The sequence below is a fragment of the Pseudonocardia sp. 73-21 genome (assembly GCF_001899645.1).
In the GTDB taxonomy this organism is placed as follows: Bacteria; Actinomycetota; Actinomycetes; order Mycobacteriales; family Pseudonocardiaceae; genus Pseudonocardia.
In genome coordinates this window covers 1-57,671 of record NZ_MKVV01000046.1, presented here as the reverse complement: position 1 = coordinate 57,671, position 57,671 = coordinate 1, and the positions used below count along the sequence as shown (strand labels likewise).

Below are 57,671 nucleotides of genomic sequence, written 5' to 3'. Positions count from 1 at the left end.
GCCGTCGATGATCGTCTCGGCGTCGGGCAGGGGGACGTCGACGAACCGCCCGTCGTCCCCGACGAAGAGCTCCACCGTCTCCGCTGCGTCAGCGTTCCCACCCAGCCCGAGCGCCACACCGCGCAACCGGTACACGGGCTACTTGCCCTTCGGGAACTTGAGCTTGCTCGGGTCGAACCCGGGAGGCAGCTGGTCGAGCCCCGGCGGCAGCTGCTGCAGCGACGGCGGCAGGCCGGAGAGATCGGGCATCCCCATCCCCGCGGGCAGCGCGCGCGACGGCGTGGGCCGCCCCTTGCCCTTCTTGCCCTTGCGGCTCTTCGCCAGCTTCTTCGTGGCGCTGCGCGAGCCGCCGCCGAAGCCGAACTGCCCGGCCATCTGCTTCATCATCTTGCGGGCCTCGAAGAACCGCGTGACCAGGTCGTTGACGTCGCTGACAGCCACGCCCGAGCCGTTGGCGATGCGCAGCCGCCGTGACCCGTTGATGATCTTCGGGTCGTTGCGCTCGGCCGGCGTCATGCCCCGGATGATGGCCTGGAGCTTGTCGAGCTGGCGGTCGTCGACCTGCGCCAGCGCGTCCTTCATCTGCCCGGAGTTGGCGCCCGGGAGCATGCCGAGGATGTTGCCGATGGGCCCCATCTTGCGGATGGCCATCATCTGCTCGAGGAAGTCCTCCAGCGACAGCTCGCCGCTGACCATCTTCTGCGCGGCCGCGGCCGACTGCTCCTGGTCGAACGCGCCCTCGGCCTGCTCGATGAGCGTGAGCAGGTCGCCCATCCCGAGGATGCGCGAGGCCATCCGGTCGGGGTGGAAGACGTCGAACTCGGTGAGCTTCTCGCCAGTGGACGCGAAGAGGATGGGCTGGCCGGTGACCTCGCGGACCGACAGCGCGGCACCACCGCGGGCGTCGCCGTCGAGCTTGGTGAGCACCACGCCGGTGAACCCGACGCCGTCGCGGAACGCCTCGGCCGTGGCCACGGCGTCCTGGCCGATCATCGCGTCGACGACGAACAGCGTCTCGTCGGGGCGGGTGGCGTCGCGGATGTCGGACGCCTGGCGCATCAGCTCCTCGTCGACGCCGAGGCGGCCCGCGGTGTCGACGATGACCACGTCGAAGTGCTTCTCGCGGGCGTGCGCGACACCGCGGCGGGCCACGTCGACGGGGTCGCCCGTGCCGTTGCCCGGCTCCGCTGTCTGACCGGTCGCTGACGCGCCCGGATGTGGCGCGAAGGTGGAGACCCCGGCGCGGTCGCCGACGATCTGCAGCTGGTTGACCGCGTTGGGGCGCTGCAGGTCGCACGCCACGAGCAGCGGGGTGTGGCCCTGGCCCTTGAGCCAGTGGGCGAGCTTCCCGGCGAGCGTGGTCTTACCGGCACCCTGGAGGCCGGCGAGCATGATGACCGTGGGCGGTTCCTTGGCCAGCCGGATGCGCCGCGTCTCGCCGCCGAGGATGCCGACGAGCTCCTCGTTGACGATCTTGACGACCTGCTGGGCCGGGTTCAGCGCCCCCGAGACCTCCGCACCCTTGGCCCGTTCCTTGACCTTCGCCACGAAGGCCCGGACCACCGGCAGCGCGACGTCGGCCTCCAGCAGCGCGATGCGGATCTCGCGCGCGGTGGTGTCGATGTCGGCCTCGGAGAGGCGGCCCTTGCCGCGCAGTCCGGCCAGCGTGTCGCTGAGACGTTCGGAGAGGTCGTTGAACACCTCTACAACCCTACTGGGGCCGGTGCCCCCGTCTCCAGCAGCAGCCCCGCGCGGGCCGCGCGGCGGTCGAGAACGGTGAGGGCGGCCCACCCCTCGTCCGCACGGGGCAGCCGGGCCGCCCGCTCGGCGTGGGCGACGAAGGACGCCTCGGGCACCACCCGGCCGCGTTCCTGCTGGCCGCGCCGCGCCTCGGTGGCCTCGACCTGCAGCCACAGCAGGTGGGCCGAGCGGCCGGTGAGCGCGGCCAGGCGGGCGACGGCGGCGCGCGTGCCGGGATCGGTGGCGGGCAGGTGCACCACCACCGTGGGCGCCGCCGAGAACGCCGCGACCAGCACCGCGAGCCGGTGCCACAGGTGCACCAGCGGCCGGTAGGCGGCGTAGGGCACCCCGGGCAGGAGGCCGTGGAGCGCGGCGCGGTGGGCGTCGGAGTCGAGCACCACCATCCCGTCCCGCGGGAGCAGCCCGGCCAGCAGCGTGGACTTCCCGGCCCCGGCATCCCGGCCACGAGCAGGAGGGTCCGGCCGGGCAGGGCGAGGCACACCGGGTCGTTCACACCGTAGCAACGGGGGATTCGCCCGTTCGTTCCGGAGTCGGCGGTTACAGCGCGTCGGCGCCGCGCTCGCCGGTGCGGACGCGCACGATCTGCTCGACGCGGGTGGTCCACACCTTGCCGTCGCCGATCTTGCCGGTGCGGGCGGCCTCGACGACCACGTCGACGACCTTGCCCGCCACCTCGTCGGCCACCACGACCTCGACGCGCACCTTCGGCACGAAGTCGACGGTGTACTCGGCGCCGCGGTAGACCTCGGTGTGCCCCTTCTGGCGCCCGTAGCCCTGCACCTCGCTCACGGTCATGCCGAGCACGCCGAGGCGTTCGAGGGCGTCCTTGACGTCGCCGAGGGCGAACGGCTTGACGATGGCGGTCACGAGGATCATGTGGTGCGTCCAATCGACGAGGTGAGCGGCGTGAAGTCGTAGGCGGTCTCGGCGTGCTCGGCCTCGTCGATGCCCTCGGACTCCACCTCCGGGTCCACGCGGAACCCGATGGTGCGGCTGATCAGCCAGGCGAGCACGTACGTGACGGTGAACGCGAACGCCACGGTGGCGAGCACCGCCACCGCCTGCCTGCCCAGCTGACCGAGGCCGCCACCGTAGAGCAGACCGTCGGCCCCCGCGGGGTTGACGGCCACGGTGGCGAACAACCCGATGAGCAGCATGCCGAGCAGACCGCCGACGCCGTGGATCGCCACCACGTCGAGCGAGTCGTCGTAGCCGAGCCGGTACTTGAGCCGGATCGCCAGCTGGCACACCACGCCGGCGAGCAGGCCGATCACGAGCGCACCGACCGTGTCGACGAACCCGCAGGCCGGGGTGATCGCCACCAGCCCGGCTACGGCGGCCGAGGCTCCACCGAGGCTCGTGGGCCTACCGTCGAGGCGGTGCTCGAGCGCGAGCCAGGAGATGACGGCGGCGGCCGATGCCGTCATCGTCGTGACGAACGCGTTGCCCGCGACGGCGCCGGCGGCCAGCGCGGAGCCGGCGTTGAAGCCGAACCAGCCGAACCACAGCAGGCCGGTGCCCAGCAGGACGTTGGGGAGGTTGTGCGGACGCATCGGCTCGCGGGGCCAGTTGCGGCGCTTCCCGAGCACGAGCGCCAAGGCCAGGGCCGACGCGCCGGAGTTGATCTCGACGGCGGTGCCCCCCGCGAAGTCCAGTGCGCGCAGGGCGTTGGCCATCCAGCCGCCGTGGGCCGATGCGAAGCCGTCGACGGCGAAGATCCAGTGCGCGAGCGGCACGTAGACCACCAGCGTCCACACCCCGACGAACAGGGCCCACGGCCAGAACCGCGCCCGGTCGGCGACGGCCCCGGACAGCAGCGCACCGGTGATCACGGCGAACATGAGCTGGAACATCGCGAAGACCTGCAGCGGGATGCCCGCCCCCACCACCGCGGTGGTGTCGCGCAGGCCGACGAACGAGAAGTCGCCGATCAGCCCGCCGTTGGAGTTCCCGAAGGCCAGCGAGAAGCCGACCGACACCCAGACGAGCGTGACGACGCCGAGCGCCACCACGCTCATCATCATCATGTTGAGCACGCTCTTCGCGCGGACCATGCCGCCGTAGAAGAACGCCAGGCCCGGCGTCATGAGCATCACCAGAGCCGCGCATCCGAGCACGTACGCCGTGTTCCCCGTGTTCACGCCGGTGATCTTCACATGTGACAGCGGGATGTCCTACACGTGACAGCGGCGAGATTTACATAGCAGTGCTATACATTAGGCATGCACACGATCGATCGGCTCGAGGTGGCCGAGGGCGTCGACCAGCTCGTCGTCCTGCTCACCCGGCTCAGCCCGCGCAACGGGCTCAGTCTCGTCGCGGCGTCCACGCTGTCGGTGCTCGCCAGGAGCGGGCCGATGCGGCTCACCGACCTCGCCGACGCGGCCGCGGTCACCCAGCCGTCCATGACCGGCCTGATCGGGCGGCTGGTCGCGCAGGGACTGGTCGAGCGCACGCCCGACGACCAGGACCGGCGCAGCGTCAAGATCGCCGTCACCGAGGCGGGCCGCGACCTGCTCGCGCAACGGCGCGCGCGGCGGGCCGAGACGCTCGCGGGCCTGATCGACACCCTCGACGCCGACGACCGCGCCGCCCTCGCGGCGGCCGTGCCGGCGATCACCACACTCGTCTCGACAGGCATCTCATGACCACCGCTGCTCCCGCAGCGAGCCCGTTCCAGCAGCCGAAGGCCGTCTGGGCCGTCGCGTTCGCCTGCGTCATCTCGTTCATGGGCATCGGGCTCGTCGACCCGATCCTGCCCGCCCTGTCCACGCAGCTGAACGCCTCGCCCAGCCAGGTGACGCTGCTGTTCACCAGCTACCTCGTGGTCACCGCGGTGGCCATGCTGGTCACGGGCTGGGTGTCGAGCCGCCTCGGCGCGAAGACCACGCTGATCGCTGGACTCGCGATCATCGTCGTGTTCGCCGCCGCCGCGGGCCTGTCCGGTTCCATCGGCGGCATCGTCGGCTTCCGCGCCGGCTGGGGCCTGGGCAACGCGCTGTTCATCGCCACCTCGCTGGCCGTGATCGTGGGCTCGGCGACCGGCGGGTTCGCCGGCGCGATCGTGCTCTACGAGACCGCGCTGGGCGTCGGCATCGCGTGCGGGCCGCTGCTCGGCGCGCTGCTGGGCAACATCTCCTGGCGCGGCCCGTTCTTCGGCGTGGCCGTCCTGATGGGCATCGCGCTGGTGGCCACCGTCGTGCTCGTGCCGACGACCCCGAAGCCGGTGCACCGGCAGTCGCTCGGCGAGCCGTTGACGGCGTTGGCCCACCGCGGCCTGCTGACGATGGGCATCACCGCGCTGCTCTACAACTGGGGCTTCTTCACGATGCTCGGCTACGTCCCGTTCCCGATGGGCCTGTCGATCTACCAGCTCGGCATGGTGTTCTTCGGCTGGGGCATCCTCGTGGCCCTGTTCTCGGTGTTCGTGGCCCCGCGGCTGCAACGGCGGTTCGGCACGGCCCCCACGCTGTACGTCAACCTGTTCCTGTTCGCCGTCGTGCTCGCCGTGATCGCCGCGTTCACCGACTCGAAGGCCACGCTCGTGGTGGCCGTGATCGCCGCCGGCGCCATGATCGGCGTGAACAACACCCTGACCACGCAGGCCGTCATGCTGGTCTCGCCGGTCGAGCGGCCCGTGGCGTCGGCGGCGTACGGGTTCATCCGGTTCATCGGCGGCGGGCTCGCCCCGTTCGCGGCGGGCATCCTGGCCGAGCGCCTCAACGTGCACGTGCCGTTCTGGATCGCCTCGGGTGCGGTGCTCGTGGCCATCGCGGTGCTGGCCAGCGGACACCGGCTCCTGGCGAAGGCCGACGAGCAGCTCGCCGCGGGCGAGGCCGCCCACGCCGGCGAGCCCGACCTCGACGCCGACGAGCTGGAGGAGATCCGCGAGGACGCGACGGGCGAGGCCGGGGTCCTGGAACGGGCGGAGCAGTTCCACGGCTGAGTGCCGACTCGGCCGCGGAAATCCGCCGACTCGCGCACGGAGAACCGCCGACTCGCGCCCCCCACCCCGCGAGTCGGCGGTTTCCCGCCCGCGAGTCGGCGGTCTTCCGCCCGCGAGTCGGCGGTTTCCCGCCCGCGAGTCGGCAGGATTCCGTGCGCGAGTCGGCAGTTCACCGCGCCGCGGCCAGCACCGCCTGCTCGATGCGGCGGCGCTGGGCCGGCAGGACCCCGGCGTCGCCGGCGTCGATGCAGAACGAGTCGACCACCGACGCCCCGAGCGTGGCCACCCGCGCCCAGCGCAGGTCGGCGGAGCAGTCCTCGAGCGCGGCGGCGACCCGGTGCAGCAGGCCGATCCGGTCGGTGGCCCGCAGCTCCAGCACCACGGCACCCGTCGCCTCGTCGTCGAACCACAGCACGCGGGGCGGCGCCGCCGGCTCACCCGACGGCGCCATGGGGGCGTAGTCGCGCTCCTTGCGGGCCAGCGCGTCGGCGAGGACGAGGCTGCCGTCGATCGTGCGCACGAGGTCCGAGCGCATCAACGCGGGATCGGGCAGGCCGCCGAACCGCGGCGACACCGTGAACGCGAACATCGCGACACCGTCGGGCACGCTCGCCGGCAGCCCTCCGCCGTGCGCCGACACCGCGTAGAGCTCGGCGGCGTGCACCTCCAGCGAGTGCAGCGCCAGCACCCCGGCGGTCGCGGCGAGCGACCCGACCCGGTCGGCCATCGCGACGAGGACGGTGGCCGGATCGACGGTGTCGTCCACCCGCAGCTGCGGACGCCCGTCGTCGACGACCGCACGGGCCAGGTCCAGCTCCGGAGCACTCGGCGCGCTGGGCGCCGGCAGCGGCTCCCCGGCCAGCAGGGCCCGGCAGCGCCGGACGAGGTCCCCGATCAGCACGCGCTTCCACGGGCTCCAGACGCCGGGACCGGTGCCCAGCGAGTCGGCCTCGGCGAGCGCCTCCAGCAGTTCCAGCAGCAGGCTGCCGGCGCCGGGGACCGCCGTCTCCAGCGTCTCGACCACGCGCGTGACGGTGGCCGGGTCGTCGAGGTCGCGGCGGGTGGCGGTGTGGGGCAGCAGCAGGTGGTGGCGGACCATCGCCCCGAGCACGTCGACGTCGGGCTCGCTGAAACCGAGCCGACGCCCCACCTGCACGGCCAGCGACTCGCCGACGACCGAGTGATCGCCCCCGCGGCCCTTGCCGATGTCGTGCAGGAGCGAGCCGACGAGCAGCAGGTCCGGGCGGGCGACGCGGGTGGTCAGTCGGGCGGCCTGCGCGGTGACCTCGACGAGATGCCGGTCCACCGTCCAGACGTGGGCGCGGTCGCGCGGGGGCAGGTCGCGCACCGCGCCCCACTCGGGGAACAGCCGCCCCCACAGCCCGGTGCGGTCGAGCGACTCCACGACGTCGACGAGCGGACGCCCCGTACCCAGCAGCGACAGGAGCTCCCCCAGCGCGGCCCGCGGCCAGGGTTCGCGCAGCTCGGGGGCGGTGTCGGCGAGGCGGTGCAGTGTGCCGGCGGCCACCGGCAGCCCGGTGCGCGCGGCCGTGGCGGCCACCCGCAGCACGAGGGCGGGGTCGCGGGCGGCGGCGGCGTCGCGGGCCAGGGTGACCTCCCCGGCGTGCTCGACGACGCCGGTGTCGAGCGGGCGCCGCACCGGGGCGCGGCGCAGGGCGGCGAGCCCGCGCCGGGGCAGGGCGCCCCGGGCCTGGCGCAGCCCCACCTCGGCCGCGAACGCGACCGAGCGGGCCGCTCCGGAGAGCGCTCGCGCGAGCTCGAAGCGGTCGGCGATCTCCAGCGTGGTGGCGACCTCGTCGGCCTCCTGGGCGCGCAGCACGTCACGGGCGCGACCGGAGATCCGGTGCAGCTCCGTGCGCACGTCGAGCAGCAGCCGGCGTGCCTCGAGCACGTCGCCCGCCGGCCGGTCGACGAGCTGGGCGGCGGCGAGCGCGTCGATCAGCTGGATGTCGCGCAGGCCGCCGTGGCCGTTCTTGAGGTCGGGCTCCACGCGGTGCGCGACGTCACCGACCTTCGTCCAGCGGGCGTGCGCGGCGTCGGCCAGCTCGTCGAAGCGGTTGCGGATGCCCGCCCGCCACGCCTGCCGCACGGCCGTCGACACCTTGTCCGACAACGCCGGGTCGCCCGCGATGTGCCGCAGCTCCAGCAGCCCGAAGGCCGCCCGCAGGTCGGTGGCCGCCACCTGCACGGCCTGCCCGGGGGTGCGCACCGAGTGGTCGAGGCCGATGCCGGCGTCCCACAGCGGGTACCAGAGCTGATCGGCCAGCCGGTCGACGTCCTGGCGTCCGTCGTGCAGCAGCACCAGGTCGAGATCGGAGTAGGGCGCCAGCTCACGGCGCCCCAGGGCCCCCACCGCCACGAGCGACGCCTTCTCGTTCAGCCCGATCGCGGCGCAGCGCGAGGCCAGCCAGAAGTCGTGGAGGTCGACCAGTGCCGTGCGCAGCGCCTCGGGTCCGAGCCTGCGCTTCCCCACTCCCGGATCCAGCAGCACCGCCTTCGCCCGGACCAGGTCCTCGGCCGATCCCGAGCTCACTACCGTCATGCCGCCCCGTCCCCCGTCCTCACAACGCGTCGACGCCCCTCTCGCCTGTACGCACACGCACGACCGTGTCGACGGGGACCACCCACACCCTGCCGTCCCCGACGGCCCCCGTCCGTGCCGCCTGCGTGACCGTCTCCACCACCTTCTCCACGAAGTCGTCCTCGACGAGCAGCTCGACGCGCACCGCGGGGACAGGGCCCACCGCCTCGCTGACCGTCATTCCGGCCACGTCGAGGTCGTCGAGCCCCGCGCGGACGTCGCCCAGGACGAAGGGCTTCACGATCGCCGTCACGAGCATCATGGTCGAACTCCCTCCCGGACGGACCGGGGCCCGCTGCGCAGCAGCGCTGCGCGACGGGCCCCTCCCTGCGATCGGATCAGATCGCGTCGTGCCCACGTTCCCCGGTGCGAACCCGGATCACGCTCTCGACCGGAGTGACCCAGACCTTGCCGTCACCGATCTTGCCGGTACGCGCGGCCTCGACGACCGCGTCGACCACCTTGTCCGCGAGGGCGTCGTCGGCGACGACCTCCACACGGACCTTCGGCACGAAGTCGACGGAGTACTCGGCACCCCGGTAGACCTCGGTGTGGCCCTTCTGCCGGCCGTATCCCTGCACCTCGCTGACCGTCATGCCGAGGACGCCGATCTGCTCCAGCGCCCCCTTCACGTCCTCCAGCACGAACGGCTTGACGATCGCCGTGACGAGCTTCATGCCTCAGCTCTCCTTGCTTGCGGTGACCGCGACCGGTGCGGCGTTGACGGCCGAGTGGACGCCGCTGAACGTTCCACCACCGCGGAGCGTCGAGAAGTCGTACGCCGTCTCGGCGTGCTCCGTCTCGTCGATGCCCGTGACCTCGTCCTCGTCGCTGACCCGGAAGCCCATCGTGTACTTGATGAGCAGCGCGAGCAGCGCGGTGAGGATGAACGAGTACAGCAGCACCGAGAAGGCCGCGATGGCCTGCTTGCCGAGCTGCGTGGCGTCGCCGCCGTAGAACAGGCCGTTGGCCCCGAGTGAGTTGACGCTCGTGGTGCCGAAGAACCCGATCAGCAGCGTGCCCACGAGACCACCGACGAGGTGGACGCCCACGACGTCGAGCGAGTCGTCGAAGCCGAAGCGGAACTTCAGCGCGACGGCCAGCGCGCACACGATGCCGGCGATGAAGCCGATCGCGATGCCGCCCAGCGGGCTGACGTAGCCGGCCGCCGGGGTGATGGCGACCAGGCCCGCGACGGCACCGGACGCGGCGCCGAGGGTGGTGGGCTTGCCGTCCCGGAACTGCTCCGTGATCAGCCACCCGATCGTGGCCGCCGAGGTGGCCACCATCGTGTTGGTGAACGCGACGGACGCGAGGTCGCCCGCGGTCAGGGCCGAGCCGGCGTTGAAGCCGAACCAGCCGAACCACAGGAGGCTGGCCCCCAGGAGCGTGAACGGCAGGTTGTGCGGCCGCATCGGCTCCTTGGGCCAGCCGCGCCGCCTGCCGAGCACGATCGCCAGTGCGAGACCCGCCGCACCGGCGTTGATGTGGACCGCCGTACCACCCGCGAAGTCGAGGGCGCCCAGCTTGCTGACGTTGGCGATCCAGCCACCGACCGCATCGGCCCCCACGAAACCGTCGAACGAGAACACCCAGTGGGCGACCGGGAAGTACACGATCGTGACCCACAGGGCCACGAAGACCGTCCAGCTCCAGAACTTGAGACGGTCGGCGACCGCACCCGAGATCAGGGCCGGGGTGATCACTGCGAACATCAGCTGGAACATCGCGAAGGCCAGCACCGGAAGGGCATCCGGTCCGGGCCACGCGACGGCGGCGACGCCCGTCTGGGCGTTCGCGGCGACGGCGAACCCGGCCAGCTGGCCGACGGTGTTCTGCAGCCCGACGAACTCGAAGCCGCCGAGGAGGCCGCCTCCGATGTCGTTGCCGAAGGCCAGGCTGAAGCCGTAGAGGACCCACAGCACGCCGACCACGGCGAGCGAGATGAAGTTCATCATGAGCATGTTGAGGACGCTCTTGCTACGGACCATTCCGCCGTAGAAGAACGCCAGACCCGGGGTCATGAGCATCACGAGCGCGGCGCTCGCGAGTACCCACGCGGTGTCTCCGGAATTGAGCACGGTTTCCCTCCTGCTGTCGGCCAGGCTGGAGGGAATACTCAGGGTGACGTGTTTCGATGAACGACACCGTTTGTTGCGTACCAGTGAACTGGTCGGAGCCGGAGGTTACGTCCGGATTACCGAACCCGGAACTGGATCATTCAGCCGAGCAGGGCGTCGACGAATGCCGAGGGCTCGAACGGCGCCAGGTCGTCAGGACCCTCCCCCAGGCCGACGAGCTTCACCGGCACGCCGAGCTCGCGCTGCACCCGGAAGACGATGCCGCCCTTGGCCGTACCGTCCAGCTTGGTCAGCACGATCCCCGTGACCTTCACCACGTCGCCGAAGACCCGGGCCTGGGTCAGCCCGTTCTGGCCGGTCGTGGCGTCGAGGACGAGGAGCACCTCGTCCACCTCGGACTGCCGCTCGACCACGCGCTTGACCTTGCCCAGCTCGTCCATCAGGCCCGTCTTGGTGTGCAGCCGGCCCGCGGTGTCGAGCAGGACCGCGTCGGCGCCCTCCTCGGCCCCCTGCTTGACCGCGTCGAACGCGACGCTGGCCGGGTCGGCCCCCTCGGGCCCGCGCACGACGGTGGCCCCGGCGCGCTCACCCCACGTCATGAGCTGTTCGGCCGCCGCGGCCCGGAACGTGTCGGCCGCGCCGAGCACCACGTGCCGTCCACCCGCGACGAGCACCCGCGCGAGCTTGCCGGTGGTGGTGGTCTTGCCCGTGCCGTTGACGCCGACGACGAGCAGCACCGCGGGCCTGCCGTCGTGGGGCAGCGCACGGATGGAGCGGTCCTGGTCGGTGCCCAGCGCGTCGGTGAGGACGTCGCGCAGCAGGGTGCGGGCCTCGCCGGGGGTGCGGACGGCGCGCCGCGCCATCTCGGTGCGCAGCGTGCCCACCAGCTCGAGGGTCATGTCGGGCCCGAGGTCGGCCTGCAGCAGCGTGGCCTCGACGTCCTCCCACGACTCCTCGTCGAGGTCTCCGGCGCCGAGCAGGCCCAGCAGCCCCTGGCCGAAGCCCGACCGGGACCGGGCGAGCCGCCCCCGCAGCCGCTCCATGCGGCCTTCGGCGGGGGCGATGTCGTCGGCCGGGGCGGCGGCGGGCGGCGCAGCGGCGGCGGGCGGCGCGGCTGGCGACGCCGCGGACTCCGGGACGGGCGGGGCCGCGGGCTGGTCCGTGTGCGGCGGAGCGACGTCGGCCGGAGCGGCAGGCGCGGTCGGGCCCGCCTGCTCGGTCGGGCCGGCGTACTCGGTCGGGCTGACTTGCTCGGTCGGGCCGGCGTACTCGGTCGGGCTGACTTGCTCGGTCGGGCCGGCGTACTCGGTCGGGCTGGTCTGCTCGGTCCTGCTGGTCTGCTCGGTCGAGCTGGCCGGCGCCGACGGCGTCGTCGAGCTGGGAGGCGCCGTCGGCGCCGTCAGATCGGCCGGCGCGGTCGGCGGCGTCGGGCTGGCCGGCGCCGGCGGCGAGCTGGGTGCCGTCGACGGGGCAGACGCATCCGGGGTGGTCGGCCCGGCCGCGGGCGGCTCGGTCGACGTGGCCGCGGGCGGCTCCGTCGGAGTGGCCGCGGGCGGCTCCGTCGGAGCGGGCGCGGGCGGCTCCGTCGGAGCGGGCGCGGGCGGGGTGTCTACCGCGCCGCCCGAGGAGAAGCTGAAGCCGCTCTCGGCCTGGTAGGTGCCGCCACGCCGGGGCGGGGCGGTGTCGGGGCGGGTTCCGCCCTCGAGCTCCTCCGCATCCCGCAGGCTGATCCGGCGCCGTCGCCGGAGCACGAGCCCCGACACGAGGGCGATGAGCAGGACCGCCGCGACGACCGCGACGACGATCCACAGGGTCTCCGTGGTCACGGTCCCACCCTGTCATGCCGCGCCGCACGACGAGCGCCCCGGCCATGATCGCGTCGCCGCGCACGGCGCGGTCCCGGCGACGGCCGCAGGGTGCGGCCCGGCAATGATCATGAAATGGGCGCGCCCGCGTGATCGCCGGGAACCGCACTCCAGCGCCTGCGGTGGGCATCAAGGTGCGGCCGGCGGCGATCATGCCGGGGCGACCGCCCCCCCACACCCCGCTCCCGCACCGCGCACCCGCCCTTCCGCCGAACGGCACGGTCGTCGGAACCTAGGCGACGACCGTGCCGTTCGTCGGGGTCGGGTGGGGAGCCGTGCGGAGGCGCTGGCTGATCACCGTCGTGATGCCGTCGCCGCGCATGCTCACGCCGTAGAGGGCGTCCGCCACCTCCATCGTCGGCTTCTGGTGCGTGATCACGATGAGCTGGCTCGTCTCGCGCAGCTCCTCCATCAGCGAGATCAGCCGGCGCAGGTTCACGTCGTCCAGCGCCGCCTCGATCTCGTCGAGGATGTAGAACGGCGACGGGCGGGCGCGGAAGATCGCCACCAGCAGCGCCATGGCCGTGAGCGAGCGCTCGCCACCGGAGAGCAGCGACAGGCGCTTGACCTTCTTGCCCGGTGGCCGCGCCTCCACCTCGACGCCGGTGGTGAGCATGTCGTCGGGGTCGGTGAGGATCAGCCGACCCTCGCCGCCGGGGAACAGCGTCTGGAAGACGATCTCGAACTCGCGCGCGACGTCCGCGTAGGCCTGCGCGAACACCTCGAGGATCTTGTCGTCCACCTCGCGGACGACGGTCAGCAGGTCGCGGCGGGTGTTCTTGAGGTCCTCCAGCTGCGTGGAGAGGAAGCGGTAGCGCTCCTCCAGGGCCGCGAACTCCTCCAGCGCGAGCGGGTTGACCTTGCCCAGCAGCACGAGGTCCTTCTCGGCGCGCTTCTCACGGCGTTGCTGGTCGGCGCGGTCGTACCGCATGGCCGGCGGCGGGGTGACGTCCTCACCGCGCTCCTTCGCCGCCTCGTACTCGGCCATCTCCGACGCGGACGCGGGCACGGGCGCCTCCGGCCCGTACTCGCGTTCCAGGTCCTCGACGCCGAGCCCGTGGTCCGACAGCACCTTCTCCGTGAGCTGCTCCAGCCGGAGCCGGTTCTGGGCGCGCAGCACCTCGTCGCGGTGCACGGCGTCGGTGAGCTTCTCCATCAGCCCGGTCAGGCGCGTGGTGGTGAGCCGGGCCTCGCCCAGGGCGCGCTCGCGGGCGTCGCGGGCGGCCGCGGCCGCGTCGCGTTCCGTTGCGGCCGCGGCGAGAGAGACGGCGATGCGCTCGCACGCCCGCTCTCCCGCGTCGACGACGAGCGCCGCGATCCGCGCGCCGTGCTCGCGTGCCACCCGCGCCGCGGCGGCGCGCTCCCGGGCGTGACGCTCGGCGGTGGCCTGGCGGCGCAGCGCGTCGGCGCGGCCGGTGACGGCGCGGGCGCGCTCCTCGGCGGTGCGCAGGGCCAGCCGGGCCTCCACCTCGTCGGAGCGGGCGGTGGCCAGCGCGTCGGCGGCGGCGTCGCGGATCTCGGTGTCGGGCTCGTCGTCGACGGGCTCGTCCTCGGCCACCGCCAGCTGCTTCTCGGCCGCCTCCAGCGCGAGCAGGGAGTCCGAACGGCGGGTCTCGACGGCGTCGCGGCGGGCGCGCAGCCGCTGGGCCTCGGCGGTCGCCGAGCCCACGGCCTGCTCGAAGCGCCCGAGCTGCGCGGATGCGGCGGCGCGGCGCTGGTCGGCGGCGTTCTGGGCGGAGCGGGCGGCCTCGGCGTCGGCGAGCCGGGCGGCCTCCTCGGCGCGCGCACCCTCCAGCGTCGGTAGCAGCCCGGCCAGCTCCTCCTCGACCTGGTCGCGCGCCTCGACCGCTTCGTTGACGGCGGCCTGCACGTCCAGCGCGCTCGACGCGGTGCCGGACCCGCCGTGGGCCCGGTCGGCGGCGAGCACGTCGCCGTCGGCGGTGACGGCGGTGACGGCGGGGTCGGCGCCGACGACCGCCCGCGCGATGTCGAGATCGTCCACGACCAGAACCCCGGCCAGGAGCCGGGAGACGGCAGCGGCGAGGGAAGGCGCAGCAGTGACCCCCTGGAGGGCCCACCGAGCGCCCGCCGGAGGTTCAGGAAAGCCACTCTGCTGTCGCGAGAGGTCCTGAAAGTGGCTTTCCTGAACCTGGGAACCCACCACCAGCGCGGCGCGGCCCGCGTCGCGGGTGCGGAGCTCGCGGATCGCCTCCGCCGCCGCCTCGGCGCCCTGCACCACGACGGCGTCGGCCAGCTCGCCCAGCACCGCCGCCACCGCCGTGCGCGCCCAGGGCGCCACCGTGACCAGGCCGGGGACCGTGCCCAGCACGCCCTCGCGCTCGCCCTCCAGCAGCGCCGCGGAGCCGTCGCGGCGGGCCAGGCCGACCGAGAGTGCGTCGACCCGCGCCCCCCAGTGGGCGCGCTGCTTCTCCACCTCGCGCTCGCGGGCCACCAGCTCCGCGACCCGGGCCCTGGCGCTCTTGTGCGCCTCGACGGCCTCCGCGGTGCGCGCGGCGAGGCCGGAGTCGCCGTCGTCGGCGTCGCCGAGGGCCTCGCGGGCGGTCTCCAGCTCGGTCTCGGCGACGGCCGTGCGCTCCTGCGCCTCGGCGAGCGCCTCCGAGAGGCGTTCGATCTCCTCCGCGGTGGCGGCGGCCCCGCTGCGCAGGGCCTCGGCCCGGCCGGCCAGGGTGGCCAACCCGGCCCGGCGGTCGGCCAGGGCCCGGACCGCAGCGAGATGGGCGCGCTCGGCGGCGGCGAGGGTGCGCTCGTGGTCGGTGCGCTCCTCGGTGATGCCGGCGAGACGCTCCCGGGCCTCCTCGACCGTCGCGACGAGCAGCTCCTCCTGCTCGGCGGCGGCGTCGGCCTCGGCGTCGAGCTGGTCGGGATCGCGGCCGGGCGTGCGCGCCTCACCCGCGTCGGCGAGGTGGCGGGCGCGCTCCTGCGCGAGCCGGACGGTGCCGTTGAGCCGTTCCGTGAGCGCCGAGAGCCGGTACCAGGTGTCCTGCGCGGCGGCGAGGCGCGGCGCGTCCTCGGCGAGGGCGGCCTCCAGCCGCTCCTGCTCGACGCGGGCGACGGACAGCTGCTCCTCCACCTCGGCGCGACGGGCGCGGGCCTGCGACTCGTCGGCCTCCTCCTGGGCGAGCTGGTCCCGCAGCGTCACCAGGTCGTCGGCGGCCAGCCGCAGCCGGGAGTCGCGCAGCTCGGACTGCACGGCCTGGGCCCGGCGCGCGATCTCCGCCTGCCGGCCCAGCGGCTTGAGCTGACGGCGCAGCTCGCCGGTGAGGTCGGTCAGACGGGTGAGGTTGGCCTGCATCGCGTCGAGCTTGCGGAGGGCCTTCTCTTTCCTCTTCCGGTGCTTGAGGACGCCCGCGGCCTCCTCGATGTAGGCGCGGCGGTCCTCGGGCTTGCTCTGCAGCACCGAGTCGAGCTGGCCCTGCCCGACGATGACGTGCATCTCGCGGCCGATGCCGGAGTCGCTCAGCAGCTCCTGGACGTCGAGCAGCCGGGCACGGTCGCCGTTGATCTCGTACTCGCCCGCGCCGTCGCGGAACATCCGACGGGTGATCGACACCTCGGCGTAGTCGATGGGCAGCGCGCCGTCGGAGTTGTCGATGGTCAGGGTCACCTCGGCGCGGCCCAGGGCGGCGCGGCCGGACGTGCCGGCGAAGATGACGTCCTCCATCTTGCCGCCGCGCAGCGCCTTGGCCCCCTGCTCACCGAGCACCCAGCTGATGGCGTCCACGACGTTGGACTTGCCCGACCCGTTGGGCCCGACCACGCACGTGATACCGGGTTCCAGGCGCAGCGTCGTGGCCGAGGCGAAGGACTTGAAGCCCTTCAACGTCAGGCTCTTGAGGTGCACGGTTCTCCCCGGGACGGTCGGGGAAGCCTACCGACGCGTCCGTTCAGGCCTCCGAGAAGCCCGTCCACCGGCCGGTGGCGTCGCCCCACTGCTCCACGACCCCGTCGACACGCCCCGGGGTGGCTCCCCCACTCAGCGCAACCAGGAGCTGCTCACAGGCAAGTTGATCACCCTCCGCGACGACCGCGACGCGCCGGTCGGGGAGGTTCCGGGCCTCGCCGACGAGGCCGAGCTCGAGGGCGCGGCACCGCGTCCACCAGCGGAAACCCACGCCCTGCACCCGTCCGGCCACCCACACGGTGAGCCGAACGGCGGAATCGCCACTGGTCCTCATGGGACTGCTACGTTACCGCACCGTGATCACAATCGGTCGTCGCGGCGGGCCGCTGCTCGTCGGCCTGACCTCCGGCGCGATGGTCGTCGGTGCCGTGGCCACGGCCCAGCCGGCCGAGGTGGCGCCGGCGGAGCTGAGCGCGGCACTGGGCACCGGCCCGACGTTCGCCACCGCCACCGCGCCCGTGACGGACGCTCCCCTCCTGGACTCGCTCCCGACGGCGCTCGCCCCTCCACCGACGCTGCCGTCGACGACGACACGCCCGGCTCCGACCACCACGCCGAAGGCCGCCTCCCGAGCCGCCACCACCCGCCCGGCCCCCGCTCCGCGGCCGGTGACGAAGACGGTGGCGCCGACCGTGTCGGGCAGCCAGACCGCGCAGGTCGTCGCGCTCACCAACCAGGCCCGTGTCAACGCCGGCTGCGCCGCCCTGCGTGTCGACCCCCGCCTCACCGCGGCGGCCCAGGGCCACAGCGACGACATGTCCGCGAGGGGCTATTTCGCCCACGACAGCCTCGACGGCCGGACGTTCTCCGACCGCATCACCGCGCAGGGCTACCCCTCCCCCGGCGGCGAGAACATCGCGCAGGGCCAGCAGGACGCGCAGGAGGTGGTGACGGCGTGGATGAACTCGCCGGGCCACCGCCGCAACATCGAGGACTGCTCCTTCACGACGATCGGCGTCGGACTGGCGGGCACGGACGAGTACTGGACCCAGGACTTCGGCCGCTGAGCCGTGATCGGCAGGAGTGGGCGCCGGGCGCCACGTCTGGCCGCGAGTGCCCACTCTCGACGATCATGAGTGCGGGCGCACAGGGACGTCGGCGACCACGGCTGCCTGCTCGATGTCGCGCCGGGCTCGACACCGGTCGGAGCGGCGGCGTGATCTTTCCGGTCAGGCTGCCGCCGGCGCCGGCGTCTCCGGGATCTCGGCCGGACCCTCCTCGGGGCGGCCGTCGAGGTCGTGCCGGCTGAACCTCGGCAGGCTCCAGCCCGCGCGGATGAGCAGGTTGCCCTTGCGGCGGTCGTGGCGGCGGCGCACCGGGTCGAGCCGCCGCGTCACCGTCCGGGGCTCATCCCCAGCCCGAGCACCCGGGCCCGCGAGACGACCCCGGGCCTGCCGGGAGAACTGGCCCACGAGATCGCCGGGGGTGGGCGCCACATCCGGCCGCCAGTGCCCACTCGCGGCGATCTACAGCTCGAACCGGTAGCCCATCCCCGCCTCCGTGATCAGGTGTGTGGGGTGGCTGGGCTCCGCCTCCAGCTTGCGACGAAGTTGGGCCATGTAGACGCGCAGGTAGTTGGTCTCGGTGCCGTAGTTGGCCCCCCACACCGTGCGCAGCAGCTCCCGCTGGCCCACGAGCTTGCCGCGATGGCGCACCAGCAGCTCCAGCACACCCCACTCGGTGGGTGTCAGGTGCACCTCGGTGCCGTCGACGCGGATCACCTTCTTCGCCGCGAGGTCGACGGTGAAGTCGCCGGCGTCCACCACCGGCTCGCCGTCCACCGCCGAGACGGCCGCGCGCCGCACCGCCGCCCGGAGCCGGGCCAGCAGCTCGGCCATCCCGAACGGCTTGGTGATGTAGTCGTCGGCGCCGACGTCGAGGGCCCTGACCGTGTCGGCGGAACCCGTGCGCGCCGACAGCACGATGATCGGCACGCTCGTCCAGCCGCGCAGGCCCTCGATCACCTCGGTGCCGTCCATGTCGGGCAGGCCCAGGTCCAGCACGACGACGTCGGGGTGCCCGCCGGCGGCCGCGCGCAGGGCCGAGCCGCCGTCGGGCGCCAGCAGGACGTGGTAGCCGTGCGCGGTGAGGTTGATGCGCAGGGCGCGCAGGATCTGGGGGTCGTCGTCCACGACCAGCACGCGGTGCTGCTGGTTCACCTGCCCACCTCCGGCAGCGAGACGACGACGGTGAGCCCGCCCCCCGGGGTGTCCTCGGCGGTCAGCGAACCTCGCATGATCTCGGTGAACCCGCGGGCCACCGACAGGCCCAGCCCGACACCGCTAGCGCCGTCGCGGTCACTGGGGTCGGCCCCGCCGAGTCGGCGGAACGGGGCGAACAGCTCGGCGCGCGCCTTCTTCGGCACGCCCGGCCCGGCGTCGACGATCCGCAGTTCCACGCGGTCGGCGTAGGCACTGGCGCGCATCACGATCGGCGCGTCGCCCGCGTAGCGCAGCGCGTTGTCGATGACGTTCGCGACCACCCGTTCCAGCAGCCCCGCGTCGGCGACGACGTCGGGCAGCGCCTCGTCGATCTCGATCTTCACCCGGCTCGCGCCCTCCAGCCCGGCCAGCGCCCGGACCGCCACCTCGTCGTAACCGATGGGGGCGAGCAGCGGGGTGACCGCCCCTGCCGCCAGTCGCGACGAGTCGAGCAGGTTGTCCACGAGGGCGGTGAGCCGGTCGGCCGACTCCTCGACGGTGGCCATGAGCTCCATGCGGTCGCCGGCGGAGATGCGCAGGGTGGGGTCGCGCAGGCTGCCCGCCGCGGCCTTGATCGAGGTCAGCGGGCTGCGCAGGTCGTGGCCGACGGCCGAGAGCAGGGCGCTGCGGGTCTCGGTGACCTCCGCGCGGCGCCGCGACACCTCCGCCTCCACCGCGGCGCGCTGGCTGCGCAGGGCCAGGAGCGCCTGCCCACCGGCCACCTCGAGCAGCCGCCGGTCGGCCGCGGGCAGCGAGCGACCGCTGCCGACCAGGTGCAGGTTCTCCTCCACCTCGACGTCGACGTCCGCCTCGTCCGGGGTGGCGCACCCCAGCGGGCCGGACGAGGTGACGCAGTTCCAGCGATCACCCGCACGCTCCAGCAGCGCCACCGAGTGCAGCCCGAAGGCCTCCTTGACCTTCTCCAGCAGGCGGGGGAGGGGCTCGGTGCGGGTCAGCACCGTCCGCGCGAACGACGCGAGCAGCGCACCCTCGGCGCGGGCGCGGGCGGCCTGCTGGGCCCGCCGGGCCGCCCGGTCGACGACGAGCGCGACGAGCACCGCGACGACGATCATGGCGGCCACCGCGACGATGTTCTCGGGCTCGGCGATGGTGATCGAGTAGAGCGGCGGGGTGAGGAAGTAGTTGAGCAGGAACCCGCCCACCACGGCCGCGAGCACGGCCGGCCCGAGCCCTCCGACGAGCGCGACGACGACGGTGGCGAGGAAGTACAGCACCACGTCCGTGGACAGGCCGATGACCTCCTGCAGCAGCACGCCGATCCCGGTGGCTACCCCCGGCAGCACGACGGCGAGCACCCACCCCAGCGCCTTGCGGAAGAACGACAGACCACTGCGCAGCGCCGGCAGCCGCAATCCGCGACCGGCCTCGTCGTGGGTGACCATGTGGACGTCGATGGTCCCGGAGTCCTGCACCACGCGGGTGCCGACACCCTCGGCGAACATGCGGGCCGCCCGGGAGCGCCGTGACGTGCCGATGACGAGCTGGGTGGCGTTGGCGCCGCGGGCGAAGTCGAGCAGCGCCGTGGGCACGTCGTCCCCACCGACGACGGTGTGGAAGCTGGCGCCGACGTCCTCGGCGAGGGTGCGCAGCCGGGCCACGGCGCCGACCGGTGCGCCGGCGAGCCCGTCGCCGCGCAGGATGTGCACGGCGAGCAGGTCGGCCGCTCCCGAGCGCTTGGCGATGCGGGCCGCGCGGCGCAGCACCGTCTCGCTCTCCTTGTCGCCGGTGAGCGCGACCACGACCCGCTCCCGCGTCTCCCAGACCTCGGTGATCTTCTTGTCCGAGCGGTGGCGCTGCAGCGCCACGTCCACCTCGTCGGCCACCCACAGCAGCGCGAGCTCGCGCAGCGCCGTCAGGTTGCCGGGCTGGAAGTAGTTGGCCAGCGCCGCGTCCACCTTCTCCGCGGCGTAGACGTTGCCGTGCGCGAGGCGCCGGCGCAGCGCCTCCGGGGTGATGTCGACGAGCTCGAGCTGGTCGGCCTTGCGCACCACCTCGTCGGGCACGGTCTCCTTCTGCCGCACACCGGTGATCCGCTCGACGACGTCGTTGAGCGACTCCAGGTGCTGCACGTTCACGGTCGTCAGCACGTCGATGCCCGCGTCGAGCAGCTCCTCGACGTCCTGCCAGCGCTTCTTGTGCCGCGAGCCGGGCGCGTTGGTGTGCGCGAGCTCGTCGACCAGCACCAGCTCGGGGTGGCGCGCGAGCACCGCGTCGAGGTCCATCTCGTCGAGGCCGGGGTGACCGCCGATCCGGCGGCGCGGGATGATCTCCAACCCCTCGACGAGCTCGGCGGTCTTGACCCGGCCGTGCGTCTCGACGATGCCGACCACCACGTCGGTGCCCCGTTCCTGGCGGCGACGGGCCTCCCCGAGCATGGCGAAGGTCTTGCCGACGCCCGGAGCCGCCCCGAGGTGGATCCGCAGTTCGCCGCGCCTGGTCACGTCCACAGTTTGCCCTCCGGGCTCGTGCGCGGTTATCGGTGCCCGGGCACCGATAACCGCGCACAGTCGGGTCAGCGCGCCGCGGCCACCGCGAGGTTCAGCGTGGTGACGGCGACCGTCGGCTCCCCGAGGAAACCGAGGATCCGGCCCTCGGTGGAGTCGGCCACCAGCTTCTGCACCGCGGCGACGGGCAACCCGGTCACCCGCGCCACCCGCGCCACCTGGATGGCGGCGTAGGCGGGGCTGATGTCCGGGTCGAGGCCCGACGCCGAGGCCGTGACGGCGTCCGGCGGCACCTGCGAGGGGTCGACGCCGTCGCGCGCGGCGATGGTCGCCTTGCGCTCGTCGACGGTGTCGACCAGCTTCGTGTCGAACGGGCCCTTGTCGGACCCGCCCGACGTCGACGTGTCGGCCGGCCCGAGCGCGTTCTCCGACGACGCCGACGGCCGGGTGTGGAAGTACGGGTCGGCGTTCGGATCCTTCGCCACCGGGTCGATCCCGATCAGCGACGAGCCCGCGGGAGTGCCGTCCTTCGCGGTGACGATCGAGCCCTCGGCGTTGCCGGCGAGCCCGGGGATGTGGGCCACCCCGTAGGACAGCGCCGGGTAGATGATCCCGCACACGATCGTGAACAGGATCAGGACGCGCAGCCCCGTGGCGGTCTGCCGCCAGAACGTGGTGAGCATGGTCAGATCCCCGGAATCAGTCGGACGAGCAGGTCGATGAGGAAGATCCCGACGAACGGCGTGACGACGCCGCCCAGTCCGTAGATCAACAGGTTGCGGCGCAACAGGTTCGCCGCGCTGGTGGGTGTGTAGCGCACACCGCGCAGGGCCAGCGGGATCAGCGCGATGATCACCAGCGCGTTGAAGATCACCGCCGAGAGGATCGCCGACTGCGGCGTGGCCAGGCCCATGATGTTGAGCGCGCCCAGCGGCGGGTAGAGCACCACGAACATGGCCGGCAGGATCGCGAAGTACTTCGCGAGGTCGTTGGCGATGCTGAACGTGGTGAGCGCTCCGCGCGTGATGAGCAGCTGCTTGCCGATCTCGACGATCTCGATGAGCTTGGTCGGGTCGCTGTCGAGGTCGACCATGTTCCCGGCCTCCTTGGCCGCGGCCGTCCCGGTGTTCATCGCGACGCCGACGTCGGCCTGCGCGAGCGCGGGGGCGTCGTTGGTGCCGTCACCGGTCATGGCGACGAGCCGCCCACCCGACTGTTCCCTGCGGATCAGCGCCATCTTGTCCTCGGGCGTGGCTTCGGCGAGGTGGTCGTCCACCCCGGCGTCGGCCGCGATCGCCCGTGCGGTGCGCGGGTTGTCACCAGTGATCATCACCGTGCGGATGCCCATGGCCCGCAGCTCGGCGAAGCGGGCGGCCATGCCGGGCTTCACGACGTCCGACAGGCGGATGACGCCGAGCACCTTCGTGGTTCCGGCGAGCGCAGCGTCAGCGGAGCGAGAATCAGCGCCGTACCGGACCGCGACCGCGAGCGGCGTGCCGCCCTCGTCGGAGATGCGGTCCTGGATCTCGGTGATCTCGATGGACGCGCTGTCGGCCCAGGCCATCAGCGAACCGGTGGCGCCCTTCCGGATCTCCCGCCCGCCGAGGTCGAGGCCGGACATGCGGGTCTGCGCCGTGAACGGCACGAACTCCGCGACGGCCTCCTCCGCGGTGGCCTCGGCCGGCAGGCCGAAGTCGCGGGCGCACAGGTCGACGATGCTGCGGCCCTCGGGCGTCTGGTCGGCCAGCGAAGAGAGCCGCGCGGCCTCGGCCAGCTCGGCGACGTCCACTCCGGACACCGGTACGAACTCCGTGGCCTGCCGGTTGCCGAACGTGATGGTGCCGGTCTTGTCGAGCAGCAGCGTGTCGATGTCGCCCGCGGCCTCGACGGCCCGGCCGGACGTCGCCAGCACGTTGCGCTGCACCAGCCGGTCCATGCCCGCGATGCCGATGGCGGACAGGAGCGCACCGATCGTCGTCGGGATGAGGCAGACCAGCAGCGCCGTCAGCACGATCAGCGACTGCCCCTGGCCGGCGTAGAAGCTCATCGGCTGCAGTGCCACGACGGCGAGCAGGAAGATGATCGTCAGCACGGCCAGCAGGATCGTCAGCGCGATCTCGTTGGGGGTCTTCTGCCGCGACGCGCCCTCGACCAGCGCGATCATGCGGTCGACGAACGACTCCCCCGGCTTGGTCGTGATCGTGATGACGATCCGGTCGGACAGCACCGTGGTGCCGCCGGTGACCGAACTGCGGTCGCCGCCGGCCTCGCGGATGACGGGCGCCGATTCGCCGGTGATCGCCGACTCGTCGACCGTGGCGATGCCCTCGACGACGTCGCCGTCACCGGGGATGGTCTCACCGGCCTCGACGACCACGCGGTCACCGATCCTCAGGTCGGTGCCGGGGACGTTCTCCTCGTTGCCTGATCTGTCGAGCCGCCGGGCGATCGTGTCGCGCTTGGTGGCGCGCAGCGACTCCGCCTGCGCCTTGCCGCGGCCCTCGGCCACGGCCTCGGCGAGGTTCGCGAACAGCACCGTGAGCCAGAGCCAGATCGCGATGAGGATCGAGAACGCGCTCGGGGTGCTGACCGCCGCGACCGTGACGACCACGGACCCGACCCACACCACGAACATGACGGGGTTGCGCAGCTGCGCGCGCGGGTCGAGCTTGCGCAGCGCGTCCGGGGTGGACGCTAGCAGCTGGCGGGGGTCGAACGCCCCGGCCTTGACGGCGGCGCCCGTGGCGACCTCGGCGGTGGGCCGTTCTTGCACGGCGGTCATGACAGTGCCTCCACGATGGGCCCGAGCGCGAGCGCGGGAAAGAACGTGAGTGCGGCGACCAGGATGATCGTGCCGCCGACCAGGACGCTGAACAGGACGCCGTCGGTGGGCAGCGTGCCCGCACCCGCCTCGACCTTCTTCTGCCGGGCGAGACAGCCCGCCAGCGCCAGCGTCGCGAGGATCGGGACGAATCGGCCGAGCAGCATGCAGATGCCGAGGGTGGTCTGGAAGAAGTCGCTGGTCACCGTGATGCCGGCGAACGCGCTCCCGTTGTTGTTCGACGCCGACGAGTAGGCGTAGAGCACCTCGGAGAACCCGTGCGAGCCGCTGTTGTTCATGGCGTCGCCCGTACCGGGCAGCGCGATGGCCAGTCCGACGCCGATGAGGACCAGCGCCGGCATCGCGAGGATCGAGATCGACGCGGCCGTGACCTCCCGCCGGCCCAGCTTCTTGCCCAGGTACTCGGGCGTGCGCCCGACCATCAGACCGGCGAGGAAGACCGCGATGATCGCGACGACCAGGATGCCGTAGAGGCCGGTGCCGACGCCGCCGGGCGCGACCTCGCCGAGCAGCATGTTGAGGATGGTGACGGCGCCCGCCCCTCCGCTGAGGCTGTCGTGCTGCGCGTTGATCGCGCCCGTCGAGGTGCCCGTCGTCGACACGGCGAACAGCATCGAGCCCGGTATCCCGAACCGGACCTCCTTGCCCTCCATCGCGGCGCCCGCGGCGATGGCCGCCGGGGTGCGGGCGGCGCTCTCGGAGAACCACGCGATGGCGGTCAGCGCGGCCCAGATGACGCCCATGACGGCGACGAGCACCGTGCCCTGGCGGGTGTTGCGCACCATCGTGCCGAACGTCCGGGTCAGGCTGACCGGGATCACCAGCAGCAGGAAGATCTCGAACAGGTTCGACAGCGCGTTCGGGTTCTCGAACGGGTGGGAGGAGTTGGCGTTGAAGATACCGCCACCGTTCGTGCCGAGCTCCTTGATGGCCTCCTGCGAGCCCGCCGGCGCGAGCGGGATCGTGTACTGAGCGCCGTCCACGTTCGTGACGTCGGTGCCGGACTTCAGCGACATGACCGCGCCCATGGCGACGAGCAGGATCCCAGCGACGAACGCGAAGGGCAGCAGGATGCGGACGGTGCCGCGGGTCAGGTCGACCCAGAAGTTGCCGAGGCGGTCGGTGGCCGAGCGGAGGAACCCGCGGGTCAGGGCGACGGCGACGGCGAGACCGACGGCGGCCGACAGGAAGTTCTGCACGGCGAGACCGGCGGACTGCACGGTGTGGCCGGCCACCTGCTCGGGCACATAGGACTGCCAGTTCGTGTTGGTCACGAACGAGACGGCGTTGTTGAACGCCATCGCGGGCGGGATGGTGTCGCCGTCCACGCCGCGGCCGAAGCCGAAGGGCAGGAACGGCTGGAGGCGCTGGATGAGGTAGAGCAGCACGACCGAGACGAAGGAGAACCCGATGACGCCGGCGGCGTAGGTGGTCCACTTCTGCTCGGTGCCGGCGTCGACGCGGACGACGCGGTAGAAGAACCTCTCCACGCGCAGGTGCCTCTCGCTGGTGAACACGCGCGCCATGTAGTCGCCGAGCGGGACGTACACGACCGCGAGCAGTACCACCAGCGCGCCGACCTGGAGCAGGCCGGCCACGGTGTCGGACATCAGAACTTCTCCGGGCGTAGGAGGGCCACGAACAGGTAGAGCAGCAGGCCGAGCGCGATCAGGCCGCCGATGACGTTGGCGGTGATCACTGCGCCTCCGCGGGAGGACGTACGTCGGCGGTGATCACAGCGAATCGAGTCCCCGCAACGTCAGGACGAGAAGCGCGAAGCCGCCGATCATCAGCAGCGCGTAGGCCAGGTCGGCCATGGGACCCTCCACAGGAACATGCCCACCGGTCGGTGGGCCGTCCGGCAGCATCGTCCGGTTCGGGCCCCTCGGCGACGGTCGCGAACGGCGCATTGACGCCCCGTACGTGCGGCCTTGACGCGATCCTGACGCGCCGGTGGCGCCGATCACGCGGCCGATCGGACAGCACCCAGCGGATCCGGCCCGGGCGGATATCCTGGGTCGGTGGCCGAGTAGTACCCGCCAGGCAGGAGTTCCGCATGTCCGTGGTCGACAACGCGATCTACGTGGACGGCCGCCGGTCCGTTGTCCCGACGTCGCTCGACCACACGTTCTCCGAGCTCCGCGAGTGCCCCGACGAGGGCCACAGCTTCTGCTGGATCGGCATGCTGCGTCCCGACGAGGCCGAGATCAAGGCGGTCGCCGGGGAGTTCGGGCTGCACGGGCTCGCCGTCGAGGACACGATCAACGCCCACCAGCGGCCCAAGATCGAACGCTACGGCGACGTGCTGTTCGTCGTGCTGCGGCCCGCGCGCTACGTCGACCCCGTCGAGGTGGTCGAGATCGGCGAGATCCACCTGTTCCTCGGGCCCGAGTTCGTGATCACCGTGCGGCACGCCGAGGAGCCCGACCTCAAGGAGGTCCGGCACCGGCTCGAGGGTGATCCCGAACTGCTCCGCCAGGGGCCCTACGCCGTGCTCTACGCGATCCTCGACAAGATCGTCGACGACTACGGCCCCGTTCTCGACGGCCTGCAGAACGACGTCGACGAGATCGAGGTGCAGGTCTTCGACGGCGACCCGCGCGTCTCGCGGCGGATCTACCAGCTCACCCGCGAGGTGATCGAGTTCCAGCGGGCGGTGGAGCCGCTGCGCGACCTGTTCATCGAGCTGCGGGAGCGGCTCAAGGAACGCGGAGCCGAGGCCGACCTGGAGCTGCGCCGCTCCCTGCGCGACGTGGCCGACCACGCCACCCGCGTGATGGAGCGCACCGACGGGTTCCGCCAGTTGCTCACCAACATCCTGCAGGTCAACGCCTCGCTCGTGGCGCAGCGCCAGAACGAGGAGATGGCGCGGATGACCGAGGCGGGCTACGACCAGAACGAGCAGGTCAAGCGCATCTCGTCGTGGGCGGCGATCTTCTTCGCGCCGTCGTTCATCGCCTCGCTGTACGGGATGAACTTCAAGGCCATGCCCGAACTGGAGTGGACCTACGGCTACCCCTACGCGCTGGGGTTGATGTTCCTGCTCGGTCTCGCGCTGTACCTGGCGTTCAAGCGGAAGGGCTGGCTGTAGCGCCCGATCGCGGCACCACCCGTGACCGTTTCGCCTTGTCGCCCGTGTGGGTGACACAACAGCGACACCTCGAGGTACCGGGGCGGTCTGATGTCGGATCCGCGTGAAGCTCCGAGCCCGAGGTGACACCTGCTCCCTGTCACCTGAACGAATGAGATGCGACGCGCGACCGCATTCTGCGATGCGATCGGGAGGCCACCTCCGCACGGTCGTCGAATCCTCCCCCGCTCGGCGTCGTCAGACGGCAACACGCCTGACGTACCTGCGGATTCACCCGTGAGGTCCGATGAGAGGACTCTGTTGGTGCCCGCTCATCACCGTTCGTCTGCCTTCGCGGACCCGGCACCGCGCGATATCGGTCGCCGGCGGTTCCTGGGCTATCTCATCGCCGCGCCCACCCTCGCCGTGGCAGTGGGGACCGGCATCGGCTTCCTCGACGCGACACCGGCCAGCGCCGCCGGGGTCCCGGCGCCGCCGGAGCCGTTCGATCTCTACGACCTGTCCGACGCGCTGACCGACGCCGCGCGGCCGACGGCCAACCTCATCACCGTCGTCGTCAACGAGGACGGCACGGTCTCGTTCGACCTGCCCCGCTCGGAGAACGGCCAGGGTATCCCGACGGCGATCGCCATGATCATCGCCGAGCAGATGGACCTGCCGGGCGACAAGGTGAAGGTCACCCTCGCCGACGCCCGTCCGGAGCTGCTGTTCAGCCAGCTCACCGGCGGCTCGAACACCATCCACGCCATGTACACGCCGGTGCGGGTCGCCGCGGCCATCGCCAAGGGCAAGCTCCTCGACGCGGCCGCCGCGATCATGCAGGAGCAGGCCGCCCAGCTCACCAGCCGCGAGGGTCTGATCACCGGGCCCGCCGGGCAGGTCCTCGGCTACGGCGATCTGGCGAAGGCCGCGGCCGTGTCGAAGACCGTCCCGACCGGCATCCCCACGCTCAAGCCCGCGTCCGAGTTCCGGATCGTCGGCAAGCCGACCGGCCGGATCGACGCGCGCGACATCGTCACCGGGCGCAAGAAGTTCTCCATGGACCTCGACATCGACGGCGCCGTGCCCACGATGGTCTGCCGTCCCCCGACGATCAACGGCAAGCCGAAGAGCCTCAACAACAAGGCCGAGGTCCTCGCGATGCCCGGCGTCGTCGATGTCGCGATCATCACCACTGGTGTCGCCGTGTGCGCCGGTACGGTCGACGGCGAGTCCGACGAGACCGTCTACAAGAAGCTCAAGGCAGCCACCCTCCCCCTCCTCCCGGCGGCGCCGGGCACGAAGGTGATCGACACCGAGTTCCGCTCCAACTTCGTCAGCGGCAGCCCGCTGGAGACCAACTGCGCGGTCGCCGACGTCCGCAAGGGCAGTGCGGAGATCTGGAGCGCGCTGAAGGTCCCGATCACCGCCCAGGCCGAGATCGCGGAGAGGCTCGGCCGGCCGCAGCTCGCGGTGAAGGTCCACGTCGTCCAGGGCGGCGGCTCGTTCGGCCGCAAGCTGTTCCCGGACGCCGCGCTGGAGGCCGCCGAGACCTCGCCGTCGAGACCTCGCCGCCAAGACCTCGCAGAAGGTCGGCAGGATCGTCAAGCTCATGCGGCACCGCGCGGATGACTCCCGCCAGGGCCGGGTGCACCCCGCCTGCACGTCGACGCTGCGCGCCGCCCACCTGGGCGACAAGATCGTGAGCCTGCAGCAGAACCACACCAGCGTGCGGACCGACTACAGCCACGGTCTCGGCGAGGCGATCACGGCCAGCGCGGCGAAGTTGCCCGGCGGCAACTACTCGCTCGCCCAGTCGATCTTCGTGCTCAGCCAGAACACGCCGTACAACTTCGGCGCCACCTCGCAGCTGCTCAACGAGATCGACCTGGGCTTCAACACCGGCAGCGTCCGCAACGTGTACTCCCCGAACGTCCGGACCGCCCAGGAGCTGATGGTCGACCAGCTGGCCGACGCCCTGAAGATGGATCCGTACGGCTTCCGCCGGGCCTACGCCAAGACCGACCTGCAGCGCGCGGTCCTCGACCGCGTCGCGAAGGAGGGCGACTGGGGCCGCGACATGGAGCCCGGCACCGCGCAGGGCATCGGGATGCACGTCGAGTACAAGAACACGATGGCCGCGCTCGTCGAGATCGACTGCCGGCCCGCGACGGTCAACCGTCAGATCCGCGACGCCTGCACCGGGCCGCGCGTCACGCGGGCGACCTACGTGATCGTGCCGGGCAGTCAGTGCGTCAACCCGACCGGTCTCAAGGCCATGACGATGGGCGGGATGACGGGCGGGATGACGGGCGGGATGATGGGCGGGATGATGGGCGGGATCGCGATGACCCTCTCCGCGAGCCTGCACATCAAGGACGGCACCCCGCTCGAGGCCAGCTGGGACAACTACCGCTGCACGCGGCAGTGGAACACCCCGCCCGAGCTCAACATCGTCATCATGGATCCGGACCCCGACGGCGAGGTCGGCGGGGGCGGTGAGGCCGGCGTCGCCGCCTCCATGGCGGCCGTGGCCTGTGCCTACCGCAGGGCTGTCGGCACGACGCCCACCTCGTTCCCCATCAACCACGACGAGCTGACCTTCGAGCCCTACCCGACGGTGCCGCCGCTCCCCCAGCCGCCCACCAACGGCCTCGACATCGTCAGCTAAGGAGACCCCGCGTGTCCACACACACCTTCCTCGTCAACGGCGAGCGCGTCAGCGTCGAGTGCGACGACAGCGCGGGTGAAGGACATCGCTCCCGACGACGAGGTCACCACGATCGGGGGCCTCGCCGACGGCGACACACTGCACCCGATGCAGCAGGCGTGGATCGACAACGACGTCGCCCAGTGCGGCTACTGCCAGCCCGGCCAGATCATGGCCGCGGCGGCCCTGGTCAAGCGGGTCAAGGACGAAGGCCGCGAGATCACCGACGACGATCTCGACCAGATCCGCAACATCTGCCGGTGCGGCACCTACCACCGGGTCCGCGAAGCAATCAAGGCCGGCGCGGCGTCGATGTAGACCCGGAGAGGCGGCGTGGGGGAACGCCCAGGCTCCGCCGTCTCAGGGGTGAGCCCGGCGGGGACGCGGCTGGCAGCGGGGGCAGCTGAAGCTGCTGCGGTTCATGAACGACTCGCGGCGGATCGGGGTGCCGCAGCGGCGGCAGGGGCGGTCGGCCTGCCCGTAGGCGTCGAGCGACCGGTCGAAGTAGCCGGAGTTGCCGTTGACGTTGACATACAGCGCGTCGAAGGACGTGCCGCCCGCCGCGAGAGCCGCGTCCATCACCTCGGTGGCCGCGGTGAGCACCTCGCGGCCCTGCTTGCGGGTGAGCGTCTCGGTGGGCCGGTCACCGTGCAGGCGGGCCCGCCACAGCGACTCGTCGGCGTAGATGTTGCCGATGCCCGACACGACGGTCTGGTCGAGCAGGGCCCGCTTGAGCCCGGTGCGGCGTCGCCGGATGCCGGCGACGGCGGCGTCGAGGTCGAACGCGGGGTCCATGGGGTCGCGGGCGATGTGGGCGACCGGCTCGGGGAGCAGGCCGCCGCCGACGGCGGGGACGAGCGGGTGCACCGACAGCCCGCCGAACGTGCGCTGGTCGACGAACCGCAGCTCGGGGCCGTCGTCGGCGAAGCGGATGCGGATGCGCAGGTGCTTCTCGTCGGGGCGAGGAGAATCCGCCACCAGCATCTGGCCGCTCATCCCGAGGTGGGCGAGCACGGCGTCGTCACCGGCGGCGCCGCCGTCGAGGTCGAGCCAGAGGTACTTGCCGCGGCGGCGGGCGCCGGTGATGGTGCGCCCGGTCAGGCGGGCGGCGAAGTCGTCGCCACCGGCCGGGTGGCGGCGCACCGATCGCGGGTGGGCGACCTCGACGGTCGCGATCTTCCGGTCCAGCAGATGGTCGGCGAGGCCGCGGCGGACGACCTCGACCTCGGGAAGCTCGGGCACGGCGGACCTCCCGGGGTCGTGAGCGGAAATCGGGGCCCGGGCACTGATAATCGCGCACGGGCGGCGCAGCCGCGCGGCTAGGACGCGGCGGCGGTGTTGCCGGAGGCGGCCTCGGCGGTGAGGGTGCGCCACGCGAGCTCGGCCGCCTTCTGCTCGGCCTCCTTCTTCGTGCGCCCCTCGCCGGTGCCGAGCTCGCGGCGGCTGACCACCGCGGTGGCCGTGAAGACCTTCAGGTGATCAGGCCCGTCCTCGGTGATGCGGTACTCCGGCACCCCGAGATCGGCCGACGCGGTGAGCTCCTGCAGGCTCGTCTTCCAGTCGAGGCCGGCGCCGAGCAGCGGGGCGCCCTGCAGCAGGCCGTCGAACAGGCGGTGCACGAGGCCCCGGGCCGTCTCCAGCCCGTGCTGCAGGAACACGGCGCCGATCAGCGCCTCGGTGGCGTCGGCCAGGATGCTCGTCTTGTCGCGCCCGCCGGTCATCTCCTCGCCGCGCCCCAGGTAGAGGAACGTGCCGAGGCCGGATTCGCCGCCGAGGGTGGCGGCCACGCCGGCGAGCGCGTGCATGTTGACGACGCTCGCGCGCAGCTTGGCCAGCTGGCCCTCCGGGAGATCCGGATGGTCGCGGTAGAGCCGCTCCGTGACGATGATGCCGAGCACGGAGTCGCCCAGGAACTCCAGACGCTCGTTGGTGGGCAGCCCACCGTTCTCGTAGGCGTACGAGCGGTGGGTGAGCGCGAGCGTCAGGAGGTCGTCGTCGATCTCGACACCCAGGGACGCCAGAAGGGGCCCACGGTCTCCCATGGGCCCCGGCGCCGAACGATCCACCACAGGGCAGCTCCCGGCGATCAGGCCGGGCTGATGACCTGGCGGCCGTCGTACGTGCCACAGGTGGGGCACGCGAGGTGCGGGGGCTTGGTGGCCCGGCAGGCGCGGTTCGAGCAGGCGACGAGTGTGGGAGCAGTGGCCTTCCACTGCGACCGACGTGAGCGCGTGTTCGAGCGCGACATCCGGCGCTTCGGGACAGCCACGATGAATCTCCTAGCAGGTATCGGGGTTCTCGGCCCAACAGGTCATTCGGCAGAGAGGCGCTCACGCAGAGCGGCCCATCGAGGATCCAGTGTCTCATGCCCGTGGTCGGGCGCGAGGTCGGCCCACTTCTCGCCGCAGTCGGGGCACAGACCGGGGCAGTCCTCGCGGCAGAGCGGCGCCAGCGGCAGGGTCAGGACCAGAGCGTCGCGGACGGTCTGCTCGACGTCGACGTAGTCGTCGATCACCCGCGGCAGCTCGTCGGCCTCGGTGGTCTCGTCGGTGGCCGTGTCGGGGTAGACGAACAGCTCCCCGAGCTCGACGTCGGCCTCGTCGGTCACAGGGTCGAGGCAGCGGGCGCACTCGCCCTCCAGCGCGGCGTGCACCGTGCCGGAGACGTAGATGCCCTCGGTGACCGACTCCAGCCGCACGGCCAGCTCGACGGGGCTGCCGGCGGGGACGCCGATGGTGTCGAGGCCGAGCCGCTCGGGCTCCGCGGGCGCGGGGATGCTGCGGGTGTAGGGCTTCATGGCGCCGGGGCGCCTGCCCAGCTCCCGGGTGCCGAAGACCCACGGGCTCGACGGGTCGGGGTGGCCGGGGAGGGGGTGGTGCGTACTCACGGCTTCCAGAGTAGGCCCTCGTCAGCGGGTGAAGGACACGGTCAGCCGGACGGGGCCGGAAGGTGCTCCCGCTCCCTGCACCAGCAGCCCGTTGTCGGGACCGGCGTAGAGCGCCGCGACGAGCGCGGTGACGGCCATGCGGCGGGTGCCCGCGGCCGGGGCCGAGACGACGGCGGGACCGGTGGACGCGGGCTCGGCCGTCGTGGTGGCGGACCAGGTCGCGGTGGGGCGGCGCACGGTCAGCGTCGCGGCGGCGGTGCCGGGGTCGAGGCGCAGTGTCGCCGCGGTCACCCGGCAGCCGGCCGGGAGGTCCGGGAGCGCGAACCGGAGCAGCAGGCCGGACGCGTCCGGCAGGACCCGGGTCGCCGAGGCCACCACGGTAGTCGCCGCCGGGCAGGCCGGCGGGGCCGGAGCTGCGGCGGGCGCAGTCGAAGCGGGCGTGGTGGTCGTCGTGGCAGGCGCGGTCGTGGCCGGCGCAGTTGTCGCGGGCGCCGTCGTCACCGGCCCTTTCGTCATGGGCGTCGAGGTGGCCGGCGCCGTCGTCACCGGCGGGGTACTGACCGGCGGGGGTCCTGCGGCCGCCGGGCCCGTCACCGCGGCGGTGGAGGACCCGGACGGCGGCGCATCCGACGGGGGCTGGGCCGACGGGGGCTGGGCCGGCGCGGACGGGCCGCGGTCGGGCGAGGGCGGGCCGGTGGGCAGCTGGGGCGAGACCCCGGGGGTCGAACCGCCCGGCGGCGCCTCCGGAGCGGGAATCCCCGGCACCGTGGGCACCGGAGCCGTCGGGGCGAGGGACGTCTGCGTGACCGGCGGCTGGGCGACCGGCGGCTGGGCGACGAGCACGGGCGCAGGGGGCACGGGTGCAGGGGGCACGGGTGCAGGGGGCACGGGTGCGGGGGGCGCCGGGGCACCCTCGGCGGCGGCGAGCACCTGCGGCCCCGGGTCACCCGCGGGCACCGGGCCGCTCAGGTCGGGCACCGCGGTGGTCCCCGTCCGGTACGCCGCGGCCCACGCGAGCACGTCGGCGCCGTAGGCGGCCGAGCGGTTGTAGCGGAAGAGCGCCGCGGTGGCTCCGTCGACCGTCCGCAGGTCTCCCCCGCCCGCGCACAGGTAACGGGCGGCGCCCAGAGCGGCGTCGTCGACGTTGTTCGGGTCGGCCACGCCGTCGCCGTTGCCGTCGGCCCCGACCGACCGCCAGGTGGAGGGCAGGAACTGCATCGGCCCGGTGGCGCGGTCGTAGCGGACGTCGCCGTCGAGCGCACCGCCGTCGCTGTCGGGGACCACCGTGCTGCCGGGCAGCGAGCCGTCCAGGACCGGGCCGAGGATGCGCCCGCGCGTGGTGCCTGCGGCGTCGACGCGGCCACCCGAGGCGTGCCCCGACTCGATGCGCCCGATCCCGGCGAGCAGGGCCCAGTCGATCCCGCATCCGGGGTCGGCGGCGGCCTCCAGGTCGGCGGCGTGGCGGTAGGCGGCGAGGACGCGGACGGGGATGCCGCCGTCGAGGACGCCGGGCGCGACAGGAGGCAGGGGCAGCGGCATGGGAGCGGGGGCGGCGGCCGCGGGCGGCGGCAGTGCGGGCAGCGGCAGAACCGGCAGCGGCGAGGCGGCCCGCTCCAGCGCACCCAGCTCCACCTGCACGCGCGGTGGGCCGGCGGGCACGGTCACGACGGCGTCGGTCCGGCTCTGCGGGATGCTCAGCACCGTCGCCGCCACGATGGCGGCGACGACCCCTGCTCCGGACCGGACTCTCCCCACCGGGCCGACCCTGCCATCCCGACCCCCCACCTGGCGAGGGCCCGATCCTGGGGGTCGGCGGTGGGCGATCGGCGTCAGCTCAGGCTCGGAACCCCGTCCGCCGGGGTCCCGGCCGTGCGGACCGGGCCGGCGAAGCCGTCGGCCAGCAGCGCGGCGAGGGTCAGGAACGCGTCGACCGTGGGCGGGCGGAGCCGGTCGAGCTGGATCCGGCCGCCGGTGGCCAGGTGCGGGTCGTGCGGGATCTCGACGACGGCGCGGCAACGGGCCTCGAAGTGGTTGCGGACGCGGGCGCGGTCGACGTCCTTGCTCGTGCGGTCGCAGCTCAGGACGACGACGGCGTCGGCCACCCGGGCGGCGTGGCCGTGGGCGATCAGCCAGTCCAGCGTCTTGCTCGCGCGGCTGGCCCCGTCGACCGTCGGTGCCCCGACCACCACCAGGCTGTCGGCCAGCGCCAGCGTGCCCTCCATCGCCGAGTGCACGAGCCCGGTGCCCGAGTCGGTGATCACGATGTTGTAGAAGCGGGTGAGCACCTTGCTGACGCGCTCGTACTCGTCGCGGTTGAAGGCCTCGCTCATGGCGGGGTCCTGCTCGGACGCCAGCACCTGCAGGCGGCCGGCGAGGCTCGTGTACCGGGCGACGTCGGTGAGCGAGTGCGTGGCCTCGATGTTGTCGATGAGGTTGCGCACCGTCACCGTGGTCTCGGTGGTGAGGCGGTCGGCGAGCGTGCCGGCGTCGGGGTTGGCGTCGAGGGCGATCACGCGGTCGCCCCGGTTCTCGGCCAGCACCAGCCCGAGGCACGCGGTGACGCTGGTCTTGCCGACCCCGCCCTTGATGGAGGCGACGGCGATCTGGTGCGAGCCCGGGAGCGGGCGGCGGATGCGGCGCAGCCGCTCCTGGCGCGCCTTCTCCGCCGGGCCGATGCCGGGGTTGACCATGCCGCCCGAGGCCTTGAAGACCGCACCGCGCCAGCCGGTCCGCGGGCGGTCGCTGCGGAAGCGGACGATCGCGTCCTCGGTCAGCTCGGCGGCGCTGGACGCGTCCGGCCGGGGACGGGGCTGCGTCCGCTGCGCGTAGCGAGGCGGCGGGCCGGCCGGGTGTCCGGCGGGCGGGCCGTACGGGCCGCAACCGTTGCCGGGCACCGCCCCGCCCGCCAGGTACGGGACGGGCGGGGCCATCGGCGGCTGGGGCACCGGCGGCTGGGGCACCGGCGGCTGGGGCACCGGCGGCTGGGGCACCGGCGGCTGGGGAAGGGGCTGCTGGGCCATCGGCGCAGCGGCCTGCGGCCGGGCGAGCACATCCGTGGTGGGGTCCTCGATGCTGTCGTCATCGGCGGCCGGGGCATCGGTGGGCACCGGCTCCGCCGTGCTCGCGGACGACTGCCCGACCGTGGCCATCTCCACCGTGTCGTCGCCCGCGTCGGGCGCGGCAGCCGGCTCCTCCCCGCCGGGGGAACCGTCCGGGTGGCCACGGCCGTCGCCGTCGTCCCCGCTCCGCCCGTGGCCGGTCGTGGGCGCCTCCGCGGTCGACGTCCGGCCCTCCGTGGACCACGCGCCCGCGCCCCCTTCGTCCCCGGCGTCGGTGCGGTCCTGCGCGTCGCTCTCTCGGCTGCTCACCGGTGCCCCCCCGTTTCCCGGGCACAGTCGCCCGGACCCCGAATCTGCGGGGACAGTAGCGCGACGGTGATCGGGAATCAGGCGGGCGAGCGGGTCAGGGGACGAAACGGTCGGCCATCAGCGCCGCGAGCACATGAGCGGCGTCACGTGTGGCGGGACGCAACCGGGCCAGCTCGACGCGGCCGCCCGCGGCGAGATGCGGGTCGTGCGGGATCTCCACCACCGCCCGGCAGCGCGCGGTGAAGTGCTCGCGGATGCGGGCGCGATCGACCTCGTCGCTCGTGCGGTCGCACGACAGCACGGCCACCGCGTCGGCCGCGAGCTGCCCGTGCCCGTGGGCGAGAAGCCAGTCGAGGGTCTTGCTCGCCCGGCCCGCGCCGTCGACGGTGGGCGACCCGACGATGATCACGCTGTCGGCCAGCTTGAGCGTGCCCTCCATCGCCGAGTGCACCAGCCCGGTGCCCGAGTCGGTGATGATGATGTTGAAGAACCGGTCGAGCAGCCCGCAGATGTGCTCGTACTCCTCCCGGCTGAACGCGTCACCCGCCGCAGGGTCCTGCTCGGACGCGAGCACCTGCAGCCGGCCGGCGAGGCTCGTGTAGCGCGACACCTCGGTCCAGGAGTGGATGCGGTCGAGGTCGCGCAGCAGCTCGCGCACGGTGACGGCCGACTCGCCGGTGAGCCGGTCGGCCAGCGTGCCGGCGTCGGGGTTGGCGTCCAGGACGATCACGCGGTCGCCGCGGTTCTCGGCCATGACGAGCCCGAGCAGGGTGGCCACCGTGGTCTTGCCGACCCCGCCCTTGATCGACGTGACCGCGATGCGGTGCGACTGCAGGAGCGGGTGGCGGATGCGGTGGAGGATGTCGCGGCGCCGCAGCTCCTCGGCGCTCGGCCCGGGGTTGACCAGCCCACCCGTGGCCCGCAGCAGCGCCCGGCGCCAGCCGGTGGCCGGCTCGTCGGGCCGGGCGCGCAGGATCGCGTCGCCCGTCAGGTCGGCGGCTGAGCTCGGTCTCGGCCCGTCCACTTCGCCCCCCGTATGTCCCCGACCCTCACCCGCGACGTCCTGAGGTGGTTCGAGCCGGTGTCCGTACCGGGCCCACCACGTCGCCGGATCCGGTTCGATCCGCTGCCGTGCCACGCAGGGAGACTACCGCGACACGGAGCGTGAGAAGGGGCGTTCGTGATCTTTTACCTCAGTCGATGAGGTCCATGCCGGTGCCGGTGCCGCCGCGCACGGAGGCACTCGCGGGGACGCCGTTCTGGGCGCCGCCCCGCCACAGCTGGCTGCGGCCGCGGCTGACGGTGCCCAGCGCCTTGGACAGGGTGTCCTCGAACTCGGCCAGCTTCGCGTCGACGTAGCCGTCGCACTCCCGGCGCAGCCGCTCGGACTCGGCGTTGCCGGCATCGACGACGCGGGCGGCCTCGGCGTGCGCGGCCTGCACCACCTCGGACTGGGACACCAGCCGGGCCTGCTCGTGCTGGCCGTCGAGCACGTAGCGATCGTGGGCGGCCCGGCCGGCCTGGGCGAGCCGTTCGGCCTCGGCGCGGGCCCGGTCGGTGAGCTCGGCGTACTGCGCCCGCCCGTCGGCCACGGCGCGCTCCGCCTCGTGGCGGGCCTGCGCGACGGTCTGCTCGGCCTCGGCGCGGGCGTCGGCGACGAGCCGCTGGGCCTCGTCGCGGGCCCGGGCCAGCAGCTCCTCGGAGTCCTGCTTCGCGCTGGTGCGCGTCTGCTCGGCCTCCTGGGTGGCGTCGTCCACCAGCTCGTCACGGCGGTCGAGCACGTCCTGGGCGTCGTCGAGCTCGCCCGGCAGCGCTTCGCGCACGTCGTCGAGCAGATCGAGGACATCCCCACGGGAGACCACACAGTTCGAGGTCATCGGGACGCCCCGTGCCTCCTCGACGACCGTGACCAGCGCGTCGAGCGATTCGAAGACCCGGTACACGTCGGTGATCCTCTCACCGCGTGGCCGCCGTTCGGCGTATTGGGCGTCCGCCGCGCGTGTCAAGTTCCGAACGGGTGGTCAGGAACGTTCCGCGATGCGCTCCAGCAACCGGTGGTGTACGGACTCGGGCAGCAGGTGGGCCACGTCACCACCGAAGGTGGCGATCTCCTTGACCAGCGAGCTGGCCACGAAGCTCCACTCCGGGTTGGTCGACATGAACAGCGTGTCGACACCCGAGAGCTGCTTGTTCATCTGCGCCATCTGCAGCTCGTAGTCGAAGTCGGTGACCGCGCGCAGGCCCTTCACGATGGCCCGGATGTCGTGCTCGCGGCAGTAGTCCACCAGCAGCCCGGAGAACGACGACACCGTCACGTTGGGGAACGGCTTCGCGATCTCCTCGAGCATGGAGATGCGCTCCTCGACGGTGAACATGCGGTTCTTGCTCTTGTTGATCCCGACCGCCACGACGACCTCGTCGAACAGCGCCGACGCGCGGCCGACGATGTCGAGGTGACCGTTCGTCGGCGGGTCGAAGGAGCCGGGACACACGGCGCGCCTCATGAGCCGGAACCGTAACAGTGGGCGACGTGCAGCACGGTGTCGCCGTAACGGCGCTCACGGGCGGACTCGAGCGGCGGCGGCCACGGGAAGGCGGTGCGCGACGCCCGGCGCTCCACCACGACGGTCGCGTCGGCGGCGAGCCAGCCGTGGGCCGCGGCGGCGGTGAGCCAGCCGGCGATCTCGGCGTCGGGCACCTCGTAGGGCGGGTCGATCAGCACGACGTCGTAGGGGCGGTCGGCGGTGGTGCCCAGCACGGCCGCGGCCGGTGCGGCCCGGACGACGCCGCCCAGCCCGAGCGTGGAGACGTTGCGGCGCAGGACATCGGCGGCGCGGCGGTCGGACTCGACGAACAGCGCGTGCACCGCCCCCCGCGACAGCGCCTCCAGTCCGAGTGCCCCGGACCCGGCACACAGATCGAGGACGGCGCAGCCGTCGAGGCCTGGGTCGTGGTCGAGGGCGGCGAACAGCGCCTCCCGCACCCGGTCGGAGGTGGGCCGGGTGCCCTTCGGCGGCACGGCGAGCCGCCGCCCGCCGGCGGACCCGGCCACGATCCTGGTCATGCGGCTCCGCCGCCCGTGCGCGGAAAACAGTGCTCCAGCACTGATTTCCGCGCACAACCCGCCGTCACTCCAGTTCCAGCAGGAGGTCGCCGCCCTCCACCTGCTGGACCTTGCCGATCGCCAGCCGGCCCACCACCCCGGACTGCTGCGCGGTGATGCTGGCCTCCATCTTCATCGCCTCGATGGTGGCCACCGTCTGGCCCGCGTCGACCTTGTCGCCCTCCCCCACCTGCAGCGTGACCACACCCGCGAACGGGGCCGCGACGTGCTTCGGGTCGGAGCGGTCGGCCCGCTCGGCCACCTTGACGTCGGTGGACACCGACTCGTCGCGGATGGACACCGGGCGCATCTGGCCGTTGAGCGTCGCGAGCACGTTGCGGTAGCCGCGCTCGTCGGCCTCGGAGATGGCCTCCAGCTCCACCAGCAGTGTGACGCCCTGCTCCAGCTCGATGATGTGCTCGATCTCGGGCTCCAGGCCGTAGAGGAAGTCCTTGGTGGAGAGCACCGAGGTGTCGCCGTAGGCCTCCTGGTGCGCCTCGTACTCCTTCGTCGGAACCGGGAACAGCAGGCGGTTGAGCGTGCGGCGGCGGTCGTCGCGCAGGCCGCGACGGTCCTCGATGTCGAGCTCGACAGCGGCCTTCGCCGGCGAGCGACCCTCCAGCGCGCGGGTGCGGAACGGCTCGGGCCAGCCGCCGGGCGGGTCGCCCAGCTCGCCGCGCAGGAACCCGATCACCGAGTCCGGCACGTCGAACCGGCCGGGTTCGGCCTCGAAGTCCTTCGCCTCGACGCCCGCGCCGACCAGGTGCAGGGCGAGGTCGCCCACCACCTTCGACGACGGCGTGACCTTCACGAGCCGGCCCAGCATGCGGTCGGCGGCGGCGTAGAGGTCCTCGATGAGCTCGAACCGGTCGCCCAGGCCGAGCGCGATCGCCTGCTGGCGCAGGTTGGAGAGCTGGCCACCGGGGATCTCGTGGTGGTAGACGCGGCCGGTCGGCGAGGCGAGCCCCGACTCGAACGGTGCGTAGACCTTGCGGACGGCCTCCCAGTAGGGCTCGAGGTCGCCGACGGCCTGCAGGGACAGGCCCGTGGCGCGCTCGGTGTGGTCGGTGGCGGCGACGAGCGCACTCAGCGACGGCTGGGACGTCGTGCCCGCCATCGACGCGACGGCCGCGTCCACCGCGTCCACACCCGCGTCGATCGCCGCGATCAGCGTGGCGAGCTGACCGCCCGCGGTGTCGTGGGTGTGCAGGTGGACGGGCACGTCGAACCGCTCGCGCAGCGCCGTGACCAGCTTCTTCGCCGCCGGCGGACGCAGCAGCCCGGCCATGTCCTTGATCGCGAGGACGTGCGCGCCCGCGGCCACGATCTGCTCGGCCAGGCGCAGGTAGTAGTCGAGCGTGTAGAGCGTCTCGCCGGGGTCGGACAGGTCGCCGGTGTAGCAGAGCGCCACCTCCGCGACCGACGTCCCGGTGGCCCGTACGGCGTCGATGGCCGGGCGCATCTGGTTGACGTCGTTGAGGGCGTCGAAGATGCGGAAGATGTCCATCCCGGTCGTCGCGGCCTCCTCGACGAAGGCGTCGGTCACCTCCAGGGGGTACGGGGTGTAGCCGACGGTGTTGCGCCCGCGCAGCAGCATCTGCGTGCAGATGTTGGGCACGGTCCCGCTGATCGCGGCCAGCCGGTCCCACGGGTCCTCGTTGAGGAAGCGCAGCGCGACGTCGTACGTGGCGCCGCCCCAGCACTCGAGGCTCAGCAGCTGCGGCGCCGTCCGCGCGACGTACGGGGCGACGGCCAGCAGGTCGCGGCTGCGCACCCGCGTGGCCAGCAGCGACTGGTGCGCGTCGCGGAACGTGGTGTCGGTGACGGCCACCGCCGTCTGCTTCCGCAGCGCCGCCGCGAACCCCTCCGGCCCGAGCTCCCGCAGCAGCTGCCGCGAGCCGTCCGGCACCGGCGCGCCCACGTCGCACTGCGGGAGCTTGTCCACCGGCTCCACGACCTGCGGCCGCGGCCCGTTGGGGCGGTTGACGGTGATCTCGGCCAGGTAGTTCAGGATCCGGGTGCCGCGGTCGGCCGGCCGCCGGGCGCGCAGCAGCTCCGGGCGCTCCTCGATGAAGCTGGTGGTGACCCGGCCCTCCTGGAAGTCCGGGTCGGCCAGCACTGCGGCGATGAACGGCAGGTTGGTGGAGACCCCGCGGATCCGGAACTCCGCGATCGCCCGGCGCGCGCGCCGCACGGCGTTGGGGAAGTCGTGGCCGTTGCAGGTCAGCTTGACCAGCATCGAGTCGAAGTGGGCGCTGACCTCGGCGCCCGTGTGCGTGGTGCCGCCGTCGAGGCGGACGCCGGGGCCGCCCGGGGAGCGGTAGTTGCTGATCGTGCCGGTGTCGGGGCGGAAGCCGTTGGAGGGGTCCTCGGTGGTCACGCGGCACTGCAGCGCCGCGCCGGTGCACGTCACCTGGTCCTGGGTGAGGTTCAGCTCCGGCAGCGTCTTCCCGGACGCGATGCGCAGCTGCGCGATCACGAGGTCGCGGTCGGTGACCTGCTCGGTGACGGTGTGCTCCACCTGGATGCGCGGGTTCATCTCGATGAACACGTGCTCGCCGCGCTCGTCGAGCAGGAACTCCACGGTGCCGGCGTTGACGTAGCCGATGGCGCGGGCGAACTTCACCGCGTCGTCGCAGATCTTCGCGCGGATGTCGGGGTCGAGGTTCGGCGCGGGCGCGATCTCGATGACCTTCTGGTGGCGCCGCTGCACCGAGCAGTCGCGCTCGTAGAGGTGCACGACGTTGCCGTCGGCGTCGGCGAGGATCTGCACCTCGATGTGGCGCGGGTTCACCACCGCCTGCTCGACGAACACCGTGGCGTCCCCGAACGCCGACTCGGCCTCGCGCATGGCGGCCTCGATGGCCTCACGCAGCTCGCCGGGCTCCTGGACGCGTCGCATGCCGCGCCCGCCGCCGCCGGCCACGGCCTTGACGAAGATCGGGAAGCCGATGTCGGCGGCGGCGGCGACCAGCGCGTCGACGTCGGTGCCGGGCTCGGAGGACTGCAGCACGTTGACGCCGGCCTCGCGGGCGGCGGCGATCGCGCGGGACTTGTTGCCCGTCAGGTGCAGCACCGCCGCGGGCGGGCCGACGAACGTGATGCCGGCGTCCTCGCAGGCCTGGGCGAGGTCCGGGTTCTCGGACATGAACCCGTAGCCCGGATAGATGGCGTCGGCGCCGGCCTTGCGGGCGGCCTTGATGACCTCGTCCACCGACAGGTACGCGCGGACGGGATGGCCGGGTTCACCGATCTGGTACGACTCGTCGGCCTTCGCGCGGTGCAGCGAGTTGCGGTCCTCGTAGGGGAACACCGCAACCGTGGACACCCCGAGCTCGTAGGCCGCCCGGAACGCCCGGATGGCGATCTCGCCCCGGTTGGCGACCAACACCTTCTCGAACACGGTTGCTCCCTTCTGACGACATGATCGGCCCGAACCGTACCTGTGGACACTCGTTCGGACCGTGCGAGCGACCCCCGACTTCGGGTACCAAGGAGATGTGCGCCACCACCCACGCCGGCCCGCCTACGGTTCCCCGTCGTACGGCGGCGTGCCTCCGGGCTACGCGCGGGCCTACGCCGAGGGCAGACGGCAGCGCGAGGCGGCGTGGGCGCGGCGCCAGCGGCACCGCAGTGCGCTGCCGTTCGCGCTGCTGCTGCTGATCCTCATCCCGGCCATGAGCGGCGGCGAGGAGTTCATCGCCGCGTTCCTCGCCACGGTGGGCGTGTCGATCGGCATCGTGGTCCTCGTGGCCCTGGCCGCCCCGGCCCTCACCGTCGGCACCATCGCGTTCGTGCTGGTGCGCCGCAGCAAGCGGCGGGCCGCCCTGCGCCGCGGGGGTGCGGCCGGCACCGCTCCTCTGCCCGCCCGGCCTGCGGCCGCGCCCCGGCCCGACCGGGTGTGGGCCCACGCCCAGCGTCGGTTCCACGGGCTGCGCACGGAGTACGCCGCCTACGAGTGCGACGCCATGCAGGTGCTGCGCCTGCCCGCGCTGGCCGACGTGTCGGTGGCCAGCACCGCCCGCTTCGTCGACGCGTTCGCCGAGGCCCAGGCGCTGGAGACCGACCGCTTCCCCGGCGGCACCCACGCCTCGCAGTTCGTGGCGGCCGTCGACCGCGCGGAGCGCGCCTGGCGCGCCGCCCGCGACGCCGCCGAACGCATCCGGCTCTCGGGCCTGAGCCCGGCGGAGCGGAGCACGGTGGAGCGGGTGATCAAGCTCCTCACCACGGCCCGCGATTCCGACAACGACGCCGAACGCCTCGCGGCCTACGCCCGGGCCCGCTCGGAGCTGGGAAAACTCGACAAGGCCGGCGTGCTGCACGTCCCGCTGCCGGCGCAGACGGCCCTGGACGAGGCGGCGAGAGGCGCCCTCCCCGCCTGAGGCCATCCCCAGGGCGAGTCGAGCGGTCCGACGCGGCGGGGGTTCGCCGCTCCACCCCCGCGAGTCGGGCTTTCCGCGCGCGCGAGTCGGGGCCTGCGTGCGCGCGCGTCGGGCCCTCAGTGCGGGCGAGTCGCGGCCTGCGTGGGCGCGAGTCGCGGCCCGAGTGCGCGCGAGTCGCGGCCTGCGTGCGCGCGAGTCGCGGTCCGCGTGCAGTTCACCATCCGGCCGTGCGAGTTGGCCGTAGCGCACATCGGGGTCCGCCCGGCCGACCGACGGTCGGGCCCCCGAGGCACCGAGGTGCCGGTGGAGCCTCTGGTCCCACCGTCCCACGATCGCCAGGAGCGGGCAGGGAAGGCCAGATGTGGCCGCCGGTGCCCACTCCTGACGATCACGATCCCCTCGGCGGCCGCGCCGCCGGGGCCGCGCGGCGTCACGGCGAACTCGCTCGGCGAGACGGCGAACTCGCAGCCGGCTGCGGTGGCATCCGGGTGACCACCGGCCTGGTGGCCACCCACGGTGCCGTCCGCATCAGCAGCCCGACTCGGTCGCACCGAGGCCCCGACTCGCGCACATTCAGGCCCCGACTCGCGCGCATGTACCGCCCGACTCGCTGGGGTCAGACCTTGTCGAGGTAGGCCGCGCGCTCCTCGTCGCCCACCGTCTCCCCCACCAGTGCGAAGAGGCCGGGGTGGCGGACGAGGCCCGGGTCCTGCTCCACGATGTCGCCCGCGTACACCTGGGCCTTGGCGATGATCTCCGCGTGCTTGAGCAGGCTCAGCAGGCGCAGGCCGGAGCGGCGGCCGGACTGCATCGAGCCCAGCACGTCGCCCTCCCGGCGCAGCTCCAGGTCGAGCTGGGCCAACACGAAGCCGTCGGTGGTGCCGGCCACCGCGTCGAGGCGCTCGCGGGCCGCCGTGGCCGCTGGCATGTCGGTGACCAGCAGGCACACCCCGGGCGCCGACCCCCGGCCCACGCGGCCGCGGAGCTGGTGGAGCTGGGAGAGGCCGAACCGGTCGGCGTCGAGGATGACCATGGCCGTGGCGTTGGGGACGTCCACGCCGACCTCGATGACGGTGGTGGCCACGAGCACGTCCAGCTCGTGGCGCTCGAAGGCGCGCATCACGGCGTCCTTCTCGTCGGGCGGCATCTTGCCGTGCAGGATCGCGATGCGCAGGCCCTCCAGGGGGCCCTCCACCAGCTTCGGGGCGACCTCCAGCACCGCCATCGGGGGCCGGCGGGCGCCGCCGTCGTCGGAGTCGGCGCCGATGTCGGGATCCTCGGTGTCGATCAGGTCCTGTGGGTCGACGTCGCCCACGCGCGGGCACACGACGTACGCCTGGTGGCCCGCCGCCACCTCCTCGCGCACGCGCCGCCAGATGCTGGCGAACCAGCTGGGCTTCTCCGCCAGCGGCACCACCGTGGTGCTGATCGGGGATCTCCCCTCCGGCAGCTCCCGCAGCGACGAGATCTGCAGGTCGCCGTACACCGTCATCGCGACGGTGCGCGGGATCGGTGTGGCCGTCATGACCAGCATGTGGGGGGCGAGATCGCCGCCGCGGCCGCGCAGGGCGTCACGCTGCTCCACACCGAACCGGTGCTGCTCGTCGACGACGACGAGACCGAGCTCGGCGAACCCGACACGGTCCTGGATGAGCGCGTGGGTGCCCACGACGATGCCCGCCTCACCCGACTGCGCGTCGAGCAGCGCCTTGCGCTTGGCCTTGGCCCCGAGCGAGCCGGTGAGCAGCGTGATGCTGGTGGCGTGCTCGGCCGCGCCCAGCTCACCGGCCTGCGCCAGCGGGCCCAGCATGGTGCGGAGCGAGCGCGCGTGCTGGGCGGCGAGGGTCTCCGTGGGGGCGAGCATCGCGGCCTGCCGCCCGGCGTCGACGGCCTGCAGCATCGCCCGCAGCGCGATGACCGTCTTGCCCGCGCCCACGTCGCCCTGCACGAGCCGGTTCATCGGGTGCCGCAGCGCCAGGTCGGCCGCGATCTCCGCGCCGACCTCCTGCTGTCCCGGGGTGAGCGTGAACGGCAGCCGCGCGTCGAACGCGTCGAGCAGGGCACCCCTGCGCGGCGGGCACGCGGCGGCGGGCTTGGAGACGGCGGCCTGGCGGCGCAGGGCCAGCGCGAGCTGGACGCCGAGCGCCTCGTCCCAGACCAGCCGGTTGCGCGCCGCGTGGTAGTCGGCCTCGGACTCCGGCACGTGGATGCGCCGCAGCGCCCGGCCCAGCTCGGCGAGCCCCTCGCGCTGCCGCAGCGACCCCGGCAAGGGATCGGTGACCTCGACCCGCCCACCACCGTCCCGGACGTCGAGCACCTGCCGCACGCAGCGCGCGATCTCCTGCGAGGTGATCTTGCCGGTGGCCGGGTAGACCGAGATGAACGGGCGGATCTCGTCGGCCTCGTCGAGGGGGTCGAACTGCGGGTGGGTGAGCTGCAGCTTCTTGTTGAACACCCCGACCTTGCCGGAGAACACCGCCCGCACGCCCGGGTGGATGAAGTGCTTGACCTTGTGGCCGTTGAAGAACGTGGCGTCGAGCGTGGCGCCCTTCTCGTCGCGCAGCACCACCTGCAGCATGGTGCCGCGGCGGTTGCGCATGTCGCGCATCGTGGTCTTCTCCACCAAAGCGATGATCGTGGCGTGCTCGCCCAGCTCCAGCCCCGCGATGTCGGTGAGCTTGCCGCGGTCGACGTAGCGGCGGGGGTAGTGGCGCACCAGATCGCCGACGGTGTGGATCTCGAGCTGCTTGGCCAGCAGCTCGGCCGCCTTGCCCAGCACCGGCTTCAACGGCGACAGCATGTCGATCTCGGGCACTGCTACTCCACCCCCAGCACCAGCGGATAGTCGGTCTGCCCGCCCCGGTGGACGACGACGTCGACCTCGGGGTGGCTGCGGCGCAGGTCGGCCGCCAGCCCCTCGGCGAGCGCGTCGTCGGCGTCCCGACCCAGCAGCGCCGTGACGATCTCGCCTCCCGCGAGGAGCATGCGGTGAGCCAACCACAGGGCACCGACAGCGAGGTCCGGGGCGATGACGACGACCTCCCCGTCGGCGATGCCCAGCACGTCACCGGGCTCGCAGCGGCCCGCGAACGTCAGCGCCTCGGACTCGGCCACCATCAGCCCGGCCGTCCGGGTGCCGGCGGCCGCCTCGGCCATCGCGACGACGTCCTCGCCCGGGCGCCGCTCCGGATCGTGGACGGCCAGCGCCGAGAGCCCCTGCAGCACCGACGCCGTGGGCAGCACGAGCACGTCCTGGCCCTCGCGACGGGCCGCCGAGGCGGCACGTTCGGCCACGGCGGTGAGCTCGGAGTCGTCGGGCAGCAGGACGACGTGCTGGGCCAGCGTGCCGGCCAGCGCGGCCACCAGCTCGGCCTCGGTGACGCTCTCGCCGGGCTCCCGCTCGATCACCGACGCCCCCGCCGAGCGGGCCAGCACGGCCACCTCCGCCCCGGTGACGACCATCAGCACCGCCCGCGACCGCACGAACCGCTCCGCTCGGCCCGGTCCGGGCTGGTCGGCGAACCGGACGACGGTGATGCGGTGCGGGCGGCCCGCCACCACGCCCGCCTCGATCGCCGCGCCGACGTCGTTGCAGTGCACGTGCACGTTCCACAGCCCGTCCCCGTCGCCGACGACGGCCACGCAGTCACCCAGCGGTGCGAGCGCCGCCCGCAGCACGACGACGGCCTCGGGGTCGGCGTCGAGCAGGTACATCACCTCGTAGTCGAACGCGTCGGAGCCGGCCTCGCGCGCGGCGGTCAGCGCGTCGCTCCCCCGGGCCGCCACCGCCGCGGCGACGGGCAGGACGGCGGCGGACGGGTGGCCGTTGAGCAGCCCGTCGAGCGCGTCGAGGACGAGGAACAGCCCCAGCCCGCCCGCGTCGACGACCCCGGCGCGGGCCAGCTCCGGCAGCTGCGCCGTGGTGCCCGCCACGGCGCGGGCGGCGCCGTCGGTGGCCGCCGCGGCGACCCGGTCGAGCAGCGCCGTGCCGGTGGCCGCCCGCGCCGCCGCGGCCAGCACCGTCAGGACCGTGCCCTCCCGCGGATCGTCGAACGCGGCGGCGGCGAGCCTGCGGGCGCGGGCCAGCGCGTCGGCGAGCACGGCACCGTCGAGCGGGGCGCGGGCCCCGGCGACGGCCTCCGCCACCCCGCGCAGCACCTGCGAGAGGATCACCCCGGAGTTGCCGCGGGCGCCCAGCAGCGCGCCGCGGGCCATGGCCGTGGCGACGGTCGGCGCGTCGCGCCCGTCGGGCAGCCGGCGCACCGCGTCGAGCGCCGCACGCATCGTGAGCAGCAGGTTCGTGCCGGTGTCGCCGTCGGGCACGGGGAAGACGTTGATCCGGTCGACCTCTGCGCAGTGCCGTTCCAGGGCGTCGGTGGCGGCGCGTGCCCAGCCGACGAGGAGGTGCGAGTCGATCAGCGGGGGCACAGGGGCGAGCGTAGCGACCGGGTGGTGTGCACCCCGCCGGACGGCGCAGGTACCCTGGCTCATTGCGACCGGGTGTCCTGCCCGGCTTCTTGTACGTCTACCCGAGGAGTTCGACGTGGCTGCCGTCTGCGACGTCTGTAGCAAGGGTCCGGGCTTCGGCATGTCCGTCTCGCACTCGCACCGCCGTACCAACCGCCGGTGGAACCCGAACATCCAGACCGTTCGGGCCCGCATCAACGGTGGCAACCGTCAGCGCATGAACGTGTGCACCTCCTGCCTCAAGGCCGGCAAGGTCGCCCGCGCCTGAGCGCATCCAGCACGCACGGAACCCCCGCCCAGCAGCACCGGACGGGGGTTCCGTGCGTTCTACGGCAGCTTCCAGTCCACCGGGTCGCCGCCGATCTCCTCCAGCATCTCGTTGGCCCGGCTGAACGGGCGCGAGCCGAAGAAGCCGCGGTCGGCCGACATGGGGCTCGGGTGCGCCGACTCCACCACCGGCACGTCGGGCATCAGCGGCACGAGCTTGCGCGCGTCGCTGCCCCACAGGATGGCCACGAGCGGCTCCGCGTCCCGCTCGACGAGCGCGCGGATGGCCTGCTCGGTGACCACCTCCCAGCCCTTCCCGCGGTGCGACGCCGGCTGGCCGGGCGACACGGTCAGGCAGCGGTTGAGCAGCAGCACGCCCTGGTCGGCCCACGGCGTGAGATCGCCCGTGGAGGGCGTCGGGTGGCCCAGGTCCTCGGAGTACTCCTTGAAGATGTTGGCCAGCGAGCGCGGCACGGGGCGCGTCTGCGGCGACACCGAGAACGACAGGCCGACGGCGTGGCCGGGCGTCGGGTACGGGTCCTGGCCGACGATGAGCACGCGCACGTCGTCGAAGGGCTGGGTGAACGCGCGCAGCACGTTCGCCCCGGCCGGCAGGTAACGACGACCGGCGGCGATCTCCGCGCGCAGGAAGTCGCCCATGTCGGCGATCTCCTGCGCGACGGGGGCGAGCGCGCGCGCCCACCCGGCCTCGACGACCTCTTCCAGCGGCTTGGCCATCACCCCTCCAGACGACGCAGCTCGGAACGGAAGCGCTTGCCGCGCTGGACGTACGACGACACGGCGTAGGCGAACGCACCCTCGGGCACCTCGTAACCCTCGCGCACGCGCGCCGGGACCCCCAGCGCCATCCTGCGGGCGGGCACCTCGGTCTTCGGCGACACGACCGCCCCGGCCGCGACGATCGCACCGTCGCCCACCGAGGAGCCGTTGAGCACCACCGATCCCGACGAGATCAGCGCGTGGTCGGCGATGACGGCGCCCTCGATGTGCACGTTGTGGCCCACCGTCACCTCGTCGCCGATGACGGTCGGCTGCGTGGCGGTGCAGTGGATGATCGACCCGTCCTGGATGCTGCTGCGGGCACCGACGCGGATCTCGCCGTCGTCGCCGCGCAGCACCGCGGTGGGCCAGATCGTCGACTCCGCACCGATCGTCACGTTGCCGATCACCACGGCGTCCGGGTGGACGTAGGCGTCGGGATGGATGTCCGGTTCCGAGTCACCGAGGGCGTAGAGGGGCACGGGACCACCCTAGGAGGGCCGGTCCTGCGGCCGCTCCTCGGCCAGTTCGTCCACCACCAGCACCTCCGGCCGCACGCCGCCACTGCGGTGCACCGACCGTCCGACGATCTGCGAGATCACCGGCGCGGTGATCACCTGGAACAGCCCGACCAGCAGCAACGTGGCGGCGCTCTTCAGGTCCACGCGCAATGCCGTGCCGGCGAGGACAAGGAACAGGCCCAGCGTCTGCGGCTTGGTGGCGGCCTGCAGCCGGGAGAGCAGGCTGGGCAGCCGCACCAGCCCGAGGGCGCCGAGCAGGCACGACAGGGCGCCGGCGAGCATCAGCACCGCGGACACGACGTCGGTGATCACCGGTGCCTCCTGCGCCGCTCGGCCAGCCGGGACGCGGTGGCCGAGCCGACGAACCCGACCAGCGCCACCGCCGCGATCAGCGGGATGTTGGAGCCGTCCTGGAAGAAGGCCACGTACACCGACGCGCCGGCGACGATGAGGATGACGAAGACGTCGAGCGCCACGATGCGGTCCAGCGTCTCGGGCCCCCGCAACAGGCGCACCAGCGTCAGCAGGCCGGCGCCGACCAGCATGACGAGCACGATCACGAACACGACCGTCATGCCACCCGCTCCTCGATCAGCCGCCGGACGCGGGCGAGCTCCTCGGGCGTGCCGAACGTCGCGAGCACGCGGCGCTGCACGTCCATCGTGCGCAGCCACGTCCTCTCGACGTCGGAGGCGCCCCGCGGACCCAGGGCGTAGACGTACCAGACGCCGGCGTCGTGGTCGATCTCCAGCGCCATGGCCCCCGGTGCCAGGGACAGCGCGCTCGCCATGAGCGTCACCACCCGTTCCGACGAGGTCAGCAGCGGCACGGAGATGATCGCCCCGCAGGCCCGTGGCCCGTGGCGCAGCACCTGCCAGCTCACCTCCGCGCCGGAGACGAGCAGGTCGTAGACCAGGTAGCCGACCAGCGCCAGCAGCCGCAGCGGGCGCACCGGCAACCGGTCGGTCGACGGCGCCTGCCGCGCGACCCACAGCACGAGCACCGCCACCACCACTCCCCCGACCAGCGTCAGCGGCGTGAACGTGCCCCACAACAGCACCCAGACCAGCGTCAACCAGACGACCGACGAGACCTTCACCGCGCCCCACCGATCCGCGGGACGGTCATCGGGGCGGTCACCGGGACGTTCCCAGCACGGCCGCGATGTAGGGCTCGCGGTTGATCAGGTCCGCCCCGGCGCGGCCGGTCAGGGCCGACAGCGGCCCGGCGAACACCGCGATCGCCAGGCTGGCCGCGATCAGGCCCGCCGTGGCGGCGTACATCGGCACGGACGAGCGCGCGGTGCCGACGGCCACCTCGTCGTTCGGGTCGTCGTCGGGAATCGGCGGCTTCACCCCGCCCCAGAACACCCGCACCCACACGCGGACCAGCGCGTAGAGCGTCAGGAGGCTCGCGAGGATCACCACGCCCGCGACGACGGCCGGCCACGGCCCCGCGGCCGCACCGGCCTGCAGCAGCCCCAGCTTCGCGACGAAGCCGGCCGTCGGCGGGATCCCGGCCAGCGTCAGCGCGGGGATCGCGAACAGCACGGCCAGCACCGGCGCCTCGTGCAGCAGGCCACCCATCCTGTCCAGCGCCACGGTGCCGGTGCGCCGCGTGATCAGACCGCTGACCAGGAACAGCGTGGCGAGGACCGTGATGTGGTGCGCCGCGTACAGCGCCGCCCCCGACACCGACGCCGCGTCGAACACGGCCAGCCCGAACAGCATGAACCCGATGTGGCTGACGAGCAGGAACGACAGCAGCCGGTTGAGGTCGTTCTGCGCCAACGCCCCCAGGGCGCCCACCAGCATCGTCAGGACGGCCAGCACCAGCATCAGCGTCCACGGGCCCTCGCGCGGGAACAGCAGCGTCTGGGTGCGCAGCAGTGCGTAGAAGCTGACCTTCGTCAGCAGGCCCGCGAACAGCGCCGCGACCGGGCCGGGGGCGTTGGGGTAGCTGTCGGGCAGCCAGAAGTGCAGCGGCACGATCGCCGCCTTGATCCCGAACACCACCAGCAGCATCAGCCCGAGGATCGTGCGCAGGCCGGGCGGGATCAGCTCCATCCGGCCGGCGAGCGCGGCGAAGTTCACCGTGCCGGTGGCCGCGTAGACCAACGCGACGGCCGTGAGGAACAGCAGCGACGACATCAGGCTGACGATCACGTACGTCATGCCCGCGCGGATCCGTTTCGCGCTGGTGCGCCGCGTGATCAGCACGTAGGACGCGGTGAGCATCAGCTCGAACGCCACGAACAGCGTGAACAGGTCGCCGGTGAGGTACGCCAGCGACACGCCGGCGCAGAGCATCAGGTACATCGGGTGGAACGTGGTGCTGGCCGTGCCACGGCCGTAGTCGGTGATGCGCTGGTCGATCGCGTAGACCAGCACCGCGAGCGTCACGAGCGTGGAGACCAGCAGCAGGAGCGCCGAGAGCCGGTCGGCCACCAGCGCGATGCCGATGGGCGCGGCCCAGCCGCCCAGATCCTCGACGATCGGACCGCTGTGGTCGGCGACGACGAGCAGCACCGCGGCGATGGCCGCCACGGCCACCAGCACGACGATGCCCACGATCCGTTGCAGGGCCGCCGAGCGGCTGCCCACCACGGTGAGCGCGGCGCCGAGCATCGGCAGCAGCACCGGCAGGGTCAGGAGTGTGCCCAGCGCCGATGATTCGCTCGCGAGCCCGCTCATGGCTCGTCGTCCTGGATCTGCTGGCGCGCGATGCGGGCGTCCTCGACGTCGTCCTGCACCTCGTCGTGCCCGACCAGCACGAACGACCGGTAGCCCAGCGCGAGCAGGAACGTGGTGAGCGCGAACGTGATGACGACGGCGGTCAGGGCCAGCGCCTGGGGCAGCGGGTCGGCGAACGCGTCGTTGGGGGCCGACCCCACGATCGGCGCGCGCCCGGGCGGCCCGCCCACCAGCTGCAGCAGCAGGTTCGTGCCGTGGCCGAGCACCACCACACCGATCAGCACGCGCATCAGCGAGCGCTGCATGAGCAGGAAGAACCCGACCGCGTAGAGGACGGCGATCAGCACGGCCATCGCCAGGTTGATCGTCACCATCACCGCTCCCCCTCGTCCCGCATGTCGCGCTCGATGCCGGCACCGAGCGAGCGCAGCAGGTCCACCACGACGCCGACGATGAGCAGGTACACGCCGACGTCGAGGAACAGGCTGGTCTGCACCGACACCGGGCCGAGCAGCGGGAGGTCGGCGGCCAGCTTGGTGGTGGCCAGCACCGGCGCGCCGAACGCGACCGGGGCGAGCGCGGCGAGCAGGGCCACCAGCAGCCCCGTCCCGATGACGACGGGCGGCCGCACGCCCAGTGCGGCGGACCCGGTGGCGATGTGGCGCAGCACGAACGCCAGCCCCGCGACGAGCCCGGCCGCGAACCCGCCCCCGGGGCCGTAGTGGCCGACGAGCAGCAGGTAGAGCGAGAAGACGAGCACGGTGGGGAACAGCGCCCGCGTCACACCGCCCAGGAGGGTCATCGCACTCCCTCGAGGCGCTGCGACAGTGATCCGCTCGCAAGCCCGCTCACCCGGCCACGTCCTTCTCGTGCTCCGGCGAGCTCTGGCCGGCCCGGCCGCGCCGGTCGTAGCGCGTGGCCAGCACCAGGCTCGCCACGCCGGCGGCGGCGATGAACAGCACGCCGATCTCGCCGACCGTGTCCAGTGCCCGGAAGTCGACGATGATCGCGGCCACCACGTTGTCGGCGCCGGCCCCGGCGGGCGCCAGCCTGAAGTAGTCACCGCTGGCCACGGGCGGCGCGGTGCGCCCGGCCGAGGCCACCACGGCCATCCCGGCCACGGCGACGCCGCCGACCGAGGCGATGACCGCCTTCGGCACCCAGGCCCGCCGCGACGGCTTCTCCGACTCGGTGAAGTGCGCCGGCAGGCGCCGCAGCACGAACACGAACACCACCAGCGACAGCGTCTCCACGAGGAACTGTGCGAGCGCGAGGTCGGGGGCGCCGTCGACGATGAACAGGCCACCGACGGCGTACCCGATGACGCCGACGAGCAGCACCGCGGTGAACCGGCGCCGGGCCCGTACCACGGCCACCGCCGCGACGGCCGCGGCGAACCCCAGCGGCAGCTGCAGGGCGGCGGAGAAGAGCGGCTGGTCGGCCGGCCACACGCCGCCCACCAGCGTCGCGATTCCCGGGAGCAGGATCACGACGACGAGGATCGTGCCCAGGTAGAACGGCAGCGACCCGACCTGCAGCCGGCCCGTCACGCCGGTGGCGACCCGGCCGAGACCGGCGATGAGGCCGTCGTACCCGCGCTGGGCGTCGAGCGGGGAGCGCCGCTCGGGCAGCGGCGCGCGGAACACCAGCAGGCCGCCCACCACGGCGATCGCGGAGAACAGCAGCGGCAGGCCGAGGCCGTGCCAGAGCGCGAGGTGGTAGTCCTCGCCCGGGTAGGCGGTGGCGTACGGCGCGGCCAGCGCGTCGACGACCGGGTTGGCCACGCCGAGCACGAGCCCGGCCAGCGCGCAGAGCCAGGTGGGCCCGGTGAGCAGTGCATCGGGCGCGTGGACCGGGGTCGGCGCCACGCCCGGCCTGGTCGCGAACGCCCCCCACAGGAACCGCGCGCTGTAGGCCACGGTGAGGACCGAGCCGACGAGGATCCCCAGCGCCGCGGGGAGGCTGTCGTGCAGGAGCGCCTCGAACGCAGCCTCCTTGCCGACGAACCCGAGCAGGGGCGGGATGCCCGCCATCGACAGCGCCGCCAGTGCCGCCGCGACCGCCGTCCCGCGCATCGACGTCCACAGGCCGGAGAGCTCGCGCAGGTCGCGGGTGCCCGTGGAGTGGTCGATGGTGCCGACCGTCATGAACAGCGGGGCCTTGAACAGCCCGTGCGCCAGCAGCATCGCGACGCCCGCGTACGAGGCCACGCGGCTGCCCGCGCCGAACAGCACCATGAGGAACCCGAGCTGGCTGACCGTGCCGAACGCGAGCACGCGCTTGAGGTCGGTCTCGCGCAGCGCCCGGAAGCCCCCGATGAGCATCGTGCCCAGCCCGGCGACGACGATCGGCAGCCACCACGCGAGCTCGCCGGCGAAGGCGGGCGAGAGCCGGGCGACGAGGTACACGCCAGCCTTCACCATGGACGCGGCGTGCAGGTAGGCGCTCACCGGGGTGGGCGCGGCCATCGCCGCGGGCAGCCACGGGTGGAACGGCAGCTGCGCCGACTTCGTGAACGCGCCCAGCAGGATCAGCACCAGCGCCACCGGCACGGTGCCGCCGGTCGGGGGGCTCGCCAGGATCTCCGAGATCCGGTAGGTGCCCGCCGCCTCGCCGAGCAGGATGAAGCCCAGCAGCATCGCGAGCCCGCCGAACACCGTGACGAGCAGCGCCTGCACCGCGGCGCGCCGGGCCGCCCGGTCCGCCCCCGACTGCCCGACCAGCAGGAACGACGCCACCGACGTGAGCTCCCAGAACACGTAGAGCGTCAGGAGGTCGTCGGCGAGCACCAGGCCCAGCATCGCGCCGGCGAAGGCCAGCAGCAGCGCGGCGTTGCGGGTGCCGTCGGGCGAGTCGCCGAAGTAGCCGACGCAGTACACGAGGATCACGGCGCCGACACCGGACACCAGCACGATCATCGCCAGCGCGAGGGCGTCGAGCCGGAAGCTCACCGTCAGGCCCAGCGCCGGGGCCCACGCGGTGGTCGCGTCGATCCCGCCGTGCAGGGCCGGGCCGAGGTTCAGCAGCGCCCAGACCAACGTCACCGCAGGCAGGACGGCCGCGGCAAGGAACGCGGCCCGCCTGCTGCGGGCGGACACCAGAGGGAGCAACCCGGCCACGGCGAGGTGTGCGACGACGAGCGCGAACACCTACTTCTCTCCTTGGTCGATGCCACCACCCTAACTGCGCGGCGATCGGGACCCCGCCGAGAGGGGCCTCACCTGATCATCGGCGAACCCCCCGAACCCACCACGAACGAACTCCCACCCGCTCGTGAGCCAGCCCACCTGATCATCTGGAACGATTCAGCTCCCCCGTGCGATGAACTAGGTGTACGAGCACGACGACCTCTCAGGAAGGACCGACCACATCATGACCGTCCGTCTCCGCCGCGCCCTGCGCCGCATCGACGACTGGACCCTGTACGCGTTCAACCCCCGCGTCCCGCGCTGACCCTTCCGCGCTGACCCTTCCGCGCTGACCCTTCCGCGCTGACGCACCCCGGGCGCAGGTCACCGTGGACCTGCGTCCCCCTCACTCGGCCTCGTCGGCCACCGGCGGCTTGAGCGGGCGCAGCAGCGCCCACGCCACGAACCCCGCCCCGATCACGATCATGACGATGCCGGACCAGAGGTTGATGTCGATCCCTCCGGACTTGGCCAGCTCCGCGGGCGTGTCGGAGACGAAGCCCATCACCGTCAGCACCACGCCGTAGACCAGGAACAGGATCGCGATGACGGTGCGCAGGTCGAACAGCGCCGACGACGCGCTCCGGACCGCGTCCGTATCCACAGGTTCCTTGTCGGACATCACGTTCTCCCGTCAGACCACGAAGTACAGCACGATGATGAGCACGATCACGATCACGCCGAGCGTGACCGGCGAGCGGAACCAGCCGGCGTCCTCACCGGTGGTGGTGTGCTCGCGCGACTCCTTCGGGGTGAGCGACCAGGTGAGCCCCACGAGCTCGGAGTCGGGCTTGGGCTGCGTCACCATCGAGACCGCGACGGCCACCGCGACGCCCACCACGAACGCCGCCGCGGCGCCGACGAAGCTTCCGGCCTGGCTGGAGAGTTCCAGCACATTGACGCGGGTGAGCACATCGATGACGACGGCGGCGATGGTGCCGGCCACCAACCCCGTCCAGCCCGCCGTGCCGGTCATCCGCTTCCAGAACAGGCCCAGGATGAAGATCGCGAACAGCGGGGCGTTGAAGAAGCTGAACAGGGCCTGGATGTAGTCGGTGATGTTGGAGTAGCTGCCGGCCAGGAACGCCGCCCCGATCGCCAGGATGCAGCCCACCACCGTGACCAGCCGGCCGACCTGCAGGTAGTAGCGGTCGCTGCGGCCCGGCCGGATCCAGTCCTGCCAGAGGTCGTAGGTGAACACGGTGTTGAGCGAGCTGACGTTGGCCGCCATGCCCGCCATGAACGACGCCAGCAGGCCGGCGAGCGCCACGCCCAGCAGGCCGTTGGGCAGCACCTCGTTCATCAGCAGCGTCAGCGAGTTGTTGTAGGTGATGCCGCCGGAGTCGCCGCCCGCCTTGAGCGCGGTGATCTGCGGGACGAGCACGCCGGCGACCATGCCGGGCACCACCACGACCAGTGGGATCAGCGCCTTCGGGAAGGCCGCGATGATCGGGGTGCGGCGGGCGGCCGACATGTTGCGGGCCGACAGCGCGCGCTGGACCTCGGCGAAGTTCGTCGTCCAGTAGCCGAACGAGAGCACGAAGCCCAGGCCGAACACGATGCCGATCACCGACAGCGTGGGGTTCGCGATCTCCGTCAGCGACGTGCCGGGCCACGAGTGCAACTGGTCGGTGTTGCCGGCCGCCGCGGCCGTGATCTTCTGCTTGAGCCCGTCCCAGCCGCCGACGCGGGCGAGGCCCGCCACCGTCAGCGGCACCAGCAGGGCGAGGATGACGAAGAACTGCAGCACCTCGTTGTAGATCGCCGCCGACAGCCCGCCGAGCACGGTGTAGGCCAGCACGACGAGCGCGGCGATCGGGATCGCGACGTAGAGCGACCAGCCCAGCAGGGCCTCCAGCACGAGGCCGAGCGTGAACAGGTTGACGCCGGCGATCAGCACCGACGCGATCGCGAACGTCACGCCGTTGACGCGCTGGGTGGTGGCGTTGAACCGCATGCGCAGGAACTCCGGCACGCTGCGCGCCTTGGAGCCGTAGTAGAAGGGCATCATCACGATGCCGAGGAACACCATCGCCGGCACGGCGCCGATCCAGTAGTAGTGCACCACCGGGATGCCGTACTGAGCGCCGTTGGCCGACATGCCGACGAGCTCGAGCGCTCCGAGGTTCGCCGAGACGAACGCCAGGCCCGTCACCCACGCGGGGAGCGAGCGTCCGGACAGCAGGAAGTCGAGGCTGGACGACACCGAGCGGCGTGCGACGACGCCGATCCCGAGCACCAGCACGAAGTAGAACGCCACCAGCACGTAGTCGATGGCGGTGGTGTTCAACCTCAGGTCTGCCTGAGCCAACAGCATCGTCGGGCCCTCCGTGCCGTGCGAGCGATCGCGTACGGCGGGATCGTGCGCCAGAACTCGATCTCGCGCCACACCTGACGCGCCTCGGACCCCGATCGTGACCGCACCGCAGCCCGGAGCCCGGCTCGACAATCGGCGCCGGCCGTACGTCACCGCCCTCCACAGGGCGGCGGATTCAAGGAACGGTCGCAACATCCCTCTGATCTGAGGTGATCTTGATGAATACGTTCCGA

At 72.8% G+C, this 57,671-nt stretch carries 52 protein-coding genes and 1 pseudogene (1 of these 53 running past the window's edge); 10 read left to right on the top strand and 43 right to left on the bottom strand.

The annotated features are described in order from the left end of the window. From BGP03_RS14495 to BGP03_RS14475, 5 genes are all read right to left on the bottom strand, one after another. Nucleotides 1-75, bottom strand: partial view of an amidohydrolase family protein gene (locus tag BGP03_RS14495; RefSeq protein WP_296375901.1) — the 5' portion only. Its footprint begins 951 nt before the window's first position; 75 of the gene's 1,026 nt are visible here — the first part of the coding sequence; the start codon lies at nt 73-75; its stop codon lies beyond the left edge, outside the window. A 63-nt stretch (nt 76-138) separates the two neighbouring features. Next, complete coding sequence (gene ffh, locus BGP03_RS14490; RefSeq protein ID WP_296375899.1) at nt 139-1,701, bottom strand: signal recognition particle protein; 1,563 nt, start codon at nt 1,699-1,701, stop codon at nt 139-141. A 2-nt stretch (nt 1,702-1,703) separates the two neighbouring features. Then, complete coding sequence (locus tag BGP03_RS14485; RefSeq protein WP_298801089.1) at nt 1,704-2,240, bottom strand: AAA family ATPase; 537 nt, start codon at nt 2,238-2,240, stop codon at nt 1,704-1,706. A 58-nt stretch (nt 2,241-2,298) separates the two neighbouring features. Then, nucleotides 2,299-2,637: a P-II family nitrogen regulator gene (locus tag BGP03_RS14480; protein ID WP_296375895.1), complete on the bottom strand. Its 339-nt coding sequence runs from the start codon at nt 2,635-2,637 to the stop codon at nt 2,299-2,301. Further along, complete coding sequence (locus BGP03_RS14475) at nt 2,634-3,902, bottom strand: ammonium transporter (RefSeq protein ID WP_298801088.1); 1,269 nt, start codon at nt 3,900-3,902, stop codon at nt 2,634-2,636. Before BGP03_RS14475 ends, BGP03_RS14480 begins: the two co-directional genes overlap by 4 nt. An 81-nt stretch (nt 3,903-3,983) precedes the next feature. Between BGP03_RS14475 and BGP03_RS14470 the strand changes: the two genes are divergently transcribed. Continuing rightward, the gene (locus BGP03_RS14470) at nt 3,984-4,409 is read left to right on the top strand and encodes a MarR family transcriptional regulator (RefSeq protein WP_296375891.1); all 426 of its coding nucleotides are present in this window, start codon (nt 3,984-3,986) and stop codon (nt 4,407-4,409) included. Next, complete coding sequence (locus tag BGP03_RS14465; protein ID WP_296375889.1) at nt 4,406-5,707, top strand: MFS transporter; 1,302 nt, start codon at nt 4,406-4,408, stop codon at nt 5,705-5,707. Before BGP03_RS14470 ends, BGP03_RS14465 begins: the two co-directional genes overlap by 4 nt. Before the next feature lie 169 nt (nt 5,708-5,876). Here the strand turns inward: BGP03_RS14465 and BGP03_RS14460 are convergent, their stop codons facing one another. From BGP03_RS14460 to BGP03_RS14430, 7 genes are all read right to left on the bottom strand, one after another. Next, on the bottom strand, nt 5,877-8,270 hold the full coding sequence (locus BGP03_RS14460; protein WP_298801087.1) for a [protein-PII] uridylyltransferase: 2,394 nt from the start codon (nt 8,268-8,270) through the stop codon (nt 5,877-5,879). A gap of 19 nt (nt 8,271-8,289) precedes the next feature. Continuing rightward, nucleotides 8,290-8,571 carry a P-II family nitrogen regulator gene (locus BGP03_RS14455; RefSeq protein WP_298801086.1) on the bottom strand — a complete coding sequence of 94 codons (282 nt, stop codon included), beginning with the start codon at nt 8,569-8,571 and terminating at the stop codon, nt 8,290-8,292. 76 nt (nt 8,572-8,647) lie between these two features. Beyond that, nucleotides 8,648-8,986 (bottom strand): P-II family nitrogen regulator, encoded by a 339-nt coding sequence (locus tag BGP03_RS14450; protein WP_296375883.1) that lies wholly within the window; start codon nt 8,984-8,986, stop codon nt 8,648-8,650. Nucleotides 8,987-8,989: 3 nt separating this feature from the next. Next, nucleotides 8,990-10,390 carry an ammonium transporter gene (locus BGP03_RS14445; RefSeq protein WP_298801085.1) on the bottom strand — a complete coding sequence of 467 codons (1,401 nt, stop codon included), beginning with the start codon at nt 10,388-10,390 and terminating at the stop codon, nt 8,990-8,992. A 140-nt stretch (nt 10,391-10,530) separates the two neighbouring features. After that, nucleotides 10,531-12,216, bottom strand: coding sequence for a signal recognition particle-docking protein FtsY (gene ftsY / locus BGP03_RS14440; protein ID WP_299736519.1), 1,686 nt, complete (start codon nt 12,214-12,216; stop codon nt 10,531-10,533). Nucleotides 12,217-12,487: 271 nt separating this feature from the next. Continuing rightward, nucleotides 12,488-16,117 carry a chromosome segregation protein SMC gene (gene smc / locus BGP03_RS14435; protein ID WP_296375877.1) on the bottom strand — a complete coding sequence of 1,210 codons (3,630 nt, stop codon included), beginning with the start codon at nt 16,115-16,117 and terminating at the stop codon, nt 12,488-12,490. 43 nt (nt 16,118-16,160) lie between these two features. Then, the gene (locus BGP03_RS14430) at nt 16,161-16,451 is read right to left on the bottom strand and encodes an acylphosphatase (RefSeq protein ID WP_298798407.1); all 291 of its coding nucleotides are present in this window, start codon (nt 16,449-16,451) and stop codon (nt 16,161-16,163) included. Between the two features lie 22 nt (nt 16,452-16,473). On the opposite strand from BGP03_RS14430, the gene BGP03_RS14425 reads away from it, so the two are divergent. Next, nucleotides 16,474-17,184 carry a CAP domain-containing protein gene (locus BGP03_RS14425; RefSeq protein WP_298798406.1) on the top strand — a complete coding sequence of 237 codons (711 nt, stop codon included), beginning with the start codon at nt 16,474-16,476 and terminating at the stop codon, nt 17,182-17,184. A gap of 162 nt (nt 17,185-17,346) precedes the next feature. On the opposite strand, the gene BGP03_RS14420 is transcribed toward BGP03_RS14425, so the two are convergent. From BGP03_RS14420 to kdpF, 7 genes are all read right to left on the bottom strand, one after another. Beyond that, entirely contained in the window at nt 17,347-17,514 is a 168-nt protein-coding gene (locus BGP03_RS14420) for a hypothetical protein (protein ID WP_296375039.1), read from the bottom strand. A 129-nt stretch (nt 17,515-17,643) separates the two neighbouring features. Further along, on the bottom strand, nt 17,644-18,336 hold the full coding sequence (locus tag BGP03_RS14415; protein ID WP_296375036.1) for a response regulator: 693 nt from the start codon (nt 18,334-18,336) through the stop codon (nt 17,644-17,646). After that, nucleotides 18,333-20,846, bottom strand: a complete 2,514-nt coding sequence (locus tag BGP03_RS14410; RefSeq protein ID WP_298798405.1) for a DUF4118 domain-containing protein — start codon at nt 20,844-20,846, stop codon at nt 18,333-18,335. Before BGP03_RS14410 ends, BGP03_RS14415 begins: the two co-directional genes overlap by 4 nt. Nucleotides 20,847-20,911: 65 nt before the next feature. Then, on the bottom strand, nt 20,912-21,526 hold the full coding sequence (locus BGP03_RS14405) for a potassium-transporting ATPase subunit C (protein WP_296375032.1): 615 nt from the start codon (nt 21,524-21,526) through the stop codon (nt 20,912-20,914). 2 nt (nt 21,527-21,528) lie between these two features. Beyond that, nucleotides 21,529-23,625: a potassium-transporting ATPase subunit KdpB gene (kdpB, locus tag BGP03_RS14400; protein ID WP_296375030.1), complete on the bottom strand. Its 2,097-nt coding sequence runs from the start codon at nt 23,623-23,625 to the stop codon at nt 21,529-21,531. Then, entirely contained in the window at nt 23,622-25,295 is a 1,674-nt protein-coding gene (gene kdpA, locus BGP03_RS14395) for a potassium-transporting ATPase subunit KdpA (RefSeq protein WP_296375028.1), read from the bottom strand. Before kdpA ends, kdpB begins: the two co-directional genes overlap by 4 nt. Next, nucleotides 25,295-25,384 carry a K(+)-transporting ATPase subunit F gene (gene kdpF / locus BGP03_RS14390; RefSeq protein WP_296375026.1) on the bottom strand — a complete coding sequence of 30 codons (90 nt, stop codon included), beginning with the start codon at nt 25,382-25,384 and terminating at the stop codon, nt 25,295-25,297. Before kdpF ends, kdpA begins: the two co-directional genes overlap by 1 nt. 357 nt (nt 25,385-25,741) lie before the next feature. Between kdpF and corA the strand changes: the two genes are divergently transcribed. From corA to BGP03_RS14375, 4 genes and pseudogenes are all read left to right on the top strand, one after another. Next, on the top strand, nt 25,742-26,776 hold the full coding sequence (gene corA, locus BGP03_RS14385) for a magnesium/cobalt transporter CorA (protein WP_296375023.1): 1,035 nt from the start codon (nt 25,742-25,744) through the stop codon (nt 26,774-26,776). Between the two features lie 405 nt (nt 26,777-27,181). Continuing rightward, nucleotides 27,182-28,387 carry a molybdopterin cofactor-binding domain-containing protein gene (locus tag BGP03_RS35910; protein WP_363093770.1) on the top strand — a complete coding sequence of 402 codons (1,206 nt, stop codon included), beginning with the start codon at nt 27,182-27,184 and terminating at the stop codon, nt 28,385-28,387. Next, nucleotides 28,368-29,426, top strand: coding sequence for a hypothetical protein (locus BGP03_RS35905; protein WP_363093768.1), 1,059 nt, complete (start codon nt 28,368-28,370; stop codon nt 29,424-29,426). Before BGP03_RS35910 ends, BGP03_RS35905 begins: the two co-directional genes overlap by 20 nt. 11 nt (nt 29,427-29,437) lie before the next feature. Next, nucleotides 29,438-29,783: pseudogene (locus BGP03_RS14375) on the top strand (2Fe-2S iron-sulfur cluster-binding protein). Nucleotides 29,784-29,825: 42 nt separating this feature from the next. Here BGP03_RS14375 and mutM read toward each other — a convergent pair. From mutM to BGP03_RS14320, 11 genes are all read right to left on the bottom strand, one after another. Next, nucleotides 29,826-30,707: a bifunctional DNA-formamidopyrimidine glycosylase/DNA-(apurinic or apyrimidinic site) lyase gene (gene mutM, locus BGP03_RS14370; RefSeq protein ID WP_296375021.1), complete on the bottom strand. Its 882-nt coding sequence runs from the start codon at nt 30,705-30,707 to the stop codon at nt 29,826-29,828. A gap of 77 nt (nt 30,708-30,784) precedes the next feature. After that, nucleotides 30,785-31,507 (bottom strand): ribonuclease III, encoded by a 723-nt coding sequence (gene rnc / locus BGP03_RS14365; RefSeq protein WP_296375020.1) that lies wholly within the window; start codon nt 31,505-31,507, stop codon nt 30,785-30,787. Nucleotides 31,508-31,551: 44 nt separating this feature from the next. Then, nucleotides 31,552-31,734, bottom strand: a complete 183-nt coding sequence (gene rpmF, locus BGP03_RS14360; RefSeq protein WP_296375018.1) for a 50S ribosomal protein L32 — start codon at nt 31,732-31,734, stop codon at nt 31,552-31,554. Between the two features lie 42 nt (nt 31,735-31,776). Then, entirely contained in the window at nt 31,777-32,262 is a 486-nt protein-coding gene (locus tag BGP03_RS14355; RefSeq protein ID WP_296375046.1) for a YceD family protein, read from the bottom strand. A 111-nt stretch (nt 32,263-32,373) separates the two neighbouring features. Further along, complete coding sequence (locus tag BGP03_RS14350; protein WP_298800812.1) at nt 32,374-34,107, bottom strand: lytic murein transglycosylase; 1,734 nt, start codon at nt 34,105-34,107, stop codon at nt 32,374-32,376. 74 nt (nt 34,108-34,181) lie between these two features. Then, nucleotides 34,182-35,720, bottom strand: coding sequence for a MinD/ParA family protein (locus BGP03_RS14345; RefSeq protein WP_298800813.1), 1,539 nt, complete (start codon nt 35,718-35,720; stop codon nt 34,182-34,184). A 94-nt stretch (nt 35,721-35,814) separates the two neighbouring features. After that, nucleotides 35,815-36,744, bottom strand: coding sequence for a MinD/ParA family protein (locus BGP03_RS14340; RefSeq protein WP_296375012.1), 930 nt, complete (start codon nt 36,742-36,744; stop codon nt 35,815-35,817). 169 nt (nt 36,745-36,913) lie between these two features. Next, nucleotides 36,914-37,663, bottom strand: a complete 750-nt coding sequence (locus tag BGP03_RS14335; RefSeq protein ID WP_298800814.1) for a DivIVA domain-containing protein — start codon at nt 37,661-37,663, stop codon at nt 36,914-36,916. Nucleotides 37,664-37,741: 78 nt separating this feature from the next. Continuing rightward, nucleotides 37,742-38,224, bottom strand: coding sequence for a pantetheine-phosphate adenylyltransferase (coaD, locus tag BGP03_RS14330; protein ID WP_296375009.1), 483 nt, complete (start codon nt 38,222-38,224; stop codon nt 37,742-37,744). Next, nucleotides 38,221-38,784 (bottom strand): 16S rRNA (guanine(966)-N(2))-methyltransferase RsmD, encoded by a 564-nt coding sequence (gene rsmD / locus BGP03_RS14325; protein ID WP_296375007.1) that lies wholly within the window; start codon nt 38,782-38,784, stop codon nt 38,221-38,223. The genes coaD and rsmD overlap by 4 nt, the downstream gene beginning before the upstream one ends. Before the next feature lie 64 nt (nt 38,785-38,848). Next, the gene (locus BGP03_RS14320; protein ID WP_298800815.1) at nt 38,849-42,226 is read right to left on the bottom strand and encodes a pyruvate carboxylase; all 3,378 of its coding nucleotides are present in this window, start codon (nt 42,224-42,226) and stop codon (nt 38,849-38,851) included. Nucleotides 42,227-42,374: 148 nt separating this feature from the next. Here BGP03_RS14320 and BGP03_RS14315 point away from each other — a divergent pair, with 148 nt between their 5' ends. Then, nucleotides 42,375-43,205, top strand: a complete 831-nt coding sequence (locus BGP03_RS14315) for a hypothetical protein (RefSeq protein WP_299736510.1) — start codon at nt 42,375-42,377, stop codon at nt 43,203-43,205. 616 nt (nt 43,206-43,821) lie between these two features. On the opposite strand, the gene recG is transcribed toward BGP03_RS14315, so the two are convergent. Together recG and BGP03_RS14305 are read right to left on the bottom strand one after the other, a co-directional pair. Then, nucleotides 43,822-46,005 carry an ATP-dependent DNA helicase RecG gene (recG, locus tag BGP03_RS14310; protein ID WP_298800819.1) on the bottom strand — a complete coding sequence of 728 codons (2,184 nt, stop codon included), beginning with the start codon at nt 46,003-46,005 and terminating at the stop codon, nt 43,822-43,824. Nucleotides 46,006-46,022: 17 nt separating this feature from the next. Beyond that, nucleotides 46,023-47,633: a DAK2 domain-containing protein gene (locus BGP03_RS14305; RefSeq protein WP_296375001.1), complete on the bottom strand. Its 1,611-nt coding sequence runs from the start codon at nt 47,631-47,633 to the stop codon at nt 46,023-46,025. Between the two features lie 115 nt (nt 47,634-47,748). On the opposite strand from BGP03_RS14305, the gene rpmB reads away from it, so the two are divergent. After that, nucleotides 47,749-47,940, top strand: a complete 192-nt coding sequence (rpmB, locus tag BGP03_RS14300; RefSeq protein ID WP_296374999.1) for a 50S ribosomal protein L28 — start codon at nt 47,749-47,751, stop codon at nt 47,938-47,940. Between the two features lie 59 nt (nt 47,941-47,999). Here rpmB and BGP03_RS14295 read toward each other — a convergent pair whose 3' ends face one another. From BGP03_RS14295 to mbhE, 9 genes are read right to left on the bottom strand one after another with little or no spacing between them, the layout of a single operon-like run. Then, a complete protein-coding gene (locus BGP03_RS14295) occupies nt 48,000-48,680 on the bottom strand; it encodes a uracil-DNA glycosylase (protein WP_296374998.1) in 681 nt (226 codons plus the stop codon). Further along, nucleotides 48,677-49,201 (bottom strand): gamma carbonic anhydrase family protein, encoded by a 525-nt coding sequence (locus BGP03_RS14290; RefSeq protein WP_296374996.1) that lies wholly within the window; start codon nt 49,199-49,201, stop codon nt 48,677-48,679. Before BGP03_RS14290 ends, BGP03_RS14295 begins: the two co-directional genes overlap by 4 nt. Nucleotides 49,202-49,210: 9 nt before the next feature. Next, nucleotides 49,211-49,552 (bottom strand): monovalent cation/H(+) antiporter subunit G, encoded by a 342-nt coding sequence (gene mnhG / locus BGP03_RS14285; RefSeq protein ID WP_296374994.1) that lies wholly within the window; start codon nt 49,550-49,552, stop codon nt 49,211-49,213. Next, nucleotides 49,549-49,815 carry a monovalent cation/H+ antiporter complex subunit F gene (locus BGP03_RS14280; RefSeq protein ID WP_296374992.1) on the bottom strand — a complete coding sequence of 89 codons (267 nt, stop codon included), beginning with the start codon at nt 49,813-49,815 and terminating at the stop codon, nt 49,549-49,551. Before BGP03_RS14280 ends, mnhG begins: the two co-directional genes overlap by 4 nt. Continuing rightward, nucleotides 49,812-50,339 carry a Na+/H+ antiporter subunit E gene (locus BGP03_RS14275; RefSeq protein WP_296374990.1) on the bottom strand — a complete coding sequence of 176 codons (528 nt, stop codon included), beginning with the start codon at nt 50,337-50,339 and terminating at the stop codon, nt 49,812-49,814. Before BGP03_RS14275 ends, BGP03_RS14280 begins: the two co-directional genes overlap by 4 nt. A 37-nt stretch (nt 50,340-50,376) precedes the next feature. Continuing rightward, the gene (locus tag BGP03_RS14270) at nt 50,377-51,933 is read right to left on the bottom strand and encodes a Na+/H+ antiporter subunit D (RefSeq protein WP_298800817.1); all 1,557 of its coding nucleotides are present in this window, start codon (nt 51,931-51,933) and stop codon (nt 50,377-50,379) included. Beyond that, nucleotides 51,930-52,304 carry a Na(+)/H(+) antiporter subunit C gene (locus BGP03_RS14265; RefSeq protein ID WP_296375043.1) on the bottom strand — a complete coding sequence of 125 codons (375 nt, stop codon included), beginning with the start codon at nt 52,302-52,304 and terminating at the stop codon, nt 51,930-51,932. Before BGP03_RS14265 ends, BGP03_RS14270 begins: the two co-directional genes overlap by 4 nt. Before the next feature lie 2 nt (nt 52,305-52,306). Beyond that, on the bottom strand, nt 52,307-52,735 hold the full coding sequence (locus BGP03_RS14260; protein ID WP_296374985.1) for an MnhB domain-containing protein: 429 nt from the start codon (nt 52,733-52,735) through the stop codon (nt 52,307-52,309). A gap of 46 nt (nt 52,736-52,781) precedes the next feature. Then, nucleotides 52,782-55,082, bottom strand: a complete 2,301-nt coding sequence (gene mbhE / locus BGP03_RS14255; RefSeq protein WP_296374984.1) for a hydrogen gas-evolving membrane-bound hydrogenase subunit E — start codon at nt 55,080-55,082, stop codon at nt 52,782-52,784. Between the two features lie 181 nt (nt 55,083-55,263). On the opposite strand from mbhE, the gene BGP03_RS14250 reads away from it, so the two are divergent. After that, a complete protein-coding gene (locus tag BGP03_RS14250; RefSeq protein ID WP_296374982.1) occupies nt 55,264-55,386 on the top strand; it encodes a hypothetical protein in 123 nt (40 codons plus the stop codon). Nucleotides 55,387-55,467: 81 nt separating this feature from the next. Here the strand turns inward: BGP03_RS14250 and BGP03_RS14245 are convergent, their stop codons facing one another. After that, a complete protein-coding gene (locus BGP03_RS14245) occupies nt 55,468-55,743 on the bottom strand; it encodes a hypothetical protein (RefSeq protein WP_296374980.1) in 276 nt (91 codons plus the stop codon). 12 nt (nt 55,744-55,755) lie between these two features. Next, nucleotides 55,756-57,438 carry a sodium:solute symporter family protein gene (locus BGP03_RS14240; protein WP_298800818.1) on the bottom strand — a complete coding sequence of 561 codons (1,683 nt, stop codon included), beginning with the start codon at nt 57,436-57,438 and terminating at the stop codon, nt 55,756-55,758. Nucleotides 57,439-57,671 lie beyond the last annotated feature (233 nt).

Bases quoted from the DNA above. Each gene is read 5' to 3' on its own strand.
- BGP03_RS14270 (WP_298800817.1), bottom strand. From the start codon at position 51,933: ATGAGCGGGCTCGCGAGCGAATCATCGGCGCTGGGCACACTCCTGACC.
- BGP03_RS14460 (WP_298801087.1), bottom strand. From the start codon at position 8,270: ATGACGGTAGTGAGCTCGGGATCGGCCGAGGACCTGGTCCGGGCGAAG.
- corA (WP_296375023.1), top strand. From the start codon at position 25,742: ATGTCCGTGGTCGACAACGCGATCTACGTGGACGGCCGCCGGTCCGTT.
- BGP03_RS14450 (WP_296375883.1), bottom strand. From the start codon at position 8,986: ATGAAGCTCGTCACGGCGATCGTCAAGCCGTTCGTGCTGGAGGACGTG.
- BGP03_RS14430 (WP_298798407.1), bottom strand. From the start codon at position 16,451: ATGAGGACCAGTGGCGATTCCGCCGTTCGGCTCACCGTGTGGGTGGCC.
- coaD (WP_296375009.1), bottom strand. From the start codon at position 38,224: ATGAGGCGCGCCGTGTGTCCCGGCTCCTTCGACCCGCCGACGAACGGT.
- rsmD (WP_296375007.1), bottom strand. From the start codon at position 38,784: ATGACCAGGATCGTGGCCGGGTCCGCCGGCGGGCGGCGGCTCGCCGTG.
- BGP03_RS35905 (WP_363093768.1), top strand. From the start codon at position 28,368: ATGCGGCACCGCGCGGATGACTCCCGCCAGGGCCGGGTGCACCCCGCC.
- BGP03_RS14355 (WP_296375046.1), bottom strand. From the start codon at position 32,262: ATGAAGCCCTACACCCGCAGCATCCCCGCGCCCGCGGAGCCCGAGCGG.
- kdpB (WP_296375030.1), bottom strand. From the start codon at position 23,625: ATGACCGCCGTGCAAGAACGGCCCACCGCCGAGGTCGCCACGGGCGCC.
- BGP03_RS14470 (WP_296375891.1), top strand. From the start codon at position 3,984: ATGCACACGATCGATCGGCTCGAGGTGGCCGAGGGCGTCGACCAGCTC.
- BGP03_RS14465 (WP_296375889.1), top strand. From the start codon at position 4,406: ATGACCACCGCTGCTCCCGCAGCGAGCCCGTTCCAGCAGCCGAAGGCC.
- BGP03_RS14240 (WP_298800818.1), bottom strand. From the start codon at position 57,438: ATGCTGTTGGCTCAGGCAGACCTGAGGTTGAACACCACCGCCATCGAC.
- kdpA (WP_296375028.1), bottom strand. From the start codon at position 25,295: ATGTCCGACACCGTGGCCGGCCTGCTCCAGGTCGGCGCGCTGGTGGTA.
- recG (WP_298800819.1), bottom strand. From the start codon at position 46,005: ATGCTGTCGCCGTTGAAGCCGGTGCTGGGCAAGGCGGCCGAGCTGCTG.
- BGP03_RS14260 (WP_296374985.1), bottom strand. From the start codon at position 52,735: ATGACCCTCCTGGGCGGTGTGACGCGGGCGCTGTTCCCCACCGTGCTC.
- rnc (WP_296375020.1), bottom strand. From the start codon at position 31,507: ATGGGAGACCGTGGGCCCCTTCTGGCGTCCCTGGGTGTCGAGATCGAC.
- BGP03_RS14245 (WP_296374980.1), bottom strand. From the start codon at position 55,743: ATGTCCGACAAGGAACCTGTGGATACGGACGCGGTCCGGAGCGCGTCG.
- BGP03_RS14280 (WP_296374992.1), bottom strand. From the start codon at position 49,815: ATGACGGTCGTGTTCGTGATCGTGCTCGTCATGCTGGTCGGCGCCGGC.
- BGP03_RS14480 (WP_296375895.1), bottom strand. From the start codon at position 2,637: ATGATCCTCGTGACCGCCATCGTCAAGCCGTTCGCCCTCGGCGACGTC.
- BGP03_RS14455 (WP_298801086.1), bottom strand. From the start codon at position 8,571: ATGATGCTCGTGACGGCGATCGTGAAGCCCTTCGTCCTGGGCGACGTC.
- BGP03_RS14405 (WP_296375032.1), bottom strand. From the start codon at position 21,526: ATGCTCACCACGTTCTGGCGGCAGACCGCCACGGGGCTGCGCGTCCTG.